General features: G+C 68.7%; 44 protein-coding genes and 1 tRNA gene. 29 read left to right on the top strand and 16 right to left on the bottom strand.

The genetic code is table 11. The features are described 5' to 3' along the window. Positions 1–106 precede the first annotated feature (106 nt). On the bottom strand, positions 107–424 hold the full coding sequence (locus AMD30_RS21035; RefSeq protein WP_156354362.1) for a hypothetical protein: 318 nt from the start codon (positions 422–424) through the stop codon (positions 107–109). Positions 425–491: 67 nt separating this feature from the next. Between AMD30_RS21035 and AMD30_RS21030 the strand changes: the two genes are divergently transcribed. From AMD30_RS21030 to AMD30_RS21020, 3 genes are all read left to right on the top strand, one after another. After that, positions 492–1,781, top strand: coding sequence for a lipase family protein (locus tag AMD30_RS21030; RefSeq protein WP_197282824.1), 1,290 nt, complete (start codon positions 492–494; stop codon positions 1,779–1,781). 64 nt (positions 1,782–1,845) lie between these two features. Further along, on the top strand, positions 1,846–2,550 hold the full coding sequence (locus tag AMD30_RS21025; RefSeq protein WP_055476966.1) for a hypothetical protein: 705 nt from the start codon (positions 1,846–1,848) through the stop codon (positions 2,548–2,550). Between the two features lie 216 nt (positions 2,551–2,766). Next, positions 2,767–3,246 (top strand): Dps family protein, encoded by a 480-nt coding sequence (locus AMD30_RS21020; RefSeq protein ID WP_055476965.1) that lies wholly within the window; start codon positions 2,767–2,769, stop codon positions 3,244–3,246. A gap of 83 nt (positions 3,247–3,329) precedes the next feature. On the opposite strand, the gene AMD30_RS21015 is transcribed toward AMD30_RS21020, so the two are convergent. After that, positions 3,330–3,869 carry a hypothetical protein gene (locus AMD30_RS21015; protein ID WP_055476964.1) on the bottom strand — a complete coding sequence of 180 codons (540 nt, stop codon included), beginning with the start codon at positions 3,867–3,869 and terminating at the stop codon, positions 3,330–3,332. Positions 3,870–4,087: 218 nt separating this feature from the next. Between AMD30_RS21015 and AMD30_RS21010 the strand changes: the two genes are divergently transcribed. The 3 genes from AMD30_RS21010 to AMD30_RS21000 all read left to right on the top strand — a co-directional run bounded on the left by AMD30_RS21010 (position 4,088) and on the right by AMD30_RS21000 (position 8,484). Continuing rightward, positions 4,088–5,548: a hypothetical protein gene (locus tag AMD30_RS21010; RefSeq protein WP_231632810.1), complete on the top strand. Its 1,461-nt coding sequence runs from the start codon at positions 4,088–4,090 to the stop codon at positions 5,546–5,548. Positions 5,549–5,665: 117 nt separating this feature from the next. After that, a complete protein-coding gene (locus tag AMD30_RS21005) occupies positions 5,666–7,057 on the top strand; it encodes a DUF2252 domain-containing protein (protein WP_197282823.1) in 1,392 nt (463 codons plus the stop codon). A 44-nt stretch (positions 7,058–7,101) separates the two neighbouring features. Beyond that, positions 7,102–8,484, top strand: coding sequence for a dipeptidase (locus AMD30_RS21000; RefSeq protein ID WP_055476963.1), 1,383 nt, complete (start codon positions 7,102–7,104; stop codon positions 8,482–8,484). 15 nt (positions 8,485–8,499) lie between these two features. On the opposite strand, the gene AMD30_RS20995 is transcribed toward AMD30_RS21000, so the two are convergent. Further along, on the bottom strand, positions 8,500–9,567 hold the full coding sequence (locus AMD30_RS20995) for an acyl-CoA dehydrogenase family protein (RefSeq protein ID WP_055476962.1): 1,068 nt from the start codon (positions 9,565–9,567) through the stop codon (positions 8,500–8,502). A gap of 212 nt (positions 9,568–9,779) precedes the next feature. Between AMD30_RS20995 and AMD30_RS20990 the strand changes: the two genes are divergently transcribed. Further along, positions 9,780–10,223 carry a helix-turn-helix transcriptional regulator gene (locus AMD30_RS20990; RefSeq protein WP_010844118.1) on the top strand — a complete coding sequence of 148 codons (444 nt, stop codon included), beginning with the start codon at positions 9,780–9,782 and terminating at the stop codon, positions 10,221–10,223. A gap of 64 nt (positions 10,224–10,287) precedes the next feature. On the opposite strand, the gene AMD30_RS20985 is transcribed toward AMD30_RS20990, so the two are convergent. Next, positions 10,288–10,902, bottom strand: coding sequence for a lipocalin family protein (locus AMD30_RS20985; protein WP_055476961.1), 615 nt, complete (start codon positions 10,900–10,902; stop codon positions 10,288–10,290). A gap of 150 nt (positions 10,903–11,052) precedes the next feature. After that, on the bottom strand, positions 11,053–11,478 hold the full coding sequence (locus tag AMD30_RS20980; RefSeq protein ID WP_014925127.1) for a DUF7144 family membrane protein: 426 nt from the start codon (positions 11,476–11,478) through the stop codon (positions 11,053–11,055). 200 nt (positions 11,479–11,678) lie between these two features. Here AMD30_RS20980 and AMD30_RS20975 point away from each other — a divergent pair. Further along, positions 11,679–11,752, top strand: a tRNA-Pro gene (locus AMD30_RS20975). 70 nt (positions 11,753–11,822) lie between these two features. On the opposite strand, the gene AMD30_RS20970 is transcribed toward AMD30_RS20975, so the two are convergent. The 4 genes from AMD30_RS20970 to AMD30_RS20955 form a co-directional block, all read right to left on the bottom strand. Next, positions 11,823–12,017: a hypothetical protein gene (locus AMD30_RS20970; protein ID WP_055476960.1), complete on the bottom strand. Its 195-nt coding sequence runs from the start codon at positions 12,015–12,017 to the stop codon at positions 11,823–11,825. Continuing rightward, positions 12,014–12,739: a haloacid dehalogenase type II gene (locus AMD30_RS20965; RefSeq protein ID WP_055476959.1), complete on the bottom strand. Its 726-nt coding sequence runs from the start codon at positions 12,737–12,739 to the stop codon at positions 12,014–12,016. The genes AMD30_RS20970 and AMD30_RS20965 overlap by 4 nt, the downstream gene beginning before the upstream one ends. After that, complete coding sequence (locus AMD30_RS20960) at positions 12,736–13,743, bottom strand: metallophosphoesterase (protein WP_055476958.1); 1,008 nt, start codon at positions 13,741–13,743, stop codon at positions 12,736–12,738. Before AMD30_RS20960 ends, AMD30_RS20965 begins: the two co-directional genes overlap by 4 nt. Before the next feature lie 84 nt (positions 13,744–13,827). Next, on the bottom strand, positions 13,828–16,275 hold the full coding sequence (locus AMD30_RS20955) for a penicillin-binding protein (protein ID WP_035718026.1): 2,448 nt from the start codon (positions 16,273–16,275) through the stop codon (positions 13,828–13,830). 321 nt (positions 16,276–16,596) lie between these two features. Here AMD30_RS20955 and AMD30_RS20950 point away from each other — a divergent pair, with 321 nt between their 5' ends. Beyond that, positions 16,597–16,905 (top strand): WhiB family transcriptional regulator, encoded by a 309-nt coding sequence (locus AMD30_RS20950; protein ID WP_004022078.1) that lies wholly within the window; start codon positions 16,597–16,599, stop codon positions 16,903–16,905. A gap of 33 nt (positions 16,906–16,938) precedes the next feature. Here the strand turns inward: AMD30_RS20950 and AMD30_RS20945 are convergent, their stop codons facing one another. Then, positions 16,939–18,033, bottom strand: a complete 1,095-nt coding sequence (locus AMD30_RS20945; RefSeq protein ID WP_044505726.1) for an ArsA family ATPase — start codon at positions 18,031–18,033, stop codon at positions 16,939–16,941. Beyond that, positions 18,033–19,130, bottom strand: a complete 1,098-nt coding sequence (locus AMD30_RS20940; protein ID WP_055476957.1) for an ArsA family ATPase — start codon at positions 19,128–19,130, stop codon at positions 18,033–18,035. The genes AMD30_RS20945 and AMD30_RS20940 overlap by 1 nt, the downstream gene beginning before the upstream one ends. 43 nt (positions 19,131–19,173) lie before the next feature. Between AMD30_RS20940 and AMD30_RS25145 the strand changes: the two genes are divergently transcribed. The 7 genes from AMD30_RS25145 (at position 19,174) to AMD30_RS20910 (ending at position 24,380) form a co-directional block, all read left to right on the top strand. Further along, on the top strand, positions 19,174–19,338 hold the full coding sequence (locus AMD30_RS25145; RefSeq protein WP_004022081.1) for a DUF4177 domain-containing protein: 165 nt from the start codon (positions 19,174–19,176) through the stop codon (positions 19,336–19,338). A gap of 2 nt (positions 19,339–19,340) precedes the next feature. Further along, positions 19,341–19,814: a RidA family protein gene (locus tag AMD30_RS20935; RefSeq protein ID WP_055476956.1), complete on the top strand. Its 474-nt coding sequence runs from the start codon at positions 19,341–19,343 to the stop codon at positions 19,812–19,814. A 7-nt stretch (positions 19,815–19,821) separates the two neighbouring features. After that, on the top strand, positions 19,822–20,583 hold the full coding sequence (locus AMD30_RS20930) for a TSUP family transporter (protein WP_010844130.1): 762 nt from the start codon (positions 19,822–19,824) through the stop codon (positions 20,581–20,583). A 60-nt stretch (positions 20,584–20,643) separates the two neighbouring features. Then, the gene (locus AMD30_RS20925) at positions 20,644–21,894 is read left to right on the top strand and encodes an MFS transporter (RefSeq protein WP_055476955.1); all 1,251 of its coding nucleotides are present in this window, start codon (positions 20,644–20,646) and stop codon (positions 21,892–21,894) included. A gap of 38 nt (positions 21,895–21,932) precedes the next feature. Then, a complete protein-coding gene (locus AMD30_RS20920; protein ID WP_010844264.1) occupies positions 21,933–22,163 on the top strand; it encodes a hypothetical protein in 231 nt (76 codons plus the stop codon). A 174-nt stretch (positions 22,164–22,337) separates the two neighbouring features. Continuing rightward, the gene (locus AMD30_RS20915; protein ID WP_035718094.1) at positions 22,338–23,480 is read left to right on the top strand and encodes a flotillin family protein; all 1,143 of its coding nucleotides are present in this window, start codon (positions 22,338–22,340) and stop codon (positions 23,478–23,480) included. Between the two features lie 78 nt (positions 23,481–23,558). After that, the gene (locus AMD30_RS20910) at positions 23,559–24,380 is read left to right on the top strand and encodes an MBL fold metallo-hydrolase (RefSeq protein WP_055476954.1); all 822 of its coding nucleotides are present in this window, start codon (positions 23,559–23,561) and stop codon (positions 24,378–24,380) included. Positions 24,381–24,491: 111 nt separating this feature from the next. On the opposite strand, the gene AMD30_RS20905 is transcribed toward AMD30_RS20910, so the two are convergent. Continuing rightward, complete coding sequence (locus tag AMD30_RS20905) at positions 24,492–25,166, bottom strand: Crp/Fnr family transcriptional regulator (RefSeq protein WP_004022089.1); 675 nt, start codon at positions 25,164–25,166, stop codon at positions 24,492–24,494. Positions 25,167–25,349: 183 nt separating this feature from the next. Beyond that, positions 25,350–25,613: a hypothetical protein gene (locus AMD30_RS20900; RefSeq protein WP_014925136.1), complete on the bottom strand. Its 264-nt coding sequence runs from the start codon at positions 25,611–25,613 to the stop codon at positions 25,350–25,352. A 332-nt stretch (positions 25,614–25,945) separates the two neighbouring features. Here AMD30_RS20900 and nth point away from each other — a divergent pair, with 332 nt between their 5' ends. From nth to AMD30_RS20880, 4 genes are read left to right on the top strand one after another with little or no spacing between them, the layout of a single operon-like run. Next, on the top strand, positions 25,946–26,635 hold the full coding sequence (gene nth, locus AMD30_RS20895) for an endonuclease III (protein WP_231632811.1): 690 nt from the start codon (positions 25,946–25,948) through the stop codon (positions 26,633–26,635). Next, on the top strand, positions 26,632–27,363 hold the full coding sequence (locus AMD30_RS20890) for a TlpA family protein disulfide reductase (protein WP_055476953.1): 732 nt from the start codon (positions 26,632–26,634) through the stop codon (positions 27,361–27,363). Before nth ends, AMD30_RS20890 begins: the two co-directional genes overlap by 4 nt. Continuing rightward, positions 27,360–28,196, top strand: coding sequence for an NUDIX hydrolase (locus tag AMD30_RS20885; protein ID WP_055476952.1), 837 nt, complete (start codon positions 27,360–27,362; stop codon positions 28,194–28,196). The genes AMD30_RS20890 and AMD30_RS20885 overlap by 4 nt, the downstream gene beginning before the upstream one ends. Next, the gene (locus AMD30_RS20880) at positions 28,193–29,386 is read left to right on the top strand and encodes a MarP family serine protease (protein ID WP_010844257.1); all 1,194 of its coding nucleotides are present in this window, start codon (positions 28,193–28,195) and stop codon (positions 29,384–29,386) included. Before AMD30_RS20885 ends, AMD30_RS20880 begins: the two co-directional genes overlap by 4 nt. Here AMD30_RS20880 and AMD30_RS20875 read toward each other — a convergent pair. From AMD30_RS20875 to acs, 3 genes are all read right to left on the bottom strand, one after another. Continuing rightward, positions 29,301–30,365: an alpha/beta fold hydrolase gene (locus AMD30_RS20875; protein WP_035718084.1), complete on the bottom strand. Its 1,065-nt coding sequence runs from the start codon at positions 30,363–30,365 to the stop codon at positions 29,301–29,303. The genes AMD30_RS20880 and AMD30_RS20875 overlap by 86 nt on opposite strands. Before the next feature lie 3 nt (positions 30,366–30,368). After that, positions 30,369–30,875 (bottom strand): phage holin family protein, encoded by a 507-nt coding sequence (locus AMD30_RS20870; protein ID WP_014925140.1) that lies wholly within the window; start codon positions 30,873–30,875, stop codon positions 30,369–30,371. Between the two features lie 176 nt (positions 30,876–31,051). After that, a complete protein-coding gene (gene acs, locus AMD30_RS20865) occupies positions 31,052–32,992 on the bottom strand; it encodes an acetate--CoA ligase (protein ID WP_055476951.1) in 1,941 nt (646 codons plus the stop codon). Between the two features lie 404 nt (positions 32,993–33,396). Between acs and AMD30_RS20860 the strand changes: the two genes are divergently transcribed. The 9 genes from AMD30_RS20860 to AMD30_RS20820 all read left to right on the top strand — a co-directional run bounded on the left by AMD30_RS20860 (position 33,397) and on the right by AMD30_RS20820 (position 40,413). Next, positions 33,397–34,152, top strand: a complete 756-nt coding sequence (locus AMD30_RS20860; RefSeq protein WP_010844253.1) for a hypothetical protein — start codon at positions 33,397–33,399, stop codon at positions 34,150–34,152. A 951-nt stretch (positions 34,153–35,103) separates the two neighbouring features. Beyond that, complete coding sequence (ssd, locus tag AMD30_RS20855) at positions 35,104–36,165, top strand: septum site-determining protein Ssd (protein ID WP_055476969.1); 1,062 nt, start codon at positions 35,104–35,106, stop codon at positions 36,163–36,165. Beyond that, positions 36,162–37,370, top strand: coding sequence for a TadA family conjugal transfer-associated ATPase (locus tag AMD30_RS20850; protein WP_055476950.1), 1,209 nt, complete (start codon positions 36,162–36,164; stop codon positions 37,368–37,370). The genes ssd and AMD30_RS20850 overlap by 4 nt, the downstream gene beginning before the upstream one ends. After that, positions 37,367–38,221, top strand: coding sequence for a hypothetical protein (locus AMD30_RS20845; RefSeq protein ID WP_055476949.1), 855 nt, complete (start codon positions 37,367–37,369; stop codon positions 38,219–38,221). The genes AMD30_RS20850 and AMD30_RS20845 overlap by 4 nt, the downstream gene beginning before the upstream one ends. Before the next feature lie 11 nt (positions 38,222–38,232). After that, positions 38,233–38,835: a type II secretion system F family protein gene (locus tag AMD30_RS20840; protein WP_055476948.1), complete on the top strand. Its 603-nt coding sequence runs from the start codon at positions 38,233–38,235 to the stop codon at positions 38,833–38,835. Positions 38,836–38,869: 34 nt separating this feature from the next. Then, entirely contained in the window at positions 38,870–39,244 is a 375-nt protein-coding gene (locus AMD30_RS20835) for a VOC family protein (protein ID WP_035718092.1), read from the top strand. A 148-nt stretch (positions 39,245–39,392) separates the two neighbouring features. Next, entirely contained in the window at positions 39,393–39,653 is a 261-nt protein-coding gene (locus AMD30_RS20830; protein ID WP_010844247.1) for a DUF4244 domain-containing protein, read from the top strand. Next, on the top strand, positions 39,653–40,045 hold the full coding sequence (locus tag AMD30_RS20825; protein WP_035718081.1) for a TadE family type IV pilus minor pilin: 393 nt from the start codon (positions 39,653–39,655) through the stop codon (positions 40,043–40,045). Before AMD30_RS20830 ends, AMD30_RS20825 begins: the two co-directional genes overlap by 1 nt. After that, positions 40,042–40,413, top strand: a complete 372-nt coding sequence (locus tag AMD30_RS20820) for an Rv3654c family TadE-like protein (RefSeq protein WP_010844245.1) — start codon at positions 40,042–40,044, stop codon at positions 40,411–40,413. The genes AMD30_RS20825 and AMD30_RS20820 overlap by 4 nt, the downstream gene beginning before the upstream one ends. The last annotated feature ends 54 nt before the right edge of the window (positions 40,414–40,467 follow it).

Below are 40,467 nucleotides of genomic sequence, written 5' to 3'. Positions count from 1 at the left end.
ACAGCCCGATATCGTCGTCGAGCAGGTTGTGGAGGGTGGCTTTCAGGGGCGGATTTCTGCGCGGGCTCGGGCGGATGTTGAAGATCGCGCCAGGTCGCTGACCGACTCAGCGGTATCCCGCGGCCGTCGACGGCGCGGACGAACTCGTGGTGTCCGGGTCGGCTTGTCCCACATCGGGATCGCGGTCCGGTGGGGCTGAGGTCGAGGGCGTGGAGGGAGCCGAGGACGTGGCGGCCGACGGGACGGCGGCACGGGCCTGTCGTGCCGCGGTTGCCGCACCTCCCGGAGACGTCACCGTACCCGGGGTGGCGCATGAGGAGGCGAGCACGCTCTTGATGATCCGGTGCGTGAGGGTCGGGGTCGGCGACGTCCAGTTGGTGCCCACGCGGGTGACCACCGACACCGTCGTCGAACTGGGCAGCAAGACGAGCACACCCCCGGGGCGACACCAGTCACCTGACTCAAGTTACTGTGCGGTAGGTTACAGTTCCATGAACGGGAGGTCGGGGAGAATCGTGACTCATCGCAGCACTTCGAGACGGATCGTCGGTATCGCCGGGGCGCTGGTGGCGGCCTGCGCGGCCTCATTGATCCCGGCAGCGGTCGGTGCCGCGGCGGCGGGGAACTTCTACACCCCGCCGGCCCGGTTCGCGGCCGAGCCGGGTTCGGTCATCCGCAGCCAGCCGAGTCCGCTGCTGCTCCAGATCCCCGGAATGACCGGCCAATGGCCGGGGACGGCCCGCACGGTGATGTACACCTCGCGTCTCCAGGACGGGACGCCCACCCCGGTCACCGGCACCGTCGTCGAGCCGACGGCGCCGTGGCGCGGCAAGGGTCCGCGACCGACGCTGGTCGTCGGGTCGGGGACGATCGGTCAGGGCGACCAGTGCGCTCCGTCGAAGCTGATGGGTCTGCCGCTGGCGGTCGACCTCACGAAGCCCAGCATCGGCGTGAACTACACCGCGCCGGAGATGTACTACATGCTCGTCCACGGTGTCCGTGTCTTCATCACCGACTATGTCGGCATGGGTACGCCCGGCGTCCACACCTACGTCAATCGGGCCGAATCCGGACAGGCGATGCTCGACGGTGCGCGGGCCGCGCTCGACGTCTCGGGTGCGCCCGCCGATGCGCCGGTCGGCTTCGCCGGGTACTCGCAGGGTGGGGGAGCCGCGGCGTCGGCCGCCGAACTCGCCGAGACGTATGCGCCCGAACTGAACGTCCGGGCCACCTACGCCGGCGCGCCCCCCGCCGACCTCGAGAAGGTCATCCCGGCCATCGACGGCACCACGATCGCCGGGGCGATCGGTTTCGCCATCAACGGATTGACCGAGCGATACCCGGACGTCGCCGACGTGGTGCGACGCGAGACCAACCCGACCGGCAAGGCCGCTCTGAAGCAGATCTCGACCAGCTGCATCGGCGACATCATCCCGGCGTTCGGTTTCCGCCGCGTCGAGACGTGGACCCGTACCGGGGAGACGCTGTCGGCCCTCATCGCACGGTCCCCGGGTCTGCAGGATGTGGTCCGGGACCAGCGGATCGGGCGCCTCAAGCCGAACGCGCCCGTCTTCGTCGAAGGCGGACTGCACGACGACGTGATCCCGTACGGCCAGGTCGCGCAACTCGCCGCGGACTGGCGGGCACAGGGTGCCGACGTCACCTTCGTCACCGATCCCACCCCGCCCATCGTGACGAAGTCGATCGTCAACCATGTCGTGCCCATGCTCGGCACGTTCGTTCCCGGCATGGAATTCGTCCTGACCGAGTTCCGGAAATAGGCCGGACGGTGCCGCACGCTCGTCGACGCTGGAGGCCCGCCGGGGCGAGTGGCAGGATCGGGGCATGACGGATCCGCAGGACCCGACCGGCGATGCGTCCGGCGACCCAGCCGGCCGTGACCCAGCCGGGCCTGACCCCGACCGTGTCCCGACCCAGGCCGAGCTGGACGCCGAGGACCTGGCCGCCCTCGAACGATCCTCGCGCGATCGGGACCTGGCTGCGCTCTACCCGGCACGGCCGGGTGATCCGGGACCGCCGCCGGACGCGCTCGCGGTGCATGCGCGCCTCGCGTGGTGGGGCGCTGCCGTGATCGGGCTCGTGCTGACGATCTACGGCTTCTTCAACCTGGGGACCATCACCGACGATCTGCGTGGCCGGCTGCTCGAGGGTGTGGTCGCAGATCCGGCGAACTCCGCTCCGGAGAGCGAGGTCGACACACTCGCCGGATTCTTCCCGCCGTTCATGCTGGCGATGATCGTCGTCGTGCTGGCCATCGAGTACGCATGTCTGGTGGCCGCCGCGACCCAGCACAGCCGCCATCTCCGCAACTTCTTCCTGGCAGCCGTCGTCGTGCATCTGCTGTGCATCCCCGTCGGCGTCGACCTTCTGTTCCGGTACCCCGACGTGTCGTCGAGCATGGTCGTCCTCAGCTACGTCCAGTTCGGCCTCCTGGTCGTCGCTGCCCTCTGCACCCTCCGGCGCCCGGTCAACCAGTGGTTGCCGGAGTCGACCCGGATGAAACCCACACGGGCGATGCGCGGACGCTAGTGGCGTGCCGACGTCGCACGCCGGTGTCGTGATCATCACCCCGCGGGCGACGGTGTCGCCGGAATGTTCCGCGGACGGGGTCGGTTGGAACAGGCGATCAGGGGCTACACCGGTTCCGCGGTCACCGCTCACGTGTGATCGCACCGCAGCCCTTGCCGCACAGCGGCAGTCGGATCACGACTGCACGCAGCTATGACAAGAAGGGAGTTCTTGATCATGACCACCACCACCCCGATCACGAGCACACTCACCGACGAGCAGCAGTCCGTCGCCGGAAAGGCGCTGCAGGACACTCTCGTCGACCTCATCGACCTGTCGCTCATCGCGAAGCAGGCGCACTGGAACGTGGTCGGCAAGCAGTTCCGCTCCGTGCATCTCGACCTGGATGAACTGGTCACCGTGTCCAGGGAGTTCACCGACGCGGCCGCCGAACGGGCCACCGCGATCGGCGTGAGCCCCGACGGTCGCGCCGAGACCGTCGCGAAGACCGCCCACACCAAGGGATTCGGTGAGGGATGGACCAAGGACAGCGACGTCGTCGAGGCGATCGTCGCCAATCTGAAGGCAGTGGTCGTCGGTCTCCGCGAACGAATCGGGGTCACCGAGCAGGCCGATCCGGTCACCCAGGATCTGCTGATCTCGTTCGCCTCGAAACTCGAACAACTGCACTGGATGTGGCAGGCGCAGATCGCCTAGCGAGAACGCCTGACCCTCTCACAGCAACGAACCCCCGCCGAGCTCCGGCCCGGCGGGGGTTCGTTGTGTCTCGGATGGCTCGGTCAGTCGACGGACCGCGCGGAGACCCCTGCGTCGGGGTCCGGCACCTCCGACGCCGGACCGTCCGGGTCCGGATCGGTGTCCTCGGTGGCGTAGGAGTCGCTGAAGGACACCCTCGGGGTGGTCGCCGAGTGGTACAGCGCGATTCCCGTGTACACCAGGGTCGCCACGGCGAACATCCCGGTGGCCACGATGGCCGCGACATGCACGACGGTCGCGAAGGCGCCGTCGAGCGGACCCACCGCCAACGCCCCGGCTCCGGCGAGCACCGCGCCGAGCAGCGCCCACGCGGCACTGCGAATCCACGGTGCGACCACCGAGGCGTAGAAGAGCCGTTGGTAGATGGTCAGCGAGAACTCGTCGACCGCGGCCAGCCGTACCTCGTCGTCGCCCGCGAGGTCGCGCAGTTCCCGGGCCAGCTGGGTCTGGCGTTGCAGGGTCGTCGATTCCCGTTCCCGGTATCGCACGAACCCGACGACGCCGAACGCCGTAGCCAAGAGTCCCAACCCGACCATCACACCCCAGTAGTCCACGGCGTTCACGCTACAACTAGAACCTGTTGCAGTCGTGAAGCGGGTCACAGGGTGCCCTCGTCGTGGCCGGTCACGGCCTTGCCCCCGCCGACGGTCGGGCCCGGGGTGCGGGCGCTGCTAGGTTGGGCGACCGTCTGTGCCGGAACGGAGCCGACCGGGAAGAGCCCGGCGCCGCCGGCGCGAGAGGTTCGATGACGAACGGGAGGGATGTGCGGGTGAGGGCTCGGATGATCTGGACGTCGATCCTGTGCGCGGTCGTGGGCCTCGTCGTGAGTGCCTCGGCAACGGGTGTCGGTGCCCATGGGATCGGGCCCTCGGGGAGCGGCGCGTACACGAGCCCGGCTCCGGGTGTCGACGTGCTGTCCGGTCATGCACCGGAGGCGGTCCTGCTCAGTCGCGAGCTGTATGCCCGCTCCGACGAGGCGATCCTGCTGGGTCGCGATGCCCTCGACGACGCCGCCATCCGGACCGCTGCGGCGCGCGTCGCGCAGGACAGGCACGTGCCGGTGCTGGCCGTGACGTCGCAGACGGCGTCGAGCGTCGGTGACGAGCTCCGACGGCTCGGGGTGAACACCCAGGTCCGTCTCGGCCGGGTCGAGGGCGTGTCGGACTCGCGCTCCGCCGCGGATCTCGACGACCTACGCGGAAACGCTCCGAGGTCGGGGCCCGCCCCGCTGGTGATGCTGACCCGCGACGCCCCAGCCGACGCGATCATGACGGCACGGTCGGCGGCCCGGGTCGTCGAGGTGCCCGTACCGGATCCGCGGGCGACCGCCGAATCGGTGGCCACGATCGAGGCGGCGGCGACCGAACGGACCGCCGTGCGGGCGGTCGGACCCGGGTTCGGCTCGGCCGACGAGTTCGCCCGGCGCGCCGAACAAGCCCGCGGCACACCGCAACTGCCCGGCGGCGGGCAGATCGTCTTCCCGGGCAGGCGGATGGTCGCGCTGTACGGATCGCCGGGCGCGCCCGCGCTCGGTCCGCTCGGACGACAGGGCATCGCGGCGTCGATCGACCGGGTGCGCCGCCTCGCCGCCGACTACCAGCGGGTGAGTGCCGAACCGGTGATCCCGGCATTCGAGATCATCGCCTCCGTCGCATCGGCCGAGCCGGGCCCGGGGTCGACGTACACGAACATGATCGATCCGGAGACCCTCCGGCCGTGGGTCGAGGCCGCCGGCCGCGCCGGGGTCTACGTCACCCTCGATCTGCAGCCCGGGCGGATGGATTTCCTGACGCAGGCGCGTCGCTACGCCGACCTGCTGGCGCAACCCCACGTCGGGCTGGCGCTGGACCCCGAGTGGCGACTCGAACCCGATCAGGTCCACCTCACGCAGATCGGTTCGGTCGGCGCCGAGGAGGTCAACCGGACCTCGGAATGGCTCGCCGGACTCGTCCGAAGCCGGCACCTGCCGCAGAAACTGTTCGTCCTGCACCAGTTCGACGCCGGGATGCTCGACGACCGGCCGGCGATCGTCACCGGTCGCGAAGAACTGCAGGTGGTCCTGCACGCCGATGGACACGGCACACCGGACGTGAAGATGGAAACGTGGCGCAGATTGGTCACCGATCTCCCGGCGGGGATGTGGATGGGCTGGAAGAATTTCTACACGGAGGACAAGCCGACGTTCTCGCCCGCGACCACGCTGGCGGTGCGCCCGTCACCGTGGTTCGTGTCGTACCAGTGACTCTGTGACGTCACCGGGCGGCCCGGACCGGACGGACGTCGTTCGCGGCAGTTCTCCCGCGGGCCCCGGTCGGGACCCGGAGAACTGCTACTCCGCCGGTGGCGGGGCCGCACCGATATGAAGGAGCACCCCGTGGCGACACCCTTGTCCACGCTGCCCGCCGCTGCCGAACTCGCCGCGTGCCCCACGCCGACCGAGCGGGCCGACCCGTTGAAGATCCTCGCGGCACAGGCGCAGAACCGTGTCGCCGACCTCATCCCGGTGCGGCACGCGCGGATGTCGGCCACCCCGTTCACCTTCTATCGCGGTGCGGCAGCCGTGATGTCCGACGATCTGTCGCGAACCCCGAACACCGGGATCATCACGCAACTGTGCGGCGACGCGCACCTCAGCAATCTCGGTCTGTTCTTCAGCCCCGAACGTCGGATGGTGTTCGATCTCAACGACTTCGACGAGACCCATGTCGGTCCGTTCGAGTGGGACGTGAAACGTCTCGCGGCGAGCTTCACGATCGCCGGACGCAACAACGGTTTCGACGACGCGACCAACCGCAAGGTCGCCAAGACCGTCGCCAAGGCGTATCGGCGGGCCATCGCTCGCAGCGCCACCCAGACGACGCTCGAGAACTGGTACGCCGGGATCGACGCCGACGCCTTTCTGACGGACTTCGGACCGAAGCTGGACACGTCGATGAGCGAGCGCACGCAGAAGGCGCTCAAGAAGGCCCGGCATCGTGACAGTGCTCAGGCCCTCGCGAAGCTCTGCGTGGTCGATGCCGACGGGTCCGCGCACATCCGCAGCGAACCGCCGCTGCTGGTGCCGCTTCACGAACGGTTTCCGGCCGAGACCGCCGACATCGTCGCCGAGAGGGTCCGGGAGCGGATCGACGCCTACCGCGACACCGTGCCGCTGCACGTGCAGGCCCTCCTCGACCAGTTCGAGATCGTCGACATCGCGTTCAAGGTGGTGGGCGTCGGCAGCGTCGGGACGCGGGCGTGGATCATCCTGCTCACCGGCAAGGAGATGGGTGACCCGCTGTTCCTCCAGGTGAAGGAGGCGCAGCGGTCGGTTCTCGCCGACCATGTGCCCGCGTCGGGGTTCGACAATCAGGGGCAGCGGGTGGTCGAGGGTCAGCGGCTGCTCCAGGCGACCAGCGACCTGTTCCTCGGCTGGTCGACAGGGACCGACGAGAACGGCGAGCGACGCGACTTCTACGTGCGCCAGCTTCGTGACGGCAAGGGCTCGGTCGTCGTCGAGGCCCTGAGCCCGGACGGGATGAAGTTGTACGCGCAGTTGTGCGGACTGGTCCTCGGTCAGGCCCATGCGCGCACCGCGAGTCGCTCGCAGATCGCCCAGTACCTGGAGACGGCGAGGGGTTTCAGCGACGCCATCGCGGAGTTCTCGATCGGTTACGCGGATCTCAACGACTCCGATCATTCGAGGATGATGGAAGCCATCGGCCGGGGTGAGCTCGAGGTGTACGACCTGGCGGCAGAGGGAAAGAGCTGAGCCGGCCGCAACCGCCGGATTCGACGACAGAGGGGAGATCGCCGGTGGAATCGACTGCGCGAGAGACCGAGACAGCACTGCGGGAGCGGGTGGCCGAGCTGATGCCGCAGGCGAGATCGGATCTCGCGGAGATGGTCGGGTTCCGTTCGGTACACGATCCCGACCAGTTCCCGGTCGAGGAGTGCGACGGGATGGTCGACTGGCTGCTGGAAGCGTTCCATGCCGTCGGTGTCGAGGACGTCACCGCACACGTGACCAGCGACGGCAGCAAGGCGATCACCGGGTCCATTCCCGGCCCGGAGGGTGCGCCGACCGTCCTGCTGTACTTTCACCACGACGTGCAGCCACCCCTCGGTGATGACGAATGGGACTCTCCCGTCTGGGAATTGACCGACCGTGACGGGCGCTGGTACGGCCGCGGAGCGGCGGACTGCAAGGGCAACATCGTCGTACACCTCACCGCGCTGCGGGCACTCGCCGGCCGCGCCGGGGTGACCGTGAAGATCATCGGCGAGGGGTCGGAGGAGCAGGGGACCGGTGGCCTCGAGGACTTTGCGGTCCGGAACCCGGAACTGCTTCGCGCCGACGCGATCCTGATCGCGGACTCCGGCAACTTCGCCGTCGGGAAGCCGAGCCTGACGACCACGCTGCGCGGCATCGCGAACATCGTGGTGTCGGTGGAGACCCTCGAGTCGGCCATGCACTCCGGGATGTTCGGCGGTGCCGCCCCGGACGCACTCGCGGCCCTCATCTCGATGCTCGCCACCCTGCGTGACGAGCACGGCAACACCACCGTCAGCGGACTCGACGCCGACGCCCGATGGCGCGGCGTGTCCTATCCGCCCGATCGGTTCCGCAGCGATGCAACGGTTCTCGACGGGGTCGGACTGGTCGGTTCGGGATCGGTCTCGGACATGGTGTGGGCCCGCCCGGCCGCCACGGTGCTCGGCATCGACTGCCCGCCGGTGGTCGGCTCATCGGCGGCGGTGCAGCCGCGGGCGCGGGCGCGGATCAACCTCCGGGTGCCGCCGGGGATGGACCCCGTGCATGCGCAGGACGCGCTCATCGCACACCTTCGCGGCGTCACGCCCTGGAACGCGCGAGTGTCCTTCGAGCGTGAGGCCGTGGGGTCGCCCTTCGTCGGTTCCACCGACGGCCCCGCGTACGACACCTTGACCGACGCGCTGTCGACCGCCTACGGCAGTGAGGTCCTCATCCAGGGACAGGGCGGGTCGATCCCGTTGTGCAACGTCCTAAAGTCGCTGTTCCCCGAGGCCGAGATCATGCTGTTCGGTGTCGAGGAACCGCGGTGTCTGATCCACGCGCCCAACGAGAGCGTCGATCCGTCGGAGATCGAACGGATCGCGCTGGCCGAGGCCATCTTCCTACGCGACTTCGGCGCCCGCGGGGCGGCGGCCCGCAGGTAACACTCAGCGTACGCCTCAGAGGCCGCTGAATCGCTGCGCCAGAGCAGTTTTCAGCTCCGGCCGGCTGGCGGCGACCAGGACGAACGCGGCTTCGCGGAAGAGGCGTTCGGGGTCGGACCCGCGCACGAGTGCGCGCCCCCCGGTGGCTGCCACGAGCGCGGCGGCCGCGTCGAGTGCCAGGCGGGCGGCGTCGGCCCGGGCTGCCAGCAGCGCGGTGGCATCCGCCATCCCCGCGTCGAGTGCGGTCCGGACGATGTCGGCACGCTCACGGAGGGCCCGCGCCTCCCGACTGTGGCCGCCGACATCGAGCAGCGCGGTGCAGCGGCGCACGAGGCCGAACGGGAGCGTGCCGTTGAGCCGGACGCCGACGTTCTGGGTCGCGGAGAACTCCTCGAGACCCAGGCGGGTGACGACGCGATCGGAGGGGACGGTCAGGCCGTCGACGCGCAGCGACACCGTCTGGGTCGCGGCGGCCGCGGACAGGTCGACGGGCGTGGCCCGGACCGCACCGGCCGACGCGCCGTCGAGGAGGTCGGGCATGCGCAGGATCGCGGACACGACGTCATCGGTGGCGGCGTCGCGCGCCGAGATCTGCAGGAGGTCGACCACGCCCCAGCCGCTGACGAACGGTGCATGGCCGGTGAGGATCCAGCCGCCGTCGGTGGCGGTTGCGGTCATTCGCGGCGGCGTGGGCACGACCCCGGCATAGGCGACTCCCGCGCGCAGCCGCCCGGTCACTGTCGCATCGAGCAGTTCCGCGCGCAGGTCGGTGTTCGGGGTCCGGGACAGCGAGAGCACGACGCCGTGATGCTGAATCCAGGTGAAGGCGGTGGCGAGGCAACCGCTGGTCAGCACCTCCAGGATCTCGGTGACCTCGCCGAACTCGAGTCCCTGCCCGCCGGCCTCGACCGGTGCGGCGATGCCGTACAGACCGGCGTCGGCCAGTACCTGCCAATGGGAGTCGGGCACCGAGCCGGTGCGGTCGGTCTCACCGGCCGCCGGGAACAAGACCTCGTCGGCGACCCTGATCGCGGCCGTGCGGAGCTCGGTCCGTCGAGCGGCTGCGGCGTCGTCGGTGGTCACAGATAACACCCTACGACGAGTGTTCCGGCCGGGCCCTGATGTTGGACGCCCGACCAGGTCTCTCGTCGTCGCGTGGCACGGAAATCGTCGTCGCGCAGCACGATCCCGGGACCAGAATCCTTGAAAGTGGGACCAAAGGCCCAAGACCAGGAGGGTGCGCGTCGATAAACTCGGTATCGGGTGGGAGCAGGCTCTCGTGTGGAAGGAACCCAGTGACCGCAATCCTCAATGGTCGGGACATGCAGTCGATACGTGTTGTGCCGGAATCGAATTCGGGTGCTCAACGGTCGGACATGCGGACGAGTGAGCGGTACTTGCGTGCCGCGGTCACCGACCTCATCGAGCGCAATTTCCGTGATCCTGACTTCAGTGTCGAGATCGTCGCCCGGCACCTGCACGTGAGTCGCCGTCACCTCTACCGGGTACTCGCCGGCGGCACCACCTCGCTCGCCGAGATGATCGCCGACCGCCGCCTGGAATGGGCGCAGGGGTTGCTCCTGGGTCCGGGCAACCTGAAACTCGAGGCCATCGCGCACGCATCGGGATTCGCCTCGACGGCCACGATGCGCAATCGCTTCCGGTCGAAGTTCGGGTGCACCCCCGACGAATTCCGCCGCATGGCACCGGTCTCGGGACCGGACGCCGAGGCGAGCTGAAACGACTCCGGCGCAAGCATTTTCATGCCTGCGCCGGAACCTGGTCATCGTCTGACGGTGGCCGTCACACCGTGCACAAGGGCGAGTAGTCGCTGCGCCCGCCGGTGGTCGGGGACACGAGGAAGGTGCACGGGTTGTACCCGACCTTCTCGATCTCTGTGGTCAGGCGACGCAATTCCGAGTTGGGCACCACCTTGTCGCGCGAGAGCAGGAATCCCGATCCGCGGCTGGGGTCACCGACGATCGCGTACTGATAGGGCCCGGTGGGGTCCGCACCGTCTTCGAGGTAGGCGACGATGTAGTTGGGTGCGCTGCCGGGGTTGATGCTCCCCGGGGTCTGCGGGAAACGAACGCTCAGTTGGGCATTCGTCTGGGGGTCGACGACGGTCGCGCGTCCGACGACGCCACCTCGCATGCCGGTCGGGCCGGTGCACTTGTTGTCGACGCCGATGGTCTTGGCGTCGATGTAGGTGTAGGTGGCGCTGGTGTCCCGGGCGCAGGTGACGCCGAAGAACGACGGCACGGTCGCCAGTTGCCACCATGTTCCGAGGTAGCGGTCCACCTCGACCTTCGCCACCGGGGCCAGCGGCGCGGCCTGGGCCGGCCCCGTCCCAGCGGCGAAGCCGACGCTGAGGAGTACGCCGGCGACAAGGGCTGCAAGGGACCGGGTGATGCGCATGGTGTTCCTTTCGTGCGATACGTCGTTCGCGCCGCTCCCTCGGTGGAGCAGCGTCATCAGACGATTCGGACCCGATGCGCGTCGTGGATTGGTCGGTCCCCCGCAGGCCTCGTCTCAGCGACTTTTTGTCACCGACTCAGAGCCGGTCGGTCACAGGTTGTACTCGTTGGTGGGGTTCCACGTGGAGATGGCCCAGATCACGATCAGATCCAGGACGATGATCAGGATCGCCCACGCCGGGTAGTAGGGCAGCCACAGGAACTGCGCGATGATCGACAACGACGCGATGATGATCGCGGAGATGCGCGCCCAGTCAGCGCCCACGGCGAGACCACCGGCGACGAGAATGCCGACGATGCCCAGGATCAGGTGAATCCAGCCCCACGTGGTGAGGTCGAACTCGAAGATGTAGTTGGGACTGGCCACGAACAGATCGTCGTTCGCGATCGCGGAGATGCCCTGGAAGATCGAGACCAGACCGGCTACGAACAGCAGCGCGGCGGCCACGATCGCGATCCCGAAAGCGAAGCCTTGTTTGGCAGACGAGCTGGCCTGCTGGTCAGGGGAAGCGCTCATGGTTTGGCGTGTCCTTTCAGTGGTGGTACGCCGACTCCTGGTCCCGACCGACGGCGCGGCGGCTCTGGTACGGATGGACCACAACAAGAATGAGGTGTGCGACACACTTACGCACAGTGTTTGAGCCACACCGGGCACATCTTTGACCAGGCGATTTAGTACTCGCCCGAAGTGGGGTATAAGCTATCGCAGGCTACACACGGGGTGTGGCGCAGCTTGGTAGCGCGCTTCGTTCGGGACGAAGAGGTCGTGGGTTCGAATCCCGCCACCCCGACGCTTTGGTTGGGAAGCAGTAGAGGCCCTGGCCTGGAGAAATCCGGTCAGGGCTTCCTCGTTTCTGCAGGTCAGTCGAGGTCCTCGTCCGACGAGAGCCGACCGCCGATGTGGGCCAGGATGATCGGGTCGTCGGTGAGGATGCGGTCGACCTCCTCGCCGCCGTCGCATCGCAGCAGACCCACCGTGACCCCGTCCGGTCCGTGGTGGACCACCCGCCACGACGCCCCGGAGTCCTCCCAGCGCAGCAGGTCGTCGAGTGTCATCCGAGAGGTGCGCTCTCGGAGCCGCTCAGCTGCCGCGCGAGATCGAGCAGATCCGTCGCGTGGAAGTCGTTGTCCGGCGAACCGGAATCGTCTTTCTCGTCCCCGCCCCACTCGTCCGGTCGCTCGATGAACGCCGTCCGCAGCCCGAAGGACCGCGCGGCGTCGAGATCGCTCTGGTGGGTCGCCACCATCATCACCTCGGCGGGCTCGGCCTCGAGCAGATCGGCCAGCCCGCAATAGGTCTCGCGCGCCGGTTTGTAGTGCCGCCAGAGGTCGGAGCCGCCGATGACGTCCCAGGGGAATCCGTTGTGGCGGGCCATGTCGGTGAGCAGCGCGACGGTGCCGTTGCTCAGTGCGCAGATGATGTGGTCGCGTTTCAGGTGCCGGAGGCCCTCGGCGGCGTCGGGCCAGCCGGGGATCGTCCGCCAGGCGCGGACGAGAGAGCGTGCCTGCGCGTCGTCGAGCGAGACCCCGTACAGCGCGGCGACGTCGTGCAGCGTCTCGGTCTGCAGATCATCGAGGCGCCGCCACGGTAGTTCGCCGGCCTCGACCCGGGCCAGGATCGGCGAATACCGGCGTCGCCACTCCTTGGCGAATGCCGCGGAGTCGACACCCGGGACGATCGCCCGGACGGCACCGGAGATGCCGGTGAACCAGTCGGTGACCGTCCCGAACGTGTCGAAAGCGAGGACCTTCACACGGGGATGAAGGTCAGCGCTCACATGGTCTCCCGGGCCAGCTGCGGAAGCGACTGGTCGGCGTCGTAGTCGGCGTCACCGTGCGACACCGGGGTGAGGGTGAGCAGGCTGGCCTCCGGGCGGCAACAGAAACGCGCGGGGGCATACGGCGACGTGCCCAGGCCTGCACTCACGTGCAGCTTCATCGACGACCCCCAGTTCGACGGGCCCTTGACCCGGGACCGATCGAGCTGACAGTTCGTCACCAGCGCGCCGAAGAACGGCAGACAGAGCTGCCCGCCGTGCGTGTGGCCCGCCATGACCAGGTCGTAGCCGTCGGCGGCGAACCGGTCGAGGACACGCGGTTCGGGTGAATGGGTGAGCCCGAGCCGCAGGTGAGCCAGCGGATTCGGCCGGCCGGCGACCGTCTCGTACCGGTCCCGTTCGATGTGGGGATCGTCGACGCCGGCCGCGACGACCCGCACCCCGCTGACCTCCAGCTCGCGGACCGTGTGTGTCGCGTCGAGCCACCCGCGCTCGGTGAACGCCGCCCGCAGGTCCTGCCACGGCAGGGGTTCGCCCTGGGTGCGCTGATGGTTCTTCTTGAAGTACTTGAGCGGATTCTTGGGTTTGGGACCGAAGTAGTCGTTGGACCCGAACACGAAGAAACCGGGCCGCGACAGCAGCCCGCCGAGCGCCTGGATCACCGACGGCACGGCCTGCGGGTGTGCGAGGTTGTCGCCGGTGTTGACGACGAGGTCGGGTTCGAGCGCCTCGAGCTCGGCGATCCATGCCTGCTTGAGACGCTGGCCGGGCATCATGTGCAGGTCGCTTATGTGCAGGACCCGCAGCGGCGTGGCGCCGGGTTCGAGTACCGACAGCGTCGTGTGACGCAGCGCGAATGCGTTGCGCTCGATCACCGTCGAGTAGAACAGCCCGGCCGCGGCGAGCCCCGCCACGCCGGCCAGAGCGCGGGCGGGTACCCCGGAACCGGACGTACCGAGGCGGGGGATGCCGAGGCGTGCGAAGTCGAGTTCGGAGTGCTGCATCACCCCAGAATACGCATCCCGTGCGACGGTTCCGTCCCGGTTTCTCCAGCGGCGCGGACGGGTGCGTCGATTCACCGATCGCGGTCAGCCGGGTAGCTGGATCACCACCGGTCCGACGCCGGGCACCACGACCGTGGTCTCGGTGGGACCGCCCTCGTCACCACCGGCGCGGCGGCCGTTGCTGACATAGATGGTCACGGTGCTGCCGGGCATGGCCGAGTCGGACGGAGCGGTGAAGACCACGGTGCCCTGCGGACGCCCGCTGTCGACCTCGAGTTCGCTGACCTTGAATCCGGCGCCCTGCAGACGGGACGTCGCCTCGCTCGCAGGCAGGCCGCTGACCTGCGGGATGCGACCGCGGTCGCTGCCGTTCCAGTACTCACGGTCGATCGGGGGCAGGTTGACGGGACCGAACTTCGTCGCCACCGGTCTGACGGCCTGGAACCAGGTGCGGGCCGGTTCCATGCCGCCGTAGAGGTCGCCGTCGTAGCAGGAGCGCAGCGGGCTGCTGCACACGCCCTGCGGGTTCGGGCCGTCGCTGTAGACGTATGCGGCGCCGGCGATCTGGTTGGTGAAGCCCACGAACGCCGAGGAGCGGTGCGCTTCGGTGGTGCCGGTCTTGCCCGCCATCGGCAGCGTCCAGCCCGCGGATCCGGCCGCACCGGCAGCGGTGCCGGCGCCCACGTCGTCCTTGCTCATCGCGTTGGCGAGGGTGTGCGCCAGACCCTCGTCCACGACCTGCTCGCACGGCGGCGGCGTGAACGGGACGGCCGTCAGGGCGCGCTGCCCGTCGGGCCCCATCACCGGGTTGCCGTACTGGTCTCGATTGATCCGGCTGATGGACTTGATCGGGTTGGGCGGGCACCATGTACCGCCCGACGCGAGGGTGGCTGCGACATTCGCGAGCTCGAGGCCGTTGAGCGGCAGGGGGCCGAGGGTGAAGGAGCCGAAGTTCCCGTCCTTGACGTACTGCGCCATGCTCTTCTCGCCATACCCCGACGAACCGGGGATGGTGTACGAACGCAGGCCTAGGCGGACCGCCATGTCGACCGCCGGCTTGACGCCGACCTGTTGCAGCAGCTTCACGAACGCGGTGTTCGGTGACTGTGCCAGGGCGTTCGTCACCGACATCGAGGCCGGATAGCGGCCGTCGTTCTTGACGCAGTAGGCGTTGGCGGGGCACCCGTTGGTTCCGCCGCTGTTACCCATGCCCTCGACGGCGATGGACCCGGGGACGGGGATGTTGGACCCCGCGCCGAGGCCCTTTTCCATCGCGGCGGCGACGGTGAAGATCTTGAACACCGAGCCGGCGCCGTCACCGACCATGGAGAACGGCTGTGGTTGCATCGTCTCGCCGCGATTGAGGTCGAGCCCGTAGTCGCGGCTCGACGCCATCGACAGCACGTCGTGCGACTTCTTGCCGGGCCGGAGGGTGCTCATCACGTCGGCGACACCGTCGGCGGTCGGGCTCGCCTGAGCCTTCACCGCCCGCACGGTGGAGCGCTGGACCTCGGGGTCGAGCGTGGTCTGGATGATGTAGCCGCCGCGCAGGACCGAGTTGCGGGACATGCCGTTCTCGGCCAGGAACTGCAGCGCGTAGTCACAGAAGAAGCCGTTGTTGTCCGCCGCGATGCATCCCTGCGTCGGGGTCTGCGGGCGCGGGAGCACGCCGAGCGGCTTCTCCTTGGCCGCGACGAGTTCGTCGCGGCGTTCCGGGAAGTTCTCGATCATCGTGTCCAGCACGACGTTCCGGCGGGCGAGGGAGGCCTCCGGGTTGGAGTACGGGTTCAGTGCGGAGCTGGACTGGACCATGCCGGCGAGCAGGGCGGCCTGCTCGACGCGCAGATCTTTGGCGGGGATGCCGAAGTAGGTCTGCGCGGCGGCCTCGATGCCGTAGGCGTTGTTGCCGAAGGGCACGACGTTGAGGTAGCGGGTGACGATCTGCTTCTTCGCCTCCTGCTTGGCGGCGGCGTCGTCGAGTCCCTTGTCGCGCTTGGCCTGATCGATCAGGGTCTGTTCCAGGGTGAGCGCCATGCGCACCTCGCGGAGCTTGCGCGCGGGGGTGGTCTCCACCGCGGCCTGGCGATCGGCCTCGGTCCGGGCGAGCACGAGGAGCTGGTAGTTCTTGATGTACTGCTGGTCGAGCGTCGACGCACCCTGCTGGACCTCGCCCGACGACGAGTTCTTCAGAGCGGCACGGATGGTGCCCTTCCAGTCGACGCCGTCGTGTTCCAGGAACCGCCGGTCCTCGACCGAGATGATCGCCCGGATCATGTCGGGAGAGATGTCGTTGTAGCCCACCTGGTAGCGGTACTGGTCGAACAGCACCGCGATCGGCTTTCCGTCGACGTCGGTCATCGTGGTGACCTCTGGCAACGTGCCGTTGAGTAGTTCAGAGGACACGTTCTCGACTGCGGCCGCCGCTCGGTTGGAGACGACGCCGATTCCGCTGGCCACCGGGTAGAGCAGACCTGCGACGAGAACTCCGGCCAGCAGGCTCGCCCACGCCAGCGACCACAGTTTCTTCGACATCACCCCGACAGGATACGTGCGTTCCCTCTGAACATCGCCCTGCCTCGCCCGCGGCGTCGGTGGAGGGCGGCGGTGGACCGGCCGCCGGGGACTCGGCGCGACCGGCCGCTTCCGCTGGGGGAGGGCCGAGTGCGGACCGTCCGAACGGATGAGTTTGCACGGTTGTCCCACTTTGTTGCTTCCAGGGGTTGCGCCCCCCAGCACAGATCCCTAGATTGAGTGCAGAATGTGACTCACTTAACAGTTCGCTGCAAATGTGGCTTGAGCAGCGAGGGAGAGACGTTCTCGCAGCTACGCAGATACGACAGGTAGGGGTGGCGGATGGCGACAGCGGCAGTTTCCAACGAAGAGGATCGCTTGGCGTGGGTTGCTCAGGCGCGTTGTAGAGGGGGAGACCCCGACGATCTGTTCGTGCGAGGCGCTGCCCAGCGCAAGGCCGCCACGATCTGCCGCCACTGCCCCGTGCAGCTCGAATGCGGTGCCGACGCCCTCGACAACCGTGTCGAGTTCGGCGTCTGGGGCGGACTGACCGAACGTCAGCGCCGCGCCCTCCTCCGCCAGCATCCGGAGGTCACGTCCTGGTCGGCGTTCTTCGCCGCGCAGCGCCGGCGCCACCGCGACGCGGTCTGAAACCCTTTATCCATCGAGCAGCTGAGCGCGAGGTCAGCCCCGGCCGGTGATCTGCTCGGCCACCGCGCGCAGTGCGGTCACGTCCGCCACCTCGAACGGCAACGCCGGCACCCCGACGATCGGTACCCGCGGATGCGAGGCCGTGAACCGTTGCAGCAGATGGAGTTCGCGCTTGCCGGTGGCCGCCCGATCGGCGTGGATCTCGAGGACGCCCCGGGCGAGGTCGTCGGTGACCGACTCGAGGGCGACCAGCGCGGCCTCTTCGTGGATCGACGTCAGGTTCGGATGGGTCCGGTTGAGGATCAGCCCGGCCAGCGGCATCGACTCCTCCGACAGCCGGTCGACGAAGAACGCGGCCTCACGCAGCGCGTCGGCCTCGGCCGCCGCGACCACGGCGAACTGGGTGCCCGGCTGTTTGAGCAGGGCATAGGTCTTCGCGGCACGGTCCTGGAACCCGCCGAACATCGAGTCCAGTGACTGCACGAACATCGCGACGTCGCGGAGCATGTCGCCGCCGATGATCGTCGCCACGCCGCGCATGGCCAGGCTCATCGCGCCGGTGACCATGCGGCCCACCCCGCGGCCGCCGCCGACCAGCACCTTCATGAGGCGGCCGGAGAGGAACGAACCCAGCCGCTGCGGGGCATCGAGGAAGTCGAGCGCATTTCGCGACGGCGGGGTGTCGACGACGATCAGGTCCCAGTGGTCCTGCTCGAGCAGTTTGCCGAGCTTCTCCATCGCCATGTACTCCTGCGTGCCGGAGAACGACGAGGCCACGGTCTGGTAGAAGGCGTTCTCCATGATCGCCTCGGCCCGCTCGGGCGAGGAGTACTCGAGCACCATCTCGTCGAAGGTGCGTCGCATGTCGAGCATCATGGCGTCGAGCGTGCCCGTGCCGTCGATCGCGACCGGCTGCGGATCGTTGGTGAGTTCGGACATCCCCAGGGACTGGGCCAGGCGTTTGGCCGGATCGATGGTCAGCACGGCCACGGTCCGGCCCTGCTCCGCGGCGTACATCGCCATCGCCGCCGCGGTGGTCGTCTTACCGACTCCACCGGCGCCGCAACAGATCACGACGCGGGTCGACGGGTCGGTGAGCACCGAGCCCATCTTGAGGTCGAGTGGCATCATGCACCCGCTTTCTGGAGGAGGTTGGCCAGCTCGTAGATGGAACCCAGGTCGACACCGTCCCCGAGGGACGGCAGTTCGAGCGTCGGTAGTTCCACCTCGTCGAGCTGGGCCTTCGCGATCTGCTGTGCCTGCAGCCGGGTCGCGTGCTCGATGGTCTCGGTGAGCAGGCCGGCCAGATCCCCGTCCGTGAGCTTGAGCCCGGCAGCGGTCAGGCTGTCCTCGACTCGCCCCGCGTCGATCCGGCCCTCGGCGATCTCGTCGATCACCTCGGCGGGTAGGTGCGGGGCGCTCACGCGGTTGATGACGAGGCTGCCCAGATTGAGGTTCTTGCCCCGCAGCTCGTCGATGGCCTCGATGGTCTCCTGGATGGGCATCGCCTCGAGGAGCGTCACGAGGTGGATGATCGTCTCCTCCGAGTGCAGGAGCCGGACGACGCCCTCGCTCTGGTTGCGGATCGGGCCGGTCTTGGCCAGGTCGGCCATCGCCTGCGTGACGTCGAGGAAGTTCCCGATCCGGCCGGTCGGCGGTGCGTCCACGACCACCGCGTCGTACACGCGGTTGCCCTGCTTGTCGGTGTGGATGATCCGCTCTTTGATCTTGCCGGTGAGCAGCACGTCACGAAGCCCGGGAGCGACGGTCGTGACGAAGTCGATGGCGCCGATCCGCTTCATCGCACGGCCCGCGAAGCCGAGGTTGTAGAACATGTCGAGGTACTCGAGCAGGGCGTGCTCGATGTCGATGGCCAGCGCGGACACCTCGCCGCCGCCTTCGGCGGTCGCGATGCGGGTGTCGGTCGGCGGCAACGGGGCGATGTCGAAGACCTGCGCGATGCCTTGTCGCCCCTCGGTCTCGACGAGGAGCACCTTCTTGCCGTCGGCGGCGAGCGCGAGCGCCAGCGCCGCGGCCACGGTGGTCTTGCCCGTACCGCCCTTGCCCGACACGAAATGCAGGCGGGCGCGGGCAGCGGCCTGCGGCCACTCGTTCTCTCCCGCGACGGAAGAGCGGTCTGTCACGCCGTTGCCGGAGGCGTCGTCTGTCACGCCGGATTCGAGCGACTCACCCGACCCGGATCGCGAGCCCTGTTCATTGGCCACCGCAACACCTTATCCATTGACCGTCGCCAGATAGGGTGAGTCCATGAGTGAAGTGACCGCGTGGGAATACGTGACGGTGCCGCTGCTGACGCACGCCACGAAGCAGATCCTCGATCAGTGGGGTGCCGATGGCTGGGAACTGGTTTCGGTTCTGCCCGGTCCGACGGGCGAGCAGCACGTCGCGTACCTGAAGCGACCGAAGGGCTGAACATGGCGACCACGTGGACCGATCGTCTCGCCGAGCTGGGCATCGAGCTCCCGTCCGTGGTGCCGCCGGTGGCCAGCTACACACCGGCCGTGCGCACCGGCGACCTCGTCTACACCTCGGGTCAGTTGCCCATGGTCGCCGGCGAGCTGTCGGCGCGCGGCAAGGTGCACGAGGGTGCCGAGGGTGTCGTTCGTCCGGACGAGGCGACCGCGGCCGCCCGGGTCTGTGCGCTCAACGCCCTCGCCGCGATCGACGCGCTGGTCGGGATCGATGCGATCGTGCGCGTGGTCAAGGTCGTCGGCTTCGTCGCGTCCGCGCCGGGGTTCACCGGCCAGCCGAAGGTGATCAACGGGGCGTCGGACGTCCTCGGTGAGATCTTCGGCGACGCCGGTGTGCATGCCCGCTCCGCTGTCGGCGTCGCCGAGCTCCCGCTGGGCGCGCCGGTCGAGGTGGAACTGATCGTCGAAGTGGCCTGACGTCTCGTTGGACGTCGCGCTGCTGATCGTCGCTGCCGCCGCGGCCGGGTGGGTCGACGCCGTGGTCGGCGGCGGTGGTCTCGTCCTGATCCCGGCGATGCTGATCGTCCAACCGGGGCTGCCCACCGCGACGGCCCTGGGGACCAACAAGCTCGCCGCGGTGTTCGGCACCGCGTCGGCCGCGTGGCGCTACACGCGGCATGTCCGGATCGATCTGCGTCGCCTGATCCCGGTGTTCGTTGCGGCCCTGGTTTTCTCGGCGCTCGGCGCGACGGTGGCCGTCGTTCTGCCCACCGAGATCTTCACGCCGATCGTGCTGGTGATGCTGGTCTGCGTCGGGCTGTTCGTCGCACTCAATCCCGGCTTCGGTGGTGACGCGTCGACGGGACCGCGGTCGCGCGTCTCGACGATTGCCGGCCTCGTGCTGGCCGGTGTCGTCGTCGCCTTCTACGACGGGGTGATGGGACCCGGGACCGGGACGTTCCTGATCATCAGCCTGACCGCCCTGGTCGGGACGAGCTTCCTGGAGAGTTCGGCGATGGCCAAGGTCATCAACACCGGCACGAATCTCGGCGCTCTGGCGGTGTTCGGCTTGCAGGGAAATGTGCTGTGGCTGTTGGGACTGGGGTTGGCCGTCGCCAACGTCGTCGGCGCCCAGATCGGATCCCACATGGCGATCGGGCGGGGGAGCTCGTTCGTGCGCTGGGTCCTGCTCGCGGTGGTGGTGGTCATGGTCGGGAAGCTCGGATACGACCTGATCGCCGGGTGAGCACGCGCCGTCACCCGCCAGGGGTTGGCGGAGGCAGGGGGCAGCGTCGATGCTGATCGGGTGAAGATCGACGTAGCCTCCGACCGCCTCGCCCCGCAGCGGCGAACCATCGTCTTGCTCTGCGTGGCCCAGGTCCTCGCCGGCTTGTCGATGGGCGGGGCATTGGCGCTCGGCGCGATCCTCGGTGAGGAGCTGTCGGGGACGGATTCGCTGGCCGGTCTGCCGACCACCGTGGTCACGCTCGGTGCGGCCGCCGCGGGCCTGCCGCTGGCGTCACTGGCGGCCGGGCGCGGCCGTCGTCCCGCGTTGACCACGGGTCTGCTGATCGCCGGATTCGGGACGCTGATCGTGGCCGTCGCCGTCGACCGCGGTTGGTTCGCGTTGATGCTCGTCGGTATGGCCGCGGTGGGGTCGGGCAGTGCGGTGAGTCTGCAGGCGCGGTTCGCCGCGACCGACCTGTCGTCGGCGGCCACACGCGGACGCGATCTCTCGCTCGTGGTGTGGACGACGATGGTCGGCGCGGTGATCGGACCCGCGGTGGTCCCGCTGGGTGCGACCGTCGCAGGCTGGTTCGCGATGGCCGATCTCTCGGGTCCGTTCCTCGTCGGTGCCGCGGGGTGTTTCGGAGCGGCGGCAGTGCTCTTCGTCGGCCTGCGCCCCGATCCGCTCGTCGTGGCGCTCGGCGAAGCCGGCGGATCGCGCACCAAGGTCTCTCTGGCCGAAGGCTTCTCGGCGATCGTGCACTCACCGCCGGCGAGAGCGGCGATGGCTGCGGTGGTGTCGGCGCACGCGGTCATGGTCGGGGTGATGGCGCTGACGCCGGTCCACATGCATCACGGGGGCGCCTCGGTGACGCTGGTCGGACTGTCGATCAGCGCGCACATCGCCGGGATGTACGCGCTCGCACCGGTGATGGGCCTGCTCGCCGATCGGGCCGGCCGGATCCCGGTGATCCTCGGTGGGCAGGCGGTGCTTGTCGTCAGTTGCGTCATCGGATTCGTCTTCGCGGAATCGCAGACGGGCCTCGTCGTGGCGCTGGTCCTCCTCGGTGTCGGATGGTCGGCATCGACGGTCGCGGCGTCGACGCTCCTGACCGACAGTGTGGACACCGCACGACGTGCACCGGCACAGGGTGTCTCGGACACCTCGATGAGTCTGGCCGGCGCGGCCGCGGGTGCGGTCGCCGGGATAGTCGTCGGGACCTTCGGTTACGCGGCGCTGGTCCTCGGGGCCGCAGTGGTCGCCGTGGTGACCGCGGCCTACGTCGTTCTCGACGGAGTCCGCGACCGGCGTCGGACCGCGATGGCCTAGGGTTCTGTCCACTGTCGGGCGATTCGAGGAGGCGTCGGATGTCAGTACCGCAACTCGTCGGACGCACCGGGACCGTGACGATGGCCATCCCGGGAGGCGAGCCCCTCGGCGAGGTCGAACTGCCGTTTGCGGGCGGAACCGAGCGGTTCCTCGCGCGGGCCGCCGGGCCGATCGGACTCGACGAGGCAGTCCTGGTGATCGCGGAGTGGCCCGGCCGCATCGTCGACGTCGAACCGTGGGCGCGGACCCCAGGACCCGAGCCCCGGTGAGCCGGCCCCACGCCATGTGAACAACCGATCGTGGCGAGCCGTTCGATGCGGCAGGATCTGAGTCCGACACACCCGATCGGTCACCTTGTCGCGAAGCAGGCGACACTCTGCCCGCTTCGCTTCCGCACTGCCAGACACGGCGCGCTCGACTCCGCCGACCACGAGGAGAAACCAATGCTCGGCTACTACGTTCCCGAACCCGACGAGGCGATGTTGATCTCGGGCGCCAAGTCCGACGCCGACAACGCGCCGTTCGTCGTGGTGGTGGGACACGGCAAATGGGTCATGCCCTTCTTCCGGAAGGTCCGATTCCTGTCGATGGCACTGCACGAAGCGACGATTCGTGAGGTCTGTGTGACCACGCAGGGAATACAACTGAACGTGCGGGCGGTCATCGCGCACAAGGTCGGCAACGACGTGGCGTCGATCGTGAATGCCGGGCAACGGTTCATCTCCGAGCAGGAGAGCGAGATGAACCAACTGACCGGACAGGTCTTCTCGGGCCATCTGCGCTCCATCGTGGGCTCGATGACCGTCGAACAGATCATCCGCGAACGCGACACCCTGGCCCGTCAGGTGCTCGACGCGTCCAAACGTGAGATGGGATCGATAGGCCTCGTCGTCGACTCGTTCCAGATCCAGTCGATCGACGACATGGACTCCGGTTACATCAACGCGCTGGCCGCTCCCAACATCGCCAAAGTGCAGCGCGAGGCCGCCGTCGAACGTGCTCGCGCAGACCAGGAGTCGGCCAAGGCGCAGCAGGAATCGCTCCGCAATCAGGCCGATTACGAACGGGAGACAGCGATCAAGCGGGCTGCGATCAAGGCCGAGACCGACAAGGCCAACGCCGAAGCCGCCCAGGCCGGGCCCCTCGCTCAGGCCCGGGTGAACCAGGAGGTCATCCGCGAACAGTCCGTGCTCGCGCAGGCGCAGGCCGAACTCCGTGAGCAGGAACTGATCTCGGAGGTCGTGAAGCCGGCCGAGGCAGAGGCGCTACGCCGTCAGATCATCGCCGAGGCAGAGGCCAAGGCGGTCGAGATCCAATCGGCGGCGGCAGCTCAACACAACCGGATCGCCCTCGACCAGCAGCTCATCGAAGCCCTGCCGACTCTCGTCGGCGAGGTCGCGAAGGGACTGAGCACCGCGAACCTCACGGTGTACAACGGCGCCGAGGGGGTCAACGAGATCATGACCGGCGTGATCACCCAGGGCGCCGCGCTGCTGCGAAGTCTGCAGGACCAAGTGGCGCCGACGATGGTCGACGGATCGGCCGATGAGCACCACGTGAACGGCACCCCGGTCCGCGAAAACTGACCAGGCGGTTCGGCCCGGCACGATCGGATCGTCGGGGTCCACCCGGGCGACCACGCCGAGTGGATAGGCTCGGAGACCATGAGCTCACCGAATGACGCCGCACCGACACACCCGGCCTACGGGGTGCTCCGGGAGGTGACCCCGTTCGCATCGGTCCTGTTGTGCGACAACTCCGGGATGATGGAACTCGACGGCACGAACACCTATGTGCTGCGCGCGCCCGACAGCGATGAATGCGTGGTCGTCGACCCGGGGCCGCCGAAGTACAAGCATCATGCCCGGCGCCTGGCCGAACTACCCGGGGTCGCACTGGTGTTGGTGACGCACCGGCACCACGACCACACCGGCGGAGTCTCGCGCCTGCACCGGCGCACCGGCGCTCCGGTGCGTGCTCGCCTCGAGAAGTACTGCCGCAGAGGCGCTCCGCTCCGGGATCGTGAGGTGATCGAGGCCGCGGGCCTACGGATCACGGTGCTGTTGACGCCCGGGCACACGGGAGACTCCGTCAGCTTCCTCGTCGAACACGACGGGCAGCGCGCGGTCCTGACCGGAGACACGATCCTCGGGAGTGGTACGACCGTGCTCGATCCCGCCGACGGTGGGTTGCGCGACTACCTGAACTCGCTGAACCGCCTCATCGTCGAAGGTGAAGGGGCGTCGCTGCTCCCGGCGCACGGCCCGGACCATCCCGACCTGGGACCGGTCGCGCGGTACTACAAAGCTCACCGTGAGGAACGGATCGACCAGATCGTCGCGGCCCTCGACTCGATGGGGGTGTCGGCCCGCGAAGCGAAGCCGATGAAGGTGGTGCGCATGGTGTACTCCGACGTCGACAAGAAGCTGTGGCCCGCCGCGCGGATGTCGGTGAAGGCGCAATTGGAGTATCTGCGAGAGGCCTGACACGACGAAGGCCGCCGGCTCATCGGAGCGGGCGGCCTTCGTGTGGTGCCTGTGTGCCTGGTCCCTCAGGAGCGCGCTGTCTACCTGTCCCCTGAGGAGCGGGCGCAGCTGTCAGCGTGCGCGGCGCGCCAGACGCTCGGAGTCGGCGATGAGGACGCTCTTGCCCTCGAGTCGCAGCCATCCGCGCTGGGCGAAGTCGGCGAGGGCCTTGTTGACGGTCTCGCGCGACGCCCCGACCAGCTGTGCGATCTCTTCCTGGGTCAGGTCGTGGGTGACGCGCAGGGCGCCGCCCTCCTGGGTTCCGAAGCGCTGTGCGAGCTGCAGGAGCTGCTTGGCGACACGACCGGGGACGTCGGTGAAGATGAGGTCCGCGAGGTTGTTGTTGGTGCGGCGCAGGCGACGTGCCAGCACGCGCAGCAGCTGCTCGGCGATCTCCGGGCGGTCCTTGATCCAGGCCTTCAGCGCGTCGCGGTCCATCGACACCGCGCGCACCTCGGTGACGGTCGTCGCGGACGATGTACGCGGACCGGGATCGAAGATGGAGAGCTCGCCGAACATGTCGGACGGTCCCATGATCGTCAGCAGGTTCTCGCGTCCATCGGGGGAGCGGCGGCCGACCTTCACCTTGCCGGACATGATGATGTAGAGCCGATCGCCCGGTTCGCCTTCGTGGAAGATCACATGTCCGCGAGGGAAGTCGACGGGCTGAAGCTGCTTGGTCAGCGCCGCCACGGCGGAAGGCTCGACGCCTTGAAATATGCCCGCCCGCGCCAGTACTTCTTCCACCTAGGGAACCTTTCTCGAAATCTTTGCTACAGCCACGCGTCAGATCGCGCCCTTGGACACGCTACCCCGCGCACAAGCATATGTGTTGGATGGGTCACTGGAAGCTCATTGCGCGTGTGTCCGATCGTCGAGCTGCCGACGCGATGTCCGGGGGCGAGACGACGGCTGACCCGCAATGACCGATCAGCTGGCCCGTTGCGGCGACTCGGTGTGGCCGGCGACGGCCGACTCGTGACGGGTGACGCGACGGTCGCGGAGTTCGTCGAGAGCCGCGGGCATCCCCTCGCGGGCGAGGGTCTGGACGTTCTGGGCGTCGGCCGAGTCGAGGAAGTCCTCGACCTCGTCGCGAGAGACCGCCGAGCGGTCGATCCGGGACTGGACCTTGTCCATGCCCATGGCGAAAAGCATGAGTACAGCCGGGAACAGCAGCGCCGCGAGACCGTGCATGGGGACCAGTAAACACAATGGACCCGCCGGGATCCTCATCCGGAGGGCCGCCGTCACTGACTTGTTACCTGACCGTAGGTTGTGGGTCGGCTGTGCGGTGTGGCCGTTCCCTGGGCCTCCCGGAGGGTATGGATGCCGTTCTGAACTGCGGAAACGCGGAGTCTGACCGCGCTGTCACGGTCGGGCCGCGGGGTCGGGCGCCTGTGGAATCGGGATTGGCGGAGTACATCGCTAACCTGAATCAGGTGAGCGCACGCAAGACTGCGACCGCGGGACCGGCCGTGGCACGCAAGCAGGAGACCCATCTCGGATTGGTCCGGCGTGCGCGGCGGATGAATCGCACCCTCAAGGTCGCCTTCCCGCACGTGTACTGCGAACTCGACTTCACCGATCCGCTCGAGCTCTCGGTCGCGACGATCCTGTCGGCCCAGTGCACCGATGTGCGCGTCAACCTGACCACCCCGGCGCTGTTCGCCCGGTACCGGACGGCCGCGGACTACGCCGGTGCCGACCGCACCGAACTCGAGGAGATGATCCGTCCGACCGGCTTCTACCGGAACAAGGCGAACTCGATCATCGGGCTCGGCCAGGCCCTCGTCGAGAGGTTCGACGGGGAGGTCCCGAACAACCTCAAGGACCTGGTGTCGCTGCCCGGTTTCGGACGGAAGACCGCGAACGTGGTGCTGGGCAACGCCTTCGGTGTTCCCGGCATCACCGTCGACACCCACTTCGGCCGCCTGGTCCGGCGCTGGCAGTGGACCGAGGAGACCGATCCGGTGAAGGTCGAACACGCCATCGGCGAGCTGATCGAGCGACGCGAGTGGACGGACCTGTCGCACCGGGTGATCTTCCACGGCCGCCGCGTGTGTCACGCACGCAAGCCCGCCTGCGGTGTGTGCGTCCTCGCCAAGGACTGCCCGTCGGTGGGGACCGGCCCGATGGACAAGGCCGAGGCCGCCGCCCTGGTGAAGGGTCCGGAGACCGAGCATCTTCTCGCGTTGGCAGGGGTCGTCGCGCCGTGAACGACACCACAGACACCGAGACCGCCGGGAGCGAGGCGAGTCCGTCGTCGCGGAAGGATTCTCGTTTCCCGCCTGCCGCGCGGTGGACCGCCGTCTTCGTGATCGTGATGATCGCGCTGATCGTGGCGATCTGGCCGCGCGGCGGCGAGCCGGCGCCGATGTCGAGCGCGCCGCCGTCGGCGAGTGGGACCCGCCCGATCGACGCCCCGGTCGACGAGGCGCGCGTGGCGGAGGCGCGGAAGGCCGCCGCTCTACCGGATTGCCCGGTCACGGGTCTGCCGGAGTCACCCGATTCCGTCCTCGCGGGCGTCGTCGAGCCCTGTCTGGGCACCGGTGCGCCGTACGACCTCGGTGCGGCGACGGCGGGTCGCCCGCTGGTGATCAATGTGTGGGCGCAGTGGTGTGGTCCGTGCAAGACCGAGTTGCCCTACTTCGAAGAATTCGCCGCTCGTGCCGGCGACCGGGTCACCGTGCTGGCCCTGCACGCCAAGGAAGGCGGCAGCAATCCGTTCTTCCCGTTGACGCTGCTCACCGAGATCGGAGTCCGTTTGCCGTCCGTGCTCGACCTCGACGGGAAGGTCGCCGCGGCCATCAGCGCGCCGCGGGTGTTCCCGTCGACCGTGTTCCTGAGACCCGACGGCTCGGTGGCCGAGGTCTATCCCGGGGTCTTCGACAGTCCGGAGGAGATCGCGGACTCGGTGGCCGAGCACCTGGGCGTGCGGATATGAGCGGGCGTCGCTCTGCCGACGCCGGGCCGCTGGTCTCGCGCGCGGAGATCCCGCCCTGGCTACGAGCCCTCACCGACGACGTCAGCGCCGTCACGAGGAGTGTCGACGGTCGCGGCGGCGACCGGTCGCGCTGGGCGTCGATGCTGCCGACGAAGTCGCGGGCGGCGGCGGTACTCATCCTGTTCTCCGGCTCCTGGGAGGCGGCCGACGACCATCCGGGTGGTCTGCCCGCGGACGCCGAGGTGCTGCTGACCGAGCGTGCTCCGACGTTGCGCCAGCACAGTGGTCAGGTGGCCTTCCCCGGCGGTGCGGCCGATCCCGGCGACGACTTCCCGGTGGGCACAGCGCTTCGCGAGGCGGCCGAGGAGACCGGTCTCGACGCATCCGGGGTGAGCATCCTCGCGACCCTCCCCAGCTTTCCGGTCGGGGTGTCGGGGTTCGACGTCGTCCCGGTGATCGGCTACTGGCACCGTCCGAGCGAGGTGCGCGTCGTCGACGAGGGAGAGACCGCCCGAGTGGACCGGATCAACCTGCGCGAGATGCTCGACCCGGGCAACCGGTTCCAGGTCCGGCGAAAGGCGGTGGGCATCGTCTACAAGGGCCCGGCGTTCTTCGTCGACCGTCTGCTCGTGTGGGGATTCACCGGTGGGCTCGTCGCCGCCATCAGTGAGGTGTCCGGCTGGGACCGTCCGTGGGACTCCGACGACGTGCGTTCGCTGGAGAAGATGATCGAACTCGCCGGCAGCCGTCAGGAGTCCGGGTTCGCCGAACTCCACCACGACGACCGGGAGGTCGTCGACGCCACCGATGTCGAGTCCGGAGGCTCGCGATGACCGGCTCGACCTGGGTCGACGTCATCGTGATCGCCATCGCGCTGCTCGCCGCGGCCAGCGGTTACCGATCGGGTGCGGTCGCCTCGGCGCTGGCGTTCATCGGCGTCGCACTGGGTGCCGTCGCCGGCCTGTTGCTCGCGCCTCGCCTGATCGAACAGTTCGACGACCTGCAGGTGCGGGTGCTCGCCGGGATTCTGGTTCTGGTCGTGCTCGTCGTCGTGGGCGAGGTGGCGGGCATGGTCCTGGGACGTGCGGCACGCGGTGGTATCCGGTCGCCCGGCCTGCGTGCTGTCGACAGCGGCGTCGGTTCGCTTCTGCAGGTGGTCGCGGTGTTGCTGGCCGCCGGTCTGCTGGCGATCCCGCTGCGGGAGTCGGCCGATCCGGCGATCGCCGGGGCGGTGCGTGACTCCAAGGTGCTCACCGGCGTCGACACGGTGTCGCCGCAGTGGGTCGACGACCTGCCGGACGACTTCAAGGCGCTCCTGGACAGTTCGGGGCTCCCGAAGTTCCCGTTCGTCAGCACTCCGTCGACGAACGTCGATCCTCCCGATCAGGCGCTGGCCGAACTGCCGGTGGTGACCCAGGCCCGGCCCAGCGTCGTGAAGATCGAGGGTGTGGCGCCGAGCTGCCGGCAGGCGCTGGAGGGCAGCGGGTTCGTCGTGTCTCCCGAGCGTGTCATGACCAACGCGCACGTGGTCGCGGGTACCGAGCGGCTGGAGGTGCAGACCTCGACCGGGGCACAGCTCCCCGCGCGGGTGGTGCTCTTCGACAGCGAGAACGACATCGCGGTGCTCGACGTCCCGGGCCTGCGTGCCCCGGCCCTGCGGTTCGCCTCGCGACCCGCATCCACCGGGGACGACGCGATCGCCCTCGGCTTCCCCGAGGCCGGACCCTTCTACGTGAGCCCCCTGCGGGTGCGTGCGACGTTCTCGCACACCGGCGACGACATCTACCGCACCGGGCAGGTGACCCGCGAGGTGTATGCCGTCCGCGGACTCATCCGGCAGGGAAATTCGGGTGGGCCGCTGCTCAACTCGGACGGCGAGGTGCTCGGAGTGGTCTTCGGTGCGGCCGAGAACGCCGCCGACGAAACCGGTTTCGTGCTCACCGCCCGTCAGGTGCGCTCCGACTTCGACGAATCCGAGCGGCGAAGCGAACGGGTGAGTACACAGCGCTGCGTCCTCGCCTGACTTTCCGGGCCGGTCGGCGAGGGCCGTCCGCGGTCGGTTCGGGCTCGTGGCGTAGGAACTCGAGGACGTACTCGGTCACCGCGGCCGGTTGTTCCTGATGGACGAAGTGACCGCTGTCCTCGACCTGCCGGTACATCTGGTGCGCCGCCCAGCGGTGGCTGTCGGCCATCGCGTGGTCGAGGATGTACGGGTCGTCGCGGCCGCGGAGGGCGAGCACGGGGAGGTGCAGCCGCTGATCCATGAGCTCCATGAAGCGGGCGCCGTCGGGTCGGAACTGTGAACGGAACGCCCAGCGCCGGTACTCCAGGCTGCAGTGGGCGACGTTGGGGATCAGCATGGCCGACCGGTTGAGTTCCACGGTGTGCGCGTAATCGGGCTGGGCTCGCCAGGAAGCCGACGACCGTTCCGCGAAGTAGTCGGACACGAAGGCCGCGTCGTCGCGGGTGATCTGTCGTTCGCCGAACCGGGGGATCTGGTTGCGCAGGAACAACGGCAGGAACCGTGCCCGCTGGGTCTTGTCGCGCAGTACGCGTCGGCGGAGGGCACGGGGGTGCGGGGACGCGATGACGATGATCCGGTCGACGACTCGTGGGTGCAGTGTGGCGGTCGCCCAGCAGACCAGTCCGCCGTCGGAATGCCCGATGAGGGTGGCGCGGGTGTGCCCGAGCGCGCGGATGAGTCCGTTGGTGTCGCCGGCCAGGGTCCAGCCGTCGTAGCCGCGTGGGGGCTTGTCGGTGTCGCCGTAGCCGCGCAGGTCGACCGCGACGGCGCGGAAGCCGGCCTCGGTGAGCGCGGTCAGCTGATGTCGCCAGCTCCACCAGAATTCGCCGAAGCCGTGGAGCAGCAGCACAAGCGGGCGGTCGCCGGCGGGGACGCCTGCGGGCGCAACGGCGTGGAACCGGACTCCGTTGGCGCGGACGTCGAAATGCTCCCAGTCGCCCGGGAGTCGAACGCTCGAGGGGTCAGGCTCCTCGCTCACGGATCACCCTTCGCGGGCGGGCGGGATTCTCGGGTGCGAGGTCTCGTGCTCTGCGTGACGGTTCGGCAGGACGGTCGGCAGTTCGTTGACCGATTCGATCGTCTTCTTCGGTCCCCGAACCCGTTTGAAGAACAGATAGCCCACAAAGGCCGCGATCAGGGTGACCGTCACCAGGATGAGGAACACGATGAGGAATGCCAGCCAGCGCCAGACCCACTCGTCGAGCAACTCGGCGAGGAAGAAAAAGAAGAAGAAGCTGGAGTACAGCGCCATCACACCGGCGACGATCAGCAGCCCCGTGCCCGCGCCGGCCTTCTTCGCCTCGGTGACGAGTTCGGCCTTGGCGAGCGCGACCTCGGATCGGAACAGGGTGGAGACGCTGGTGGTCGCGTCCTTGACCAGGCTTCCGATCGTCGGCTCACCGTTACGGCCGGCATTGGCGTCGGAGAGCGGGATCGACGGGACGGAGTCCCGGCCCGCGTCGGGCAGGCCGTGCTCGTTGGGGCTCACAGAATCCTCCGTTGTTCGGCTGATGGCCATATGTTGCCATGCGAGCGCCGCTGACGTGGCGGCCCACCCATGGGTGCGTCGGGGAGTGCCCGAACGTGCGATGCGCCACCGGCGGGAGTTCGCTGGTGGCGCATCGGGTCAGGACAGCCCCGCAGGGGACGGTCGTCCGGGCGGGATCAGGCCTTCTTCGCGCGGATGGCTTCGAAGACCGACGGGTCGACGAGGGTGGAGGTGTCGCCGAGTTCGCGTCCCTCGGCGACGTCCTTGAGCAGGCGGCGCATGATCTTGCCCGACCTCGTCTTGGGCAGTTCGGGCACGACGTTGATCTCGCGGGGCTTGGCGATCGGCGAGATCTCCACCGACACCTGCTGACGCAGTTCGGCGATCAGCTGGTCTCCGGTGTTCTCCACGCCTTCACGCAGGATGACGAAGGCGACGATGCCCTGGCCGGTGGTCTCGTCGGCGGCGCCGATGACCGCGGCTTCGGCGACACCGGAGTGGCCGACGAGGGCCGACTCGACTTCGGCGGTGGAGATGCGGTGACCGGAGACGTTCATGACGTCGTCGACGCGTCCGAGGACCCAGAGCGCGTGGTCCTCGTCGTAGCGGGCGCCGTCGCCGGCGAAGTACCAGCCCTGCTCGGCGAAGCGCGACCAGTAGGTTTCGCGGAAGCGCTCCTCGTCGCCCCAGATGCCGCGCAGCATCGACGGCCACGGCTGGTCGAGCACGAGGTAGCCCTGCTCGCCGGCGCCGACGGGGTTGCCCTGGTCGTCGACGATGTTGGCGCTGATGCCGGGCAGCGGTTTCATCGCCGAGCCCGGTTTGGTCGCGGTCACCCCGGGCAGCGGCGAGATCATGATGGCGCCGGTCTCGGTCTGCCACCAGGTGTCGACGATCGGCGCGGAGTTGCCGCCGATGACCTCGCGGTACCACTTCCAGGCTTCGGGGTTGATCGGTTCGCCGACGCTGCCGAGCAGCCGGATGGTGGAGAGGTCGTGGGCGTCGGGGATCTCGCGTCCCCACTTCATGAAGGTACGGATCAGCGTCGGGGCGATGTAGTAGATGCTGACGCCGTACTTCTCGATGATCTCGAAGTGGCGGTGTTCGTTGGGGGAGTTGGGGGTTCCCTCGTAGACGACTTCGGTGGCGCCGTTGGAGAGCGGGCCGTAGACGAGGTAGGAGTGGCCGGTCACCCAGCCGATGTCGGCGCCGCACCAGAAGACGTCCCGGCCTTCTTTGTGGTCGAACACGTAGTGGAACGAGTAGCTGACCTGGGTCAGGTAGCCGCCCGAGGAGTGGACGATGCCCTTGGGCTTACCGGTGGTGCCCGAGGTGTAGAGCAGGAACAGCGGGTGCTCGGCGTCGAACGCCTCGGCCTCGTGGGTGTCGGACTGCTCGTCGACGGTGTCCTCCCACCACACGTCGCGGCCTTCGACCCAGTTGAGGTCGGGGTCGTGGTTGGTCCGACGGACCACGAGAACCTTCTCGACCGACTTCGCGGCGTCGTCGCCGGTGCCGAGCGCCTCGTCGACCTGGGTCTTCAGCGGTGCCGGCTGGCCGCGGCGGTACTGCCCGTCGGTGGTGATCACGAGCTTGGCCTCGGCGTCGTCGACGCGCGAGCGTAACGCTCCCGAGGAGAAGCCGGCGAACACCACGGAGTGGGTGAGTCCGAGGCGGGCGCAGGCGAGCATCGAGATCAGGGCCTCGGGGACCATCGGCATGTAGATGGCGACGCGGTCGCCCGCGACGAGTCCGATGGACGAGAAGTAGTTGGCCGCCTTGCTGACCTCGGCGAGCAGCTGGCTGTAGGTGAGGTCCCGGGTGTCGCCGGGTTCCCCGACCCAGTGGATGGCGACTCGGTCGCCCTTACCTGCGGCGACGTGGCGGTCCACGCAGTTGACGGCGACGTTGAGGGTGCCGCCGACGAACCACTTGGCGAAGGGGGCGCCGGACCAGTCGAGGGTCGTGGTGAAGTCGGTGGCCCAGTCCAGCCTCCGGGCCTGTTCGGCCCAGAACTCGAGGCGATCGGCATCAGCATGGTCGTACATCTCGGCGGTGCCGTTGGCCTGGGCGGCGAACTCGTCGGAAGGTGGGAATGCCTGGACGGTGGAGGACATCGGTGAGAAGGGCCTTTCGCTGTCGACGGCGGTCACTCAACAGTAAGGTGACCCGACGTCAGTACGGGGAAACAGTGTGAGCGTAGTCACGTCGACGTCGACCCAGGAACCGTCCCGTATGCGAACGCAACCGATTCGCGACGAACGGCCGGTGGGTGACGACGAACGGTAGGACGCCCGTCGGCGGCGACCGGAGTCGGCGACGCTTCGTTTCAGCCGGGCGACTGACTCGGCGGTACGAACAATAGGCCGCACGGAATTTCGAAACGGCGACTAACAATGAGGGTTCATTAATTCCGGATTCGAGGGAACGGGGAAGCGCCTCTGGCCTCTGTCGCCGCCGTACCGCGCGAGACCGAGGGTGTCCTGGAAGAGACGGCCGTCGACGCAACTATCGTCGGTTCGTGACCACCGACCCATTGTTGCCCCTGCTGGAGCTACCCGGCGTCTCCTCGGCTGCCGATCGCGCACGTGACGCCCTCTCCGCGGTCCACCGGCACCCCGCCAACCTGCGAGGATGGGACAAGACCGCCACCGAGGCCTCGTGGCGGGCCGGTCGCTCCTCGGCCGCCATCGACGGCGGAAGCGTCGAGCTACGGCGTGACGGCGACTTCGACGACCCGATCCTCGCGGGCGCGATGCGGGTGTCGCAGGCACTCGACGGCGACTCCCTGGTCACGATGACGTCGGTGATCCGGCGGGCGCCGGCCCAGGCTCTGGCGCGGCTGCACACTCTCGCCGCCGCCGACCTCGTCGACGACCCCGATGAGCTCGGGCGGCCACGGAGTGGGACGGATGTCGGTGAACGTCTCAATTTGTTGGGGCAGTTGACAACCGGGGCGACGTCGGTTCCGGCGCCCGTGCTCGTCGCGGTGGTCCATGGCGAGCTGCTGGCCATGAATGCCTTTCCGACCGCCAACGGCGTCGTCGCCCGCGCCGCGTCTCGGCTCGTCGCCGCCGCCACCGGGTTGGACCCGCACTGCCTCGGCGTGCCGGAGGTGACCTGGTTCAAGCGGGTCGGCGAGTATCGCACGTTGGCGACGAGCTTCGGGACAGGTACCGAAGCCGGCCTGCGGGACTGGATCGTGTTCTGCTGCGAGGCTCTGGAAGCCGGTGCGGCGGAGGCGAAGTCGATCGCCGACGCGGCACGGGCGGGATAGCGGTCGGGGTTGCGCATCTGTCCCGGACAGCGCTGCGGGCGGCCGCCGGCGTCGTAAACGACGCGGTTGCCGCCCGCGTAGCACGGACTCAAGTTACCAAGCGTGCTTGGTGGGTTGTGGTTACCGCCTCGGCGATTGACCGCGAGTCGGGATTGCGGACCGTCCACGTGCTGCCAGCTGTGTGCCGTTCCTCCCGGGCCTGGCGCCTCAGGGGAGGAAGGCGATGGCGCAACGAGTGTGGCGGTCGGTCGTCCTGACTGCGATGTCGCAGGCGCACAACACTTTTGCCATATGCGGCGTGCTCCGCGTGGGTGCTTGCCGCCCGTGCTGGGAAGTGCTCGGCGTGGGGGTCCGTTCCTTCTCTTCCGGATCGAACTTGGCCTTCCGAGTTTCCGTAACCACTGTTCTACACCGTGATGCCGGTCACATCAAGCGTTCGGTGTCGGAATGTCGGACAACTTGCGTGCTTCAGCGAAAAATGTTGTTGCCCAGTGGGTTCGGAGGAGGAATGGGTGCGTGGGGGTCTGATCGCGCACGATCCCGGCCCGCGGGGTGGTCAAAGGGGACGTTGCAAAGACGTTGCGTACTTTCCGCGCCGGAATCGCGTTTCTCGGATAACGCCCAACTCGGATTGCCCATTCGCGCATCTTGTTACCCTGGAGTAGAACGGACATTCGCGAAAGCGATTGTTGTGCTTGCAAAGAATCCGAATCCGTGTGTATAGTCATCCTTACCCGGTTCTCATACCGGTGCGTTTCAGCCCGACCCCCCGGGGCTGAAACGTGACGACCCCGGCCTCCTCCCCCCCTGGCCGGGGTTGTCCTCTGTCTGGGGTCTTTTCTACCCGTGGAACGCGCTGAGCGCGGCACGTTGTCCACAGGCTTCGGCCCCATCCCCAGACCGCCGGAGTCCCACCGGTCGACGGGCTCCTCCGGCCGCATGATCGTCCGCATGCCCGACGAACTCCTGGTTCTCGTAGATCCCGACCTCCACGACGATGTCGCGCGGTGCGCCGCGGCGGCCGGCTACCTCGTACAGACGGCACCCGCCGATGACTGCCGGCGGGAATGGCTGACGGCCCGCGCCGTGGTCGTCGACCCGCCCGCCATCGCTGTCCTGAGCCGCGTTCGCCCGCCCCGCCGGCCCGGTCTGATGCTGGTGAGTGCAACCGAACCGGGTGCGCACACGTGGCGGATGGCGATGGACCTGGGCGCCGAGGACGCGTCGACGCTGCCGGCCGAGGAGGGACGCCTCGTCCGGGTACTGACCGGGTGCCGGGTACCGCGACGCCGCCCGGCCGGCGTCGTCGCGGTCATCGGGGCCCATGGCGGTGCCGGGGCCTCGACACTGGCCGCCGCGGTCGCGCTGGCATCGGCCGACGCCGGCTCGCCCACGTTGCTGCTCGACCTCGACGACATGGGCGCGGGTGCCGACCTCCTGCTCGGCCTCGAACGTCGTCGAGGGCTGCGATGGCAGGATCTCTCGCTCGACGGTGGGGTCGTCGGCGGAACGGCACTGCACCAGGCGCTGCCGAGTGCGGGCGACGGTCTCGCGGTGCTGACCTCTCAGCGCCTCCCGGCTGCCGGGTTGAGTGTCGAGGCGGTCACCGCGGTCATCGATGCCGGCCACACCCACGGTGATCTCGTCGTGCTCGACCTGCCCAGATGCGACAACCCGGTGGTGCGCGCGGCGATCGCGTCCACCGACGTCGTGGTCGTGGTGACCACTCCCACCGTCGGCGGATGCGCCGCGGCCCGGCGCATCGTCGATCGTGTCGTCGGCGACGAGGTGGCCGTCGAGCTCGCGGTGCGGGGCCCCTCGCCCGGCGGTCTGCGCCCACAGCAGGTCGCCGACGCGATCGGACTGCCGCTGCTCGCCGCGTATCGACCGGAGCCCCGCCTGGCGGTGCGGTTGGAGGGCGGCCCGCTGCGGCTGCGACCTCGCGGTCCGCTCGGTCGTGCGGCACGAACGGTGTACACGAGGGTCGCCGAGCGCGGACGGCTCGCGTCATGACGCGTTCCCGAACGGACGGCCAGGCCGACGAGGCGTTGCTGGACCGGGTCCGCTCGCGCCTGGCCGCCGACGCGGCCGACCCGAGTCCGGCGGTCATCGCCGACGCGATCCGCGCGGAGGCCGGGGGAGTGCTCGGTGACACCGACCTGCTCGCCGCACTCCGATTCCTGCAGACCGAACTGACCGGGGCGGGCAAGCTCGAGCAACTCCTCGCCGAACCCGACATCGCCGACATTCTGGTGTCCGGACCCGACGAGGTGTGGGTCGACCGCGGTTCCGGACTCGAGTCGACGACCATCCGATTTCCGGACGAGGCATCGGTACGACGCCTCGCGGGTCGGCTGGCACTCGGCGCCGGGCGCCGTCTCGACGACGCACAGCCCTGGGTGGACGGGCAGTTGTCGAACGTGGGGCGCCGCGGGTACACCGTGCGGCTGCACGCGATCATCCCGCCACTTGCCGCGGATGGGACCTGTATCTCGTTGCGGGTCCTGCGGTCGGCGTCCAAGGACCTGCCGAGCCTCGTCGACAGCGGCGCGATCCCGACCGAGGTCGTGCCGGTCATCGCCGACATCCTCCGGAAGCGCCTGGCCTTCCTGGTGATCGGCGGCACCGGAACGGGGAAGACGACGCTGCTCAACGCGCTGATCGGTGCCATGGATCCGCGCGAGCGGGTCGTCTGCGTCGAGGACGCCCTCGAACTCGCCCCGCGGCATCCGCAGGTGGTGCGGCTGGTCGCGCGGGCGTCGAACGTCGAGGGTGTGGGCGAGGTCCCGGTACGGACCCTGGTCCGGCAGGCACTTCGGATGAGACCCGACCGGATCATCGTCGGGGAGGTGCGCGGTGGTGAGGTCATCGACCTCCTGACGGCGCTGAACACCGGGCACGACGGAAGCGCCGGGACGGTTCACGCGAACTCGACGTCGGAGGTGCCGGCGCGCATGGAAGCGCTTGCCGCACTGGGAGGTATGGCTCGCGACGCGCTCCACAGTCAGCTGGGTGCCGCGCTGCAGGTGGTACTCGGGGTGGCACGGAACGCAGGCGGCACACGAGGTCTCGTCGAGATCGGGGTCGTTCGCCGGAACGACGCAGGGCGCGTGACGATCGTGCCGATCTGGTTGCGCGACAGGGGGTTCACCGCTGATCGTCGACACTTCGACGCGCTGGTCGCCGCCGGTGGGCCGGTGTCGGGGGATGGTCGATGATGTCGACGCCGGCCGCGGTCGCACTGGTGCTGGGCACCGCGGGTGTCGCGGTGCTGATGTCCGCACCGCCTCGGGCGACCCCCCGGCTCCTCGCGGTGTGCGGACACACCGCACCTGCGTGGTCGTCGACACCGGCCGTGCTGCTCCCGATGACGGCGCCGTTCGGTGCCCTCCTGGTGGGCGGGTTACCGGCCGCCGTCGCGGCGGGGATCGTCGTGACGATCGTGCTGTGGGTCCGCCGACGGCGACTGGCCGAGAAGCGACGTGATCGCCGGATGGACGAACTGCTTCTCGCGTTGTCGTTGATGATCGCCGAACTGTCGGTCGGCGCACCGCCGGTGCGGGCCTGTGAGGTCGCGGTCGCCGAACTCCGTCGTCGTGATCCGGGTGATGCGGGCTCCGGGACCGGGATCGCGGACGGGCTGGAGGCGATGGCTTGTCGTGCCGCACTGGGCGGTTCGGTGATCGACCCGGCGTCCGGGGCCGACGTCCGCGTGGGCGGGGAAACGGACGGGGAGTCGTGGCGTCGCATCGGAGTGGCCTGGCAGATCGCCGACGATCGCGGTCTGCCGATGGTCGACCTCCTCGGTGCGGTGCGTTCGGATCTGCAGGCCCGGCGGGGTTTCGCCGATCGAACCCGGGCCGGACTGTCGGGGCCACGGGCGACCGCAGCGGTCCTGGCCGGTCTGCCGCTCCTGGGGATGGCGCTGGGACAGGCAACGGGTGCGGGACCGATCCAGGTCCTCCTCGGCGGAGGGCTGGGTGGCATTCTGCTGATGGCCGGGTGCGGCCTGGTGGCTGCGGGCATCGGCTGGTCGGAGCGCATCACCGGAAAGGTGCTGGCGCATTGACCCCCGGTGGGATGACGGGTGCGGCGTGTTCGGCGGTCCTGCTCGCCGCGGCGCTGTGGATCTGGCCCGCGCCCCGGTGGCTGTTGTATCGCGTGACCGAGCCGCCGACACCCCCTGCTCGCACGCCGCGGTGGCTGGGTGCCGGGCCCGCCCCCGACGACCCGTTCGCGATCGCGTCGTCGTTCGACCTGTTCTCGGTGTGCCTGCGCGCCGGGTTGCCGGTGGGGACCGCGGCGTCGGTGGTCGCCGAACGCGCGCCGGCCTCGATGGCCGGCCCACTCGCGCACGTCGCGGACCTGCTGCAGCTCGGGGCCGATCCGGACGCGGCATGGTCGGTCCTCACCGACGGGGGCGAGTCGTCCGACGACCATCTCGATGCGCTCGCCGCGATGGCCCGCCGTTCGGCGCGGGCCGGCTCGTCACTTGCGGGCGGACTCGCCGAACTCGCCGAGGACGTGCGGCGCCGGGCGCACGACGACGCCCTCGCGGCCGCGGAGCGGGCAGGTGTCGCCATCAGCGGCCCGCTCGGACTGTGCTTCCTCCCGGCGTTCATCTGCCTCGGCATCGTCCCGGTCGTCGTCGGGCTCGCCTCGACGGTTCTGGGTTCGGTCTGACGCACTGTCGGTACACCGACGCACAATGGCCTCCATGAGCGACTCGGGATCTCGACACCACGCGATCGACTACATCGAACTCACCGTCACCGACGCCGCCGAGGCGAAGGCCTTCTACGCCGCGGCGTTCGGCTGGGAGTTCAACGACTACGGGCCCGCGTACGCCGGGATCGTGAATCCGGGCGGCCCGGATCTGCCCGAGGTCGGTGGCCTCGCGACGAGCGACACCGCCGCCGTTCGCGGTGGCCCGCTCGTGTTGCTCTACTCCGACGACCTGGACGCCACCGCGGAGCAGGTGCGTGCCGCGGGCGGTGAGATCGTCAACGGGCCCTACGCGTTTCCCGGCGGCCGCCGGTTCCATTTCACGGACCCGAGCGGCAACGAACTCGGGGTGTGGTCGACCTCGTAGCCGACCTCCGGCCGGGTCTGCGCGCAGGCCCGGCATGGTCTCGAAATCCGAGGGATCCGAACCGGGACGCGGTGCGTCCAAGTAGCTGTAACACCACACGTACTTGCCACACCGTTTCCCGCGGTTCCATCGACTCCCAGGAGAGACCATGTCACGCATCATGTTCCGGACTCACGACGACACCCCTGCCGCTGCGGGGCACGATCGCGGCGCCACGATCGGACGTCTCGGCGCACACATGACCAGACTCATGACCGACGAGGAAGGAATGTCGACCGCGGAGTACGCGATCGGGACGATCGCCGCGGCCGCCTTCGGTGCGATCCTCTATACCGTCGTCACCGGAGACAACATCGTGAGTGCGTTGACCGGCATCATCGGAAAGGCTCTCAACACCTCGGTCGGCTGATGAGTCGTCGGAATCGGTTGAGACGCTTCGTCGCCGACGAATCGGGGATGGTGACCGTCGAGGCCGCGTACGCCGTCGCGGCGATCGTCGTCATGGTACTGATCGCCGTCGGCGCCATCGCCGCGGTGACCACGCAGATCCGATGCACCGACGCGGCGCGCGAGGTGGCGCGATTGTCCGCCGCGGGAGATGCCGCGGCGCGAGAGGCTGCGCAACAGCTCGCCGGAGACGATGCCCGGGTGTCGATCTCGGCCTCGGACGAGCATGTCGTCGTCGAGGTCCGGTCAGATGTGGCGATGCTGCCGGGGTTGACGATCTCGGCGCGGGCAGTGGCGGCGAAGGAGCCGACAGGTGCCGACGAGGTGGTGTTCGCACCCGGGGTCGGACCGTGAGGGCCGGTCGGGGTCTGGTCGCCGACGACGATGGTCACGCGACGGTGCTGGGTGCGTTCGTGATCGCGGCGTTGGCCGGTGTCCTCGTGATGGTGATCTATGTCGGGGGTGCTGTGCTGGCGCGTCATCGGGCCCAGTCGGCTGCCGATCTGTCGGCGCTGGCCGCGGCAATCGATCATGTCGCCGGTGAGGTGGATCCGTGTGCGTCCGCGCGAGACCTGGCCGGGCGGCAATCCTCCGGCGCCGAACTCGTCGGGTGCCGCATCGTCGGGGAGGACGTGGTGGTGACGGTACGGGTGCCGGTCGAACTCGGGAGCTTCGGAACGAACGACGCGACGGCACAGGCCCGGGCGGGATCCGTCGGCTGAGTCGACGTCAAGTCGGCGACTGCTGACGCCGGACCTAGCTGTACTGACCTGAGA

It is taken from the genome of Gordonia sp. HS-NH1 (assembly GCF_001418765.1).
Taxonomy (GTDB): Bacteria; Actinomycetota; Actinomycetes; order Mycobacteriales; family Mycobacteriaceae; genus Gordonia.
The sequence above is the reverse complement of the archived record's forward strand: the minus strand, read 5'-3'. Positions and strand labels throughout refer to the sequence as shown.

Coding starts and splice junctions, on each gene's coding strand:
- AMD30_RS20945 (WP_044505726.1), bottom strand. CDS start 18,033: ATGCCACTCGACCTCAAGATGGGCTCGGTGCTCACCGACCCGTCGACC.
- AMD30_RS20830 (WP_010844247.1), top strand. CDS start 39,393: ATGTCACGCATCATGTTCCGGACTCACGACGACACCCCTGCCGCTGCG.
- AMD30_RS20920 (WP_010844264.1), top strand. CDS start 21,933: ATGTCAGTACCGCAACTCGTCGGACGCACCGGGACCGTGACGATGGCC.
- AMD30_RS25145 (WP_004022081.1), top strand. CDS start 19,174: ATGAGTGAAGTGACCGCGTGGGAATACGTGACGGTGCCGCTGCTGACG.
- AMD30_RS20970 (WP_055476960.1), bottom strand. CDS start 12,017: ATGACACTCGACGACCTGCTGCGCTGGGAGGACTCCGGGGCGTCGTGG.
- AMD30_RS21005 (WP_197282823.1), top strand. CDS start 5,666: ATGAAGGAGCACCCCGTGGCGACACCCTTGTCCACGCTGCCCGCCGCT.
- AMD30_RS20950 (WP_004022078.1), top strand. CDS start 16,597: ATGGCGACAGCGGCAGTTTCCAACGAAGAGGATCGCTTGGCGTGGGTT.
- AMD30_RS21020 (WP_055476965.1), top strand. CDS start 2,767: ATGACCACCACCACCCCGATCACGAGCACACTCACCGACGAGCAGCAG.
- AMD30_RS21030 (WP_197282824.1), top strand. CDS start 492: ATGAACGGGAGGTCGGGGAGAATCGTGACTCATCGCAGCACTTCGAGA.
- AMD30_RS20880 (WP_010844257.1), top strand. CDS start 28,193: ATGACCGGCTCGACCTGGGTCGACGTCATCGTGATCGCCATCGCGCTG.
- acs (WP_055476951.1), bottom strand. CDS start 32,992: ATGTCCTCCACCGTCCAGGCATTCCCACCTTCCGACGAGTTCGCCGCC.
- nth (WP_231632811.1), top strand. CDS start 25,946: ATGAATCGCACCCTCAAGGTCGCCTTCCCGCACGTGTACTGCGAACTC.
- AMD30_RS20840 (WP_055476948.1), top strand. CDS start 38,233: ATGACGGGTGCGGCGTGTTCGGCGGTCCTGCTCGCCGCGGCGCTGTGG.
- AMD30_RS20955 (WP_035718026.1), bottom strand. CDS start 16,275: ATGTCGAAGAAACTGTGGTCGCTGGCGTGGGCGAGCCTGCTGGCCGGA.
- AMD30_RS20935 (WP_055476956.1), top strand. CDS start 19,341: ATGGCGACCACGTGGACCGATCGTCTCGCCGAGCTGGGCATCGAGCTC.
- AMD30_RS20910 (WP_055476954.1), top strand. CDS start 23,559: ATGAGCTCACCGAATGACGCCGCACCGACACACCCGGCCTACGGGGTG.
- AMD30_RS20885 (WP_055476952.1), top strand. CDS start 27,360: ATGAGCGGGCGTCGCTCTGCCGACGCCGGGCCGCTGGTCTCGCGCGCG.
- AMD30_RS21010 (WP_231632810.1), top strand. CDS start 4,088: ATGATCTGGACGTCGATCCTGTGCGCGGTCGTGGGCCTCGTCGTGAGT.
- AMD30_RS20835 (WP_035718092.1), top strand. CDS start 38,870: ATGAGCGACTCGGGATCTCGACACCACGCGATCGACTACATCGAACTC.
- AMD30_RS20960 (WP_055476958.1), bottom strand. CDS start 13,743: ATGCAGCACTCCGAACTCGACTTCGCACGCCTCGGCATCCCCCGCCTC.
- AMD30_RS20900 (WP_014925136.1), bottom strand. CDS start 25,613: ATGCACGGTCTCGCGGCGCTGCTGTTCCCGGCTGTACTCATGCTTTTC.
- AMD30_RS21025 (WP_055476966.1), top strand. CDS start 1,846: ATGACGGATCCGCAGGACCCGACCGGCGATGCGTCCGGCGACCCAGCC.
- AMD30_RS20845 (WP_055476949.1), top strand. CDS start 37,367: ATGATGTCGACGCCGGCCGCGGTCGCACTGGTGCTGGGCACCGCGGGT.
- AMD30_RS20980 (WP_014925127.1), bottom strand. CDS start 11,478: ATGAGCGCTTCCCCTGACCAGCAGGCCAGCTCGTCTGCCAAACAAGGC.
- AMD30_RS20825 (WP_035718081.1), top strand. CDS start 39,653: ATGAGTCGTCGGAATCGGTTGAGACGCTTCGTCGCCGACGAATCGGGG.
- AMD30_RS20850 (WP_055476950.1), top strand. CDS start 36,162: ATGACGCGTTCCCGAACGGACGGCCAGGCCGACGAGGCGTTGCTGGAC.
- AMD30_RS20915 (WP_035718094.1), top strand. CDS start 22,338: ATGCTCGGCTACTACGTTCCCGAACCCGACGAGGCGATGTTGATCTCG.
- AMD30_RS20985 (WP_055476961.1), bottom strand. CDS start 10,902: ATGCGCATCACCCGGTCCCTTGCAGCCCTTGTCGCCGGCGTACTCCTC.
- ssd (WP_055476969.1), top strand. CDS start 35,104: ATGCCCGACGAACTCCTGGTTCTCGTAGATCCCGACCTCCACGACGAT.